The organism is Granulicella sp. L46, assembly GCF_009765785.1.
Classification (GTDB): Bacteria; Acidobacteriota; Terriglobia; order Terriglobales; family Acidobacteriaceae; genus Granulicella.
The window spans coordinates 562,748-615,186 of sequence record NZ_LMUT01000009.1 but is presented as its reverse complement, the minus strand read 5'-3'; the positions used below and the strand labels follow the sequence as shown (position 1 = coordinate 615,186).

Sequence of the window (52,439 nt, the reverse complement as noted above, 5' to 3'; positions counted from 1 at the left end):
CGGGGAGATCATGGTGCGGTGGGGGTGGGCTGGAGTGGGGTGGCCGTGGGTGCGGCCAGACCGAAGAACATGGTGATGGCGTTGAGACCTTCGTTGGAGACCCAGAGGTTGCCTGAGCGATCGGGGAGAAGGGTGAAGGGGTCGGCGAGCGAAGCATCGAGGCCAAAGCCGCCGAAGCCATAGACGCCGGTGGAGGGAGAGAGTGCAGTTCCGGCAGGGAGGGTGCTGGAGGAGCCGGCGAGCTCGGTGATGGAGTTGCCGATGTTGTTGGAGAACCAGACATTCTGGGCGGCGTCGACGGCGACGGAGATGGGGTAGTTGATGCCACCGGTTTTGAGGCCGCTGATGGGAGCAGTGGAGTTACCGGAGTTGTCGGTGACGATCTCGGCGACAGCGCCGCCACCGTTGATGCCGGGCCCCAGGAAGTCGGCGACCCAGAGGTTTCCGGAGGCGTCGGTGGCCATGCCGTAGGACTCACCGCAGCAAGTGACGTTGGCGAGCGCGGCGCCGGGGGTTGTAGCGTTGGGGCCGGCGTAGTGGACGACGTTGGTTTCGCCGGAGAGCCAGAAGCCATGGGTGGAGTCGATGGCAATGGCCAGGGGGAAGGCTACGAGGTTCAGGGAGGAGCCGAGGCCGGCGGCGACGAGCCCACCGCTGCTATTCAAGACGGTGGCGGAGGAGGAGCCGCTGTTGGCGATGTACATGTTGCCGTTGGTGTCTGCCGCGATGGCGTAGGGGAACTGGATGGAGTTGTCGAAGTAGGCGCTGTAGGTGCCGATGGGGGAGGGATTATTGACTCCGACAAAATGGCCGATAGCGCCGTGATCACTCGAAGTGTCACCGGCATGGGTCACCCAGATGTTGTTGGAGGGGTCGACGGCTAGACCGTAGACCTCGGAGATGCCGCCGTTGGTGAAGCCGGTGGAAATGAGTGGGGTTCCCTGAGGGTTGAAGGCAGAGAGTGGGCCATTCAGATTCGCGACCCAGATGTTGTTCTGGCTGTCGATGCCGAGCGCGGTGGGCATGTTGAGGCCGCCGCCAGTGACCGTGAGCGACATCGTCCAGTCGTTCGGGCTGGTGGCCAGGGTGGTGGGGAAGGGTGGGGTGGTGGGGATGGTCGCGAAGATCGCGGCTACATTCTGGCCGGGGTGGTGCGCGATGTTGAGCGCTGCGGTGAAGGTGTCGGTGGGGGCGGTGCCAGAGGGCGGCGTGGCTGCGGTGAAGAGGGCTGAGCAGGCTGTGCCGGTGCCGGTGGTGCAGCTGTTGAGCGCGTCGGCGAGGGCGGCTAGCTTGGCGGCTTCTACCGTGAGGCCGGTGGGAAGGGTTGCCGGGGCGCCGGTGGAGGGGTTGGCTAAGAGGGCCGCGTCGAGGAAGGCGTTAGTGATGCCGAGGGTGTTGGTTGAGCTTGCGCCGATGGTGGTGGCGTTGCTGGCGAAGGGAGCGAGCGACCAGGCCACGGCGGCTGTGGTGACCTCGTTAAGGGTGTCGAAGGAGGTGGCGGTTAGGTTGATGCACGGGCCTACTGCCGTGACCATGCTGAGGGCAGGGTTGCTGGTGCTCGAGGTCGTTGAGGTGGTACCTCCGGTGGCGACGAGATAGAGCTGGGCGGTGGCGGGAATGGTTGTGCCTGTGCTGCTCTGACCGCAGGTGTAGCTGCCGGTGAGCTGGAACATGCCCAGGGTGTTGGTTAGGACGGCCTGCGTGAGCATCGGGATGGCTGCGGACATGTTGCCGGTGGCACCTGCGGCGTAGAGCTGGATCGTGGCTCCGTTGACTGGAGCGGTGCCGCTCAGGACCTGGCCCTGGAAGGCTACTGCCGTGACCGTGAGTGTTAGCGTCGCGGTGGCCTTGTTGTTGTCTGAGTCGGTGACTTGCGCCGTGAATGGGACGGCGGTCTCGCCTGCGGTGGGCGTGCCGGTGATGACGCCCGCTGGAGACAGTGTGAGGCCAACGGCGCTCAGGCCAGTGCCCGAGATTACGCTCCAGGTGTAGCCGGTGTTGCTGCCGCCGGTGGCGGTCAGGGTCGCGTTATAGGCCGTGCCTTCGACGCCAGGAGGGAGGGTGGCGGTGGTTACCGTGAGGCTTGGCGTAATGGTGACGGTCAGGTTCGCGGTCGCGGTGTTGGTGGCCGAGTCGGTGACCTGAACGGTAAAGGTGGCGGTTCCGGTGACTGGCGTGGCTCCAGAGATGACGCCGCCGCTGGAGAGGCTCAGGCCCACGGCCGAGAGGCTGGTGGCTCCCGAGGTGACGGCCCAGGTGTAGCCGGTGCCGCTACCGCCGGTGGCCGTTAGCGTAGACGTGTAGGGATTTCCAGCAACGCCGCTGGAGAGGCTCAGCGAGGTAATCGTCAGCGTGGGATAGGCGATGGTCAGGGTGAGGACTTGTTTGGCTGTATTCCCTGCACTGTCGGTGACCATGACCGCAACGACGCCGGCAGTCTGGCCGGTGGTGGGCGTGCCGGTGATGGCACCGCTGGGTGACAGCGTGAGACCGACCGCGCTCAGGCCTGTGCCGGCGGTGACGGCGAAGGTATAACCGCTGCCGCTTCCTCCAGTGACCGCGAGGTTCGCGGTGTAGGGTGTGCCTGCGGTTCCGTTGGGCAGGGAGGTGGTGGTGATGCTGAGCGGCGAGTAGAGGGTGGTGATGGTGTAGGCCGCCGAGGTGGTGAGGGCGGGGCTGCCGGAGTCGGTGAGGGTGACCGTGAAGCTGGCGGTGCCGGCTGAGCTGGAGCTGCCGCTGATGGCGCCGGTAGTGCTTGAGATCGCGAGGCCGGTGGGGAGAGCGCCCTGGGAGATCGACCAGGTGTAGGGCGTGATGCCGCCGGTTGCGGCCAGGCTGGCGGTGTAGGCCGCGCCGAAGGTGGCTCCGGGCAAGGCGCCGGCTGGCGTGGTGATGGCGGGGTTGATCGGGACGCTGAGCTTGACGGTCTGAGTGATGGTGGACTGGGCCGTCGAGGCCGCCGTGAGGGTTACAGTGAAGGCGGTTGTGACCGTGGCCGGCGCAGTGAAGGTGACGCCCGTCGTGGTGGAGTTCGAGAGTGTGCCGCAAGCACTTACTGAGCAGCCGGTAAGGCTCCAGGAGACGCCCGCTGCGGCTGGACCTCCGGTGACTGTGGCCGTGAAGCTGGCCGAATTGCCGGGATCGATGGTATCGCTGGCCGGCCCCGTGATGGTGATCGTGGATACTGCGGGGGTGCTATTTCCGCCGCAGCCAGTGAGCGCAGGGATCGCGAGGGCGAGCGCGGTGGAAAAGGACAGAGCCTTGCTTAAGACACGGCGGAGTGTGCTGGGTTGCTTCCCGGGGAGCGTACGCAAGGTTGGCCTCGACTGAGTGATGAATCTGGAGGCCAGTTTACGCTATGTGCGGATTTGTGGAGCGTGAATCGAAGATGAAACGCCGGTGCCCGTTTTTAGTTTTTAGTTCTTAGTTCTCAGTTCTCAGTTCTCAGTTCTCAGTTCTCAGTTCTCAGTTCTCAGTGAGGAGTACTTTGCCTTTCCTGAGAACTGACAACTAAGAACGCAACTCCGGCGCAGCCAGAGTTAGGGCAGTTGGCCTAGCGTTCCGTTGTTGGCCGATGTGGAGAGCGGCGTAACGACGGGGGCCGCGGCTCCGATGATCTCGACGACCTTGCTGCCGCCGTAGTTGGTGACCCAGATGTTGCCGGAGGGATCGATGGCGAGGTTGAGTGGATCGTTGAGGATGCCGCCGTAGGTGTAGTTGGTGGAGGGGGAGACGGCAACGCCTGCCCTGGTGAGTTCGATGATGGTGTTGGCGCCGGGAGCTGCGGCGCTTCCGCCGAGGCTTCCGTTGAAACGGTTGGTGACCCAGATGTTTCCGTTGCCATCCACTGCGGCGCCGAAGGCCTGGTAGAAGTTGGCGCCGGTGAAGATTTTGGTGCCGGTGCTGGTGCCGGTGCCGGAGAAGTAAGTGGTGGCTGCGCCTGTGGTCGAGACCTTATACAGGCCGGGTTCTGGCGTTGGGCTGCCAATCGGAGAGTAGATGGTCTGGAGGGGGATCCAGGCGTTGTCGGCCGAGTCGATGGCGGGAAACTCGGGCTGCGGCTGGAAGGTGGCGCCGGTAACGGTAGGGGTAGTGATGGGGAAGTTTCTAACGACCGCGAAGCCGTTTCCAAGGCCCAGGAAGCCGCCGGTGCTGGGGTTGACGCGCGTTATCTGCTGGTCGGATTCGCTGGTCAGGTAAAGGTCTCCGGTGCTGTCGATAGCGCCGTGCGCGATGAAGTTGCCGGCGACGTTGAAGGGACCCGCGGGGCCGGCGCCGTTGAGAAGACCGTTGCCCGTGTCTCCATTGGGGGTAAACCAGTAGCCGTCCTGCGCAGTTGCTCCGGCGAAGAAGTAGGCATCGATGCTGGTGGCGTTGTTGGCGGACTGGTTGGTGATGACGGTGTAGGCAGACTGGAGGCCATTGCCGAAGGTGTTGGTCTTGGCACCTGCGTTGTTGAATTTCTCAATGCCGGTACTGGCGGCCGCGCTGCCGGTCCAGGCGTTGTTGGAGGGATCGACCGAGACATAGCCGTAGATGTAGCCATCACTGTTGGAGTTGACGACGGTGCCGAGGGCAGACCAGAGGGTGATGCTGGTGTCGGTCTGCGCGGTGGTCCAGATCTGACCGTTGCCGTCGACGGCGACGCTTTCGGCGCTGCCAACGTGGGTGTTGAGGGAGTTGTCGTAGGTAATGGCGACTCCGAAGTCATTGGGTGCGGCCGAGAGATCCGGCTGGAAGGGCGTGGCGGATGCTCCTTGGAGGGCGTAGAGCGTGTCGGTGAAGGTGCCATGCTGCGAGCCGGTACCGGCCGGGAATGCGGCGATGTTGAAGGCCGCCGAGGAGATGTCGGTGGGCTTGGTGCCGGTGGTGTCGCCGGTGTTGGTGGCGGTAGCGAAGAGGGTGGTGCACTCGTCGGACTTGGTGGTGGCGGTGTTGGCGGAGTCGACGCAGGCGGCGAGGATGTTGCCAAGGGTGTTGAGGGTGGTTTGCGGAACGATCCCGTTGGCGCCGCCGACATAGTTGGTGGTGGCGAGGGCGATGCCGGCGCCGGCGACGTTATTGAGGTTGACGTTGAAAAGCTGGCCGGCGTTGGCGGCGGCACGCTCGATGCCGGCGAGGTTGGTGGCGGGAGCTCCGATGGCGTGGAAGCCGCTGCCGAAGGCGTTGAGGGCGTAGGCTGCGGCGGTGGTGGAGACTTCGTCGATGTCGACGAAGGTGAGAGCACCGTTGACGGCCGTGGAGAAGTTGCCGGATGTGGGGCAGTCGCCGAGCACGGCGATGTTTACGATAGCGGGATTGGGCAGGCCGCCGGTAAGTGCGACCCCGGTAGCGGAGCCGGTTACGTGGGTTGTGCTGACGATGCTGAAGGATGTGGCTGTGTTCGCCGACACCGTTTGCGTCGTTCCATTCAGGAAGGTATACGCAGCCGCCGTGAAGGCTCCGGTGGCAAAGCTGACCGTGCTGCCCACGGCGGGCGGAGTCGTGGTCGAGAACGTGATGCGAAATACGCCGCCAGTGGTGGCGCCGGCCGCGCTGGTGATGTTGACCAGGGACGCAGTGGGGCTGGGAGTGCCGCCGACGGCCGCGACGTAGACAGGATGGCCCGCAGTGCAGGTGTAGTCGCCGGTGATGAGGAAGGCGCCGCTGGGGGCGGTGGTGAGAACGTACTTGCCGAGGGTGGGATCGGTTCCCTGCTGGCCGCTGGCCATCTCATTGGTGGGAGCAGAGGCATAGCCGGTCTGGCCAGCCTGGAAGACGTAGACCTCGGCGCCAATGATGGGCGCGTGGCCTCCCATGACCGTGCCCTGTAAGGCGCCGGGATGGGCTTGAGGCCCTGATCCTGTCGTGGAAACGTCTGGGAGAGCGTTAAACCCTGAGCATCCTGTCAGGGTGATGAAGGCAAAAAAGCAGGAAGCGGACAGCAAGGAGAATGGCTGTAGGCGTTTGATGGGGGCCCCCCGGGGAACTCTGGTATATGTCGGGTAGTTCGGAATCAACCCCAGTCTACAGTAAGTATCGTAATAAGACTAACTTGCTGATTCAATAGGTCTAATGGGCCTCTAATTCGATTTTTCCGGTGATTTTTGGGGGGCGCTTCAGTAACAGGACAAGCGGAAGGAGGAATACAAGTAGGTACGCGAACATGCGGTACTGGTCCATGTAGGCGAGCAGGGCGGCCTGGCGCTGGACCTGTCCGTACAACATGGCGAGGCCGGCGTAGGCGTTGTTGGAGGCGGAACCGCTGGAGGCGATAGTGCCGTGGGCGGCGGCGAAGGCCTGGGCGGCTCGCTGGGCCATGGGGTTGGACGCGGACATGTGCGCGCCTATGTAGGCCTGGTGGGTCTGGGCGGTGCGCTCGAGGAAGGTACTCGAGACAGCGATGCCGATGCTGCCGCCTTCGTTGCGGACGAGCGCGTAGATGCCGGCGGCGTTGCTGCTTTGGTCGGTGGGGAGGAATCGGAACATGATGGTGCTGAGCGGAACGGTGGTCATGCCAATGCCGAGGACCTGGACGACGCGCGGCCAGATGAGGCTGGACTCGCCCATATCGAGATTGCCGAGGGAGAGCCACCAGGTGCCGAACGCGATGGTCGCGAGGCCTACGGCGATCATGCGGCGGGCGTCGAAGCCGCGGCTGAGAGCCCAGCCGATGAGCGGGACTTCGATGATGGTGAACAGGCCGGCGGGTGAGATGGCAAGGCCGGCTGCTGTCGCCGAGTAGCCCATGAGCAATTGCATGAATTGCGGGAGGAGGAAGGTGGACGCGTAGAGCGCGGTGTAGACGCCGAGCACGATGATGCAGCAGAAGGCGAAGTTGCGCTCCTTGAGTAGGCGAAGGTTGACGACGGGGTTCTTGACGTGGAGCTCCCAGATGACGGCGCCGGCTAGTGCGAGAACCGCTATGGCGGCTGTCCAGGCGATAAAGGTCGAGCCGAGCCAGTCGAGCTCCTGGCCCTTGTCGAGTACGATTTCGAGCGCGGCGAGGCCGATGGCGATGAGCGAGAGGCCAGTGCCGTCGATGTGGAGCTTCATGCCGGTGCGGAGGCGTTCGGCTTTTTCAGCAAGGCGCTTGCGCGTGAGGTGCTCGGGGTCGGTGAGGACCATGCGGGTCAGGAACGCGCAGGCGAAGCCGACCGGGATGTTGATGTAGAAGATCCAGCGCCAGGAGTAGTTGTCGGTGATCCAGCCACCGAGCGTGGGGCCGAGTACGGGCGCGCACATGATGGCGACGGTGTAGACAGCCATGGCCATGCCACGCTTGTTGCCGGGAAAGAGGTCGGCGAGGATGGCCTGGACGGAGGGCTGGAGGCCGCCGCCGGCGAGGCCTTGAAGTACTCGGAAGACGACGAGCAGGCCGAGGGTGGGGGCGATCCCGCAGAGCGCGGAGAAGACTGTGAACATCGCGACGGAGATGAGGTAGAAGTTCTTGCGGCCGATGACGGAAGAGATCCAGCCGCTGATGGGAAGGATGATGGCGTTGGCGACGAGGTAGGAGGTGAGCACCCAGGTGCTCTCGTCTTGCGAGGCAGACAGGCTGCCGGCGATGTGCGGGAGAGCCACGTTGGCGATGGAGGTGTCGAGTACCTCCATGAAGGTGCCCATGGTGACGACGAGGGTGATGATCCAGGGGTTGAAGGCGCGGCGTGCGGGGGCGGCGAGAGTCGTGGGAGGCGTGAGGGGCTCGCCGGGTTCGAACTCGGGAGCGCTGGGGGCGAGCGAGGATTCGGCGCGGGCAACGCCCTGTTCAAGGGCCTGCTCGAGATCCTGTTCGGGGGCCTCTGGGGCGGGCTCGATCGCTGCGTCGAGCTCTTCCGGTTCTAGGACTGACCCGCCAGTCATGAAAATGACTCCTTGGTCATTAGAGACGGACGGAGCGATCCGGGATTCAGACGGAGGGCGAAAAACGTGCTACTTTGACTTCGTGAGCTCAACCGCGCAGGCCCGCAATCCGACACGCAAGCAGGTGCTCACCGACATGCGGCGTGAGGAGATTCTTACCGCCGCGATCAAGGTGTTTGGAAAGAAAGGGTTTGCAGCCACGTGCGTCGGGGACGTGGCAGACGCGGCGAAGATGGCCAAGGGGACCGTGTATCTCTACTTCGAGTCGAAGGAAGAGATTTACGCGACCGCGATTCGGCTGGCGATTGAACGCCTGCAAGCATTAGCGGGGGAACGAACGCGGGCGGCGACAGGGGTTCGCGAGCGGCTGGCGGTGGCGATCTCCGTGCGAATGGAGTTCTGGCACGAACAGCTCAGTTTGTATCGGCTGCTGCTGACGGTGGGGCGCGAGCCGCAGCATAAGCGCCAGACGCATGAGCTGTTGCGGGCGGGACATGCGTACTTTGTTGGGATTTTGAATGAGGGCGTGGAGGCTGGGGAGATTGCGGGGACGGTGGATCTGGAGACGGTGGCGTGGGCGATCCTGGATATGGTGCGCGGCGCCAATGAGCGGCGCATGGATAGCCTGACGGATCGCACGCCGCAGGAAGATGCCGCGGCGATTACGGCGTTCGCGCTGTCGCAGTTGGGGCTGGCGTAGAGCGGTGGAAACCCATGTCTCAGAATCGAGACATGGGGCACCCGGCTTCGTTGTTGCGCCGCGCTAGTTCTGCATCAGTTTGCTGGCCAGGTAGGTATAGGTGAGGGCCCAGGTGTGGGCTTGCTCGGTTAGGTTGGCGCCGGCTGCGTGGCCGCCTTCGATGATCTCGTCGTAGAGGAAGGGCTCGTGGTACTCCTCCATCTTGGCGGCGAATTTGCGGGCGTGCTGCGGGCCGACGCGGTCGTCCTTGGTGGTGGTGAAGATGAAGGGCTCGGGATACTTTACGCCGGGCTTGAGCTGGTTATAGGGCGAGATGCTCGCGAGGAAGGCACGCTCGTCGGGATTGGCTACGGTGCCGTACTCGCCGATCCAGCTGGCGCCGGCGTCGATCTGCTCGTAGCGCAGCATGTCGAGCAGCGGCACCTGGATGACGATGGCGTTCCAGAGGTCGGGGTGCTGGGTCATCTCGACGCCCATGAGCAGGCCGCCGTTGGAGCCGCCCATGATGCCGAGATGTTGCGGCGAGGTGACGCGGCGCGCGATGAGGTCTTGCGCGACGGCAGCGAAGTCGTCGTAGATGCGCTGGCGATGGGTCTTGAGGCCAGCCTCATGCCAGGCGGGACCGAACTCGCCACCTCCGCGAATGTTGGCGAGGACGTAGACGCCGCCGTGCTCGATCCATAGCTTGCCGATGTTGGCGGAGTAGCTGGGCGTCTCGGAGATCTGGAAGCCGCCGTAGGCGTTGAGCAGCGTGGCGTTCGAGCCGTCGAGCCTCATGTCCTTGCGATGGACGATGAAGTAGGGGACGCGGGTGCCGTCCTTGGAGGTCGCTTCGAACTGCTCGGCGACATCGTTGCTAGCGTCGAAGCGGGCTGGCTCGGTCTTCTCGAGGGTGAGTTCGCCGGTGGAGGCGTCGCCGAGGAAGAGCGAGGACGGGGTGAGGAAGCTGGTGATGCCTAGGAAGAAGTTGTCGCTGGCGTCACTGGTGGAGACTACGCCGACGCTGACGTTGGCTGGGACGGGGAGCTCCTTGTGCGTCCAGCCCGTGAGCGTGGGGGTGTAGATGTACGCGCGGCCCTGCACATGTTTGAGCGTGGTGACGAGCAGGCGGGACTTGGTGGTGGTGGCGCCTTCGAGGAATTCATCGGCGCTGGGCGCGAAGACGATGGAGGGTTTGAGGTGCGCGGGATCCTTGAGCAGGTCGGCGACCTTGACCTCGAGCAGCGAGCCTTGTTTGAAGGTCTGGAGCTGGCCGGAGGGGGTCCAGTCTACGTCGATGCTGAGCAGGACGCGGCCGTCGATGAGGCCGGCGACGTTGGCCTTCGTGGGGATCGCGAGCTGCTTGGTTCCCTCGGGCGTGAGCACCCAGGTCTCGCTCTCGAAGATGGTGACACTGCGTGAGAAGAGGGTGAGGGTGTGCTGCTTGTTGTCGTGGATTGTGTAGCCAGAGGCGCCGAGGTCGGTTGGCTTGCCGCGGAAGACTTCCTGCGCGCTGTCGAGAGGCGTGCCGCGCTTCCAGAGCTTGACGACGAAGGGATAACCGGATGCGGTCATGGTGCCCGCGCCCCAGTCACGCGCGACGATCAGGGTGTCCTTGTCGAGCCAGGCCACGCTCTGCTTGCTGTGCGGGAGGGCGAAGCCGCCGGTGACGAACTGGCCGGTCTTGAGGTCGAACTCGCGCTGGGTGTCGGCGTCTTCGCCGCCGGCGGAGAGCGTAACGAGGCAGAGGTGGTCGCCGGGGTAGAGGCAGTTGAGTCCGTGCGAGACCCACTTGACGTTGTCCTGCTTGCCGAGCGCGTCATAGTCGATGACGGTCTTCCAGGTGGGGTTGGCAGTGAGGTAGTCCGACAGCGAGGTCTTGCGATAGATGCCGTTCACGTGGTCGGCGTCGCGCCAGAAGTTGTAGATCTCGGAGCCGCGCTGGTCGGGCTCGGGGAGGCGGTCGGGGGCGACGGCGATCTTGAGCGCATCGGCGTAGTAGCCGGCGTAGCGGGGATTGGCTTCGAGGATCTTGAGGGAGCGCGCGTCTTCGGCCTTCACCCAGTCCATGGCGCGGGAGCTGTTGGTGTCTTCGAGCCAGAGATATTTGTCGGCGGGAGGGGGCGTTGTGACGGTGGGGGTTCCAGACTCGGTGGAGGCTACGGCGTCCTGAGCGAGGATGCGGGGCGTCGCGGACAGAAGCGCGAGACAAAGAGTAGCGGCCATCAGGGCCGGGGACTGTGAGACTTGCTTAACCATCTTCACCCTCCAGGGGGGACGTCGTCCGCAGACAGACGTATGCAGTTACTGTATCGCGCGAAGGTGGTGGCCGGGCAACGATTCGGTGAAAACGGGGACCTGGCGTCAGGGGCGAACGCCGGGTTCGAGGGCGGAGAGTGGGGTGACGGTGGGGGTCGCGACGCCGATGAGCTCGGTGACGGAATTGGCGCCCTGGTTGGGCACCCAGACATCGCCGGAGGCGTCGATGGCGATCCAGGAGGGCGTGTTGAGATTGCCACTCTGGTAGCCCGTGCTGGTCGTGATGGCCACGCCGGAGTGGGCGAACACGGAGAGCGCGTACGAGTTGCCGTTGTTGGTGAGCCAGACGTTGTTGCCTCCGTCGACGGCGATCCAGGTGGGGGACGAGAGGCCCCCCTGCAAAGCGTTGTTGATGACGCCGTAGGAGTTCTGATTGCCGGTGGGCGAGTACATGAAGAGGTTGGTTTGCGCGCCTGCCGCAGCCCATCCGTTGCCGAAGCTGTCGATAGCTACGTTGGTCGGCGCGGAGGGTTGGCTACCCGTGGAGAACATCTGGGTGCCAAAGGGGTTGGAGACACGGCAGATGTCGTTGCTGGAGTTGATGGAGGCCCAGAGAGTGTCACTGGGGTCGATTGCAATCTGCGTGACGCGGGTGAGACAGCCGCTGCTGATCGAGGCGTTCAAGGATCCGGAGCTGTTGAACTTCTGGATGATGCTGGCGCTGAAGCCGCCGTCGGTGACGTAGACATAGCCGCTGCTGTCGACGGCCACGGCGGTGGGGGCGTTCATCTGCGCGGACGTCCGGGGCGAGCCACTGACGGCAGCCAGGCCGCTGGTGTACTCGTAGAGTGCGTTTGAGCCGTTGGCAGCAACGAAGACGTTGCCGTTGGGGGCGACGGCGATGGAGTCAAAGCCGCTGCCGCCGCTGGCGCTGGTGGCGAGTACGGCGCCAGCGGGAGAGAGCTTGGTCACGTAGCCCAGGCTGGAGTTGGTGGGAACGAAGGCGTTGCCGCTGGAGTCGATCGCAATGCTTCCGGGCGCGGTGATGTTGTTGTAGGTGATCGCGACGGTGAAGTCATTGGGCGCGGAGGAAAGCTGCGGAGCGAAGGGCACAACGCCGGAGGCCAGCGCCCACAATGCGATGACATTGGGGGTACCGGGATTGTGGGCCATGTTAATGGCCGCCGTGGCGGTGTCGATGGGTTTTACCCCGCTGGTGGTGCCGGTGCTGGTCGCATCGGCGAAGAGCGTGGTGCAGGTTGTGGAGGCAGAGCTGGCTGTGTTGGCCGAATCGACGCAGGCGGCAAGGATGTTGCCGAGGGTGTCGAGCTCCGCCTGGGGGACGGTGCCGTTGCCGGCGACGGTGGCCTGGTTAGCGATGAGGCCTTCGCCTGCGGCGCTGTTGCCTGGGAGTTCCAACGCGCCGCCCTGGACGTTATAAAGATTCGCCGCATTGATGGCGGCGTTCTGCAGGCCGATTTCGTTGGAGGTGGACGTGCCCATATGCACGCTGTCGGTGGCGAAGCCTGCGATGGCATAGGCCATGGCCGCGGTCGAGACCTCGTTCATGTAGACATAGCTGATTAGTTTGGTGAAGTTGCCGACGCCGGGGCAGATGCCCAGCATGGCCAAGTTGACGATGGCGGGGTTGTTGGCGCCGACTCCTGCTATGGAGCCGGTCTGTGTGTTCGCGCCCAAACCGGGAGCAACGGTCGTCGAGATTTGGAAGCTGGTGGTGCTCGGGGTGGCCAGCACTGTCTGGGTGGTGCCGTTCAGGGTGGCCCATTTCCCTGCCAGGCTGGAGCTCGAGAACTGAACGCTCTGGCCGGGGTAAAGCTGGTTGGCGGCGGTGAAGGTGTAGAGGTAAGTGAAGTTGCTGGGGGTCATGAAAGCGGAGACGCCTGTGATGTTGATGACCGTGCTGGCGTTGGGGGCGCCTCCCGAGGCGTACAGATAAACCGGGAAGCCGGCGTCGCAGCTGTAATCGCCGGTGACGTTGAAGGCGCCGTTGGAGTCGGACGTGACGTAGTAGAGGCCGTTGGTAACGCTGCCGGAGGTGAGGTCCTGCGTGGCGGGATAGCCGCTGATGGAGGTGGACGAGAGCAGCGACTTGGCCTTGACGGCATAGCCGGTCCAGGTGGCTTCGAGGAGAAACACATGCGAGCCGACGATGGGCGCATGACCACCGAAGACGCTGCCCTGGAGCGAGCCCACGGAGCCCTCGGTAGGCGTGGCGGGAAAGGCAGCCTGGTCCATGCCAGAGCAGCCGCAAAGTGTGAGCGAAACCAGGGTCAAAGCAAGAGAGGTGCACCGGATGAAGATCCGGACTTTACTGTTCATGAAGGACTCCCGCGCGCAAGTCGTGCTCATCCGCGAGGCGCATCGCGGAAGACAGGGGCGCGGGGCACGGAGAGCAACTTGTCGCTGGGGGAGATATCGGCAGGAAACGGCGGAACGTTAGGCCGAGGGGAATGACCGGTTGGCGGGAAACAGCGGATTAAATGGCCAGGCCGGACTGGATCGTCCGGCCTGGTGAGAGACGTGCGGAGGGTTACTGACCAGCTTCGTTCGCGCGAATGAACTCGGCGGTGCGCTGGTGGAGTGCGGCGCGCGCCTCGGGATTCACATAGACCATGTGGCCAGTCTGGAAGAACTTATAGTCGATGTTCTTCTGCAGGGATGCAGGCATGGGCAGGTGCTTCATCTCGTAGGTAGCGCCGAAGTAGAGAGTGCCAAGATCGAAGTAGCCGCCCATGAGCAGGATGTGCATGTGGGGATTGACCTTCATGGTGTAGGCAATCTCGCTCTCACGTTGGAACTGGTGCCGGCCCAGCCGCCGCCCTGGCCTTTGACGGTCATGTCCCAGTTCCAGCCACCCATGCGGGCGCTGGGCTCGTAGGTCAACTCCTTGCCGAAGTTCAGGGTATTGTGCGCGTAGGTGTTCATGGCGGCTACGATGGCGGACTCGATGGACTCGCTGAAGGGATCGTAGTCGGATTCGGAGTTCATGGGATTCATGCTGGGACCACGCCAGCGGGAGTCGAGACGGCCGGTGGTTTCGTCACTGGTGCCGAGCAGGTCCTGGGCAAACTGACCGCCGGTGAGACGCAAGTTGGCCTTGATCCACGTGGCCGCAGGAATGCCGGTGTAGCTTTCGAGCTTGGCGGCGACGGCGGCTTTCCGTGTGGCGTCGAGATCGGTGCCCTGCAGGAGCGCGGTGGCGTAGTCGCCGAGCGAGTACTGCTCGACCTCATGCAGCCAGGGAAGAAGTTCAGCGGGCTGGTTGGGCACCTTGTGGTGGTACCAGGCTGTGGCGGCGAAGCTGGGCAGGGCTAGGAAAGCGCCGTTGTCCGTGCCCGGATTGCCGTCGGAGCCGTCGGCGGAGTTGTCGAAGCTGAGAATCTGCGAGAGGAAGACGACGCCGTTCAGGTCGACGCCGTGACGCTGCAGCGCGGCCGCGAGCACTGCATCGCGCGTAGTGCCGTAGCTCTCGCCGAAGAGGAAGCGGGGCGAGTTCCAGCGATCGTACTTGGTGAGGAAGCGGCGGATGAAGCGCTGGAAGGCGGCGGCGTCGGGATCGATGCCATAGAAGGCCTTGTTGGCGTCCTTACCCATGACGCGGCTGTAGCCGGTGCCGGGGGCGTCGACGAAGACGAGGTCGGCGGCATCGAGGAGTGAGTCTTCATTGGGGACGATCTTGTAGGGTCCGCCAGCGGGATGGCCGAGATCCGGAAGCACGACGCGCACCGGGCCGAAGCTACACATGCGGAGATACATGGTCGCGGAGCCGGGGCCACCGTTGTAGATGAAGACGATGGGGCGGGTGGCGACGTTCTCGCCCTTGGCAAAGTAGGCGGTGTAGAACATGGTGGCCGTGGCGGGTTCTTCGCCGGGCTTGGGCGGCACCATGCCGGAGTCAGGGAGCAGGGTGCCGTCGAGCGCGATGGTGGCATCCTGCTGATCCGTGCCGCCGACGCGGATGAGGCCGGCGACCGCCTTGTAGGCGATGGGCTTGCCGGCGACGGTGACGGTGCCGTCGGTGACGGAGTCGGGCGTGAGAGGGTGCGGCTTGGCGGACTCAGCGGAGACGGTGGAGGTGGTGGTCGTGGTCTTCTCGGCTTGCGGGTCCTGCGCGAAGGCAGAACCGGCCACCAGCGTCATGGCTGCGGCTGCGACAAAAAAGCGCGTACGTCTTGGGTAGATCGTCATGCAAACTCCAGGGGTAAAGGTTTATGGGAGACCGCGGTCAGGAGGAAAGTATACCCGCTGGACGAGGGTCGAATAGACGGGCGGGCGCGTACGCATTGCCGGAGCTGCGTCTCAAGGCCTGGTTATACGTTCGGGATGTACGTGACTTGCGGGTGTGTACCATCCATTTGGGATGTACAGCTTTGACAGGCTATTTCTCCATATCGGGATAGGGACCGACGCCTCCGTTGGCGATCCATTCGTCGATATGGGCGGTGAGGACAGGGAGGGGGACGGAGCCGAGCTCGAGCATCGCATCGTGGAAGGCGCGGAGGTTGAACTTCGGGCCGAGTGCAGTCTCGGCCTTGTGGCGTGCGGTCTGGATGGCCATTTGGCCGAGGTAATAGCTGAGCGCCTGTCCGGGCCAGGAGATGTAGCGGTCGACCTCGGTCTCGATCTCGTGGTCGGAGAGCGCGGTGTTGTCGCGGAGGTATTGCTGGGCCTGTTCGCGGGTCCAGCCCTGAGAGTGGATGCCAGTGTCGACGACGAGGCGGGCGGCGCGCCAGGCCTGGTAGCTGAGCATGCCGAAGGTCTCGTAGGGCGTGTGGTAGATGCCCATCTCGGTGCCGAGGCGCTCGCAGTAGAGCGCCCAGCCTTCGCCGTAGGCAGAGATGTACGCGTCGCGGAACTTCGGTAGATGGCGATCTTTGACGACTTCGGTCTGGATGGGCATCTGGAAGGCGTGGCCGGGTGCGGACTCATGTAGCGTGAGCGCTGGCAGCGAGTAGAGCGGGCGTGAGGGGAGATCGTACGTGTTGACGAGATAGACGCCGGATCCGCCGCGGCCCGAGGTGTAGAAGGGCGCGATGTCTAGCGGGACAGGCTTGATGCCGAAGCGGCGGCGCGGCAGATAGCCGAAGTATTGCGCGGAGACTCCGTCGAAGTCTTTGCTGATCGAGGCTGCGCGCATGAGTAGGTCTTCTGGGGATTTCGCGTAGAACTGCGGGTCGGTGCGGAGGAAGCGGAGGAAGGCCGGCAGATCACCCTTGAATCCGGCTTGTTGCATGGTTGCCAGCATCTCGGCGTGGATCTTCGCCATTTCGGCTAGGCCTAGCTGGTGGATCTGGTCGGGCGTTAGGGTGAGGGTGGTGAACTCGAGGATCTTGGACTGGTAGTAGGCCTTGCCGTCGGGGAGGTCCTCGGCGGCGAGCGAGGTTTGCGCGTGCGGGATGTAGACGTCGCGGAAGAAGATGAGGAGCTCGCGATAGACGGGGATGACATCGGCCTGGATCGCGGCGGCGGCCTGGGCGCGGAGTTTGGTTTGATCGTCCGCCGAGATGGTGGCGGGCATCTTCTCGAAGGGCCTGTAGTAGACAGTGGCCTGTGGCGTTTTGGCGTTGGCTATGGGCACTAAAGATTGGTCGCGGCCGGTGAGCGTGACCTGAGGCGGCGTGAAGTTGCGTGCGAGGCCGGCACGCATGTTGGCGATGTTTTCGCGAAAGTAGCGCGGGATGTCGTGGAGTTGCGAGATGTAGTTTTCGTAGTCTTCGAGGGTGTGCGGGGTTTCGCGGCCGATGTCTTCTTCGTCGGACCAGAAGGTGGAGTCGGAGTTAACAGGTCGCTCGTACTCGCGGAAGGTTTGCTGGTTGATGAGGGAGACGATCTGCGCGCGGAAGACCTGGTAGTTGACGCGCTCGTCGGGCGAGAGTTGGGCGGCGTGGAGAGCGTCAACCTGGTGGAGGACGGTCTGCCAGTGCTGGAGGTCGGCCTGCTGCTTGGCGGCGTTAACGAAGGGGAGCTCGGCGGGAATGCGGTGGGGGTTGTCTGGGTCTTCGGCGCCGCGCTGGGATTTGCGCCAGACGTCTTCGGCGTTGTAGATCGCGCGCAGGCGGAGGTCTTCGCTGGAGGATTTCGCGGCTGGTTTTGTCGGCTGCTGCGCGCCGCACACACTGGGGGCCACGAGCAGCATGGCTGCCAGCGCGAATCTTGCATTGATCATCCAGCCATTTTTACCTAGATGGGCGGTATACGCCAAAGGGATAGGGCGGGTCGGTTATTCTCATCCCTGCATGCGCATCTGAATATGCGAAGGAGTTTTTATGCGTGTTGGCCTGATGACCCGTGAGTATCCGCCGTATGTTTATGGGGGCGCGGGAGTGCACGTTGAGTACTTGTCGCGCGAGATGGCGAAGAGCATTGAGGTGGATGTCTATGCGTGGGGTGAAACGCCGGATGCTGACAGCTTGAAAGACTCGCAGTTGCCGCACAATCCGAATCTGCATGTGCACTTCGAGCAGCCGTGGGCGCTGATCTCGCATGGCACGCAGGCGAAGTTCAAGGGTGCGCTGGAGGCGCTGTCGCTCAATCTTTTACAGAATCTTCATTTGGAGGAGATCGACGTCATTCATACCCACACTTGGTATGTGGCGATGGCGGGATTTTGGGCGAAGAAGCTGTATGGGATTCCGTTTGTATTGACCACGCATTCGCTGGAGCCGCTAAGGGCGTGGAAGGCCGAGCAGTTGGGGACCGGGTATGTGCTGAGCTCGTGGATGGAGCGCACGGCGATTATGGATGCGGATGCGATTGTTGCGGTGTCGAACGGCACGAAGGCGGACATTGTGAAGGCGTATCCGGATGTGGATGCGAGCCGCATTCATGTGATCTATAACGGCATCGATTTGGGGCAGTATCAGTACACGCCGGAGATGACAGCGCTGGAGAAGTATGGCGTCGATCCGAAGAAACCGTATGTATTGTTTGTGGGGAGGATCACGCGGCAAAAGGGCGTGACGCATTTAGTGGAGGCGATTCAGTATCTGCCGCCGGGTACGCAGGTGGTGTTGTGTGCGGGGGCGCCGGATACTCCTGAGATTGCTGCGGAGATGCGGGCGAAGGTGGAGGCGGTGCGGCGCTATACGCCGGGTAGCCAGGAGGCCGCGGTCGAGAATTTTACGACCGACGGCGGACACTCGATTGCTACGGGTGATCCGACGGGGACCGGGCACAATCTTGTTTGGATTGAGCAGATGGTGACGCGGGAGGAGGCTATCCAGCTGTATTCGCACTGCGCGGTGTTCTGCTGCCCGTCGGTGTATGAGCCGTTCGGGATTATTAACCTGGAGGCGATGGCGTGCAGAGCGCCGGTGGTGGCTAGCGCGACGGGTGGGATTCTGGAAGTAGTCGTCGACGAGGAGACGGGGTACCTGGTGCCGTTTGAGGCTGATCCGGTGACGACGTTTCCTGTTGACGCGCCGAAGTTTGCGAAGGATTTGGCGGCACGTCTTACCGAACTGCTCAAGGATCCGGCGAAGGCGAAGCGCATGGGCGAGGCTGGGCGCAGGCGTGTGGAGGAGCACTTCTCGTGGACGGCGATTGCGGCGCAGACGATCAAGCTGTATGAGGGGTTGATCGCCGGACGCGCAAAAGCCTAGGTGTGGGGATGGGGGACGGTGGATAGATCCAGCGAGAGGACGTAGATGGCGATGGCGGCGAAGATGAGGACGACGCCGACCCAGAACTTCCAGTCCTTGTGGGCGCGCTTCCAGTAAGGGACTTGCTGTTCGTGGGGCTCGACCGGTCCGGTCTCGGCGTGGTGGTGGTCGGGGTGCTTTCCTTCGGGCATGGTTTGGTTATCCTTGGCTTACAGCGTGCTTTTGCAGGTTGCGCGCGCGAGTGGAAGCGGTTCAGAGTCTGCGGCCCGATGATCGGCATCTAACGAGTGTATGGATGCTGCGGGTTCTATAATAGTTGTGATGTGATTTTCCGGTGCAGCCTTGCACCCGCGATTGATTTCGCATAGGAGCCGAAATGGCGAATCTTCTTGATCAGCTTAAGTCTATGACCACCGTCGTCTCCGACACCGGCGACATCAACGCCATCAAGCAGTACAAGCCGACGGATGCGACGACCAACCCCTCGCTGATCGCTGCCGCCGCGGGCATGCCGGAGTATCAGTCCATCGTCGACGATGTGCTGCAGGGCGCTCGCGAGAAGGCTGGCGAGAACGCCTCCGACAAGGATGTCGCCGCAGCTGCGTTCAAGACGCTGGCTGTCGCGTTTGGCCGCAAGATCCTGGAGATCGTTCCGGGACGCGTCTCCACCGAAGTGGACGCGCGCCTGAGCTACGACACCGAGAAATCCATCGAAACCGCGCGCGACATCATTGCGCAATATAAGGAAGCCGGCATCGGACCCGAACGTGTGCTCATCAAGCTCGCCTCCACCTGGGAGGGCATCCGCGCCGCCGAGGTCCTCGAAAAAGAGGGCATCCACTGCAACATGACGCTGCTGTTCGGTCTGCACCAGGCCGTCGCCAGCGCCGAGGCGAAGGTCACGCTGATTTCGCCGTTCGTCGGCCGTATCCTCGACTGGTACAAGAAGGACACTGGCAAGGACTACGCACCCGCGGAAGACCCGGGCGTGAAGTCGGTCACCGAGATCTATCACTACTACAAGAAGTTCGGCTACAAGACCGTTGTGATGGGCGCAAGCTTCCGCAGCACAGGGGAGATCATCGAACTGGCCGGCTGCGATCTGCTGACCATCGCGCCGAAGCTACTCCAGGAGCTGCAGACGACGGAGGGTACGCTGGAGCGCAAGCTTGATCCGGCGACGGCCGCGAAGGATCCCATCGAGAAGATCGTCGTCGACAAGGCGACCTTCGACAAGATGCATGCCGAGAATCGCATGGCGCACGACAAGCTGAAGGAAGGTATCGAGGGCTTCTCGAAGGCGCTGGAAGATTTGGAGAAGCTGCTGGAGAAGCGGCTCAGCGAGCTGCCGAAGCCGCAGGCTGTCAGCAAGTAAGTTGTAGGTAGGAATTGAAAAGGCCGCCTCTCGCGAGGCGGCCTTTTTGCGTGGGTGAGAGGTTAGCTGCGCTTGAGGCCTAACAGGCTGAGGAAGAAGCTGGCGAAGCATATCTCGGTGCCGAGCATGAGGCAGAGCATGGCGGGGAGAGTGCGGCGCATCATCTGCACCGGCGGCAGTGGACCGTAACCTGCGTGCGACCACGAGACAACCGAGGACAGGGCGATGCCGATGCCGGCCAGCACCAAGAGCACGCCGACGATGAGGCCGGTTTCGAGCGTGATGTAGCGGAACCAGCTTTGGAAGCTTTCGTCTTCGGGGAGCAGGCCTTCGGAGATCGCGAAGACCTTTGCGGCGACTCCGAAGAAGACGAGTTGGAAGCCGAGGAGAACCGCTGCGGCCATGTAAGCGAGCGTGTCGACGCCGAGGTTGACGTGGCCGAGCGGGCGTTCCGCCGGCAGCAGCCACGCCATTACCGCGAGGCCGACGATCATCAGCGCGAGGCCGGGGTATAGGAATAGCCAGCGCGGCGAATACATCAGCAAGAAGCGGAGGTGGCGCCAACCGTCGCGCCAGGTTTTGAGGTGCGGTGGACGGCTGCGGCCGTCCTTCTTGAGGGTGGTGGGGACCTCGGTCATCTTCTGGCCGAGCAGCGAAGATTTGACGACCATCTCGCTGGCGAACTCCATGCCGGTGGTGCGGAGAGCTAGGCGCTCGTACGCGTCTTTGCTGAACGCGCGGATGCCGCAGTGGAAGTCGCCGATGGGCGCGTTGAAGAGCGTGCGGCCGAGGAAGCTGAGCACCGGGTTGCCGAGATAGCGATGCAGGACCGGCATGGCTTTGGGGCCGATGCCTCCGCGAAAGCGATTGCCCATCACTAGATCAGCCCCGTTGCGGAGTTCGGCCAGGAAGCGCGGGATGTGGGCGAACTCGTAGCTGTCGTCCGCGTCGGCCATGAGGACGTACTTGCCGCGCGCGGCGCGAATGCCGGCGTTGAGTGCAGCGCCGTAACCGCGCAGGGGAACGGGCACAACGCGGGCGCCGTGGTCGATCGCGATTTGTTGAGAGCCGTCGGTTGAGCCGTTGTCGGCGACGATGACTTCGCCCGCGATGTGGTTTTCGGCGAGCGCTGCGAGAGCTTTGTCGACGCAGACTGCGAGCGTCTCGGCCTCGTTAAGGCAGGGCATGACGACGCTCAGCTCGATGGGCGCGGCTTCGTTCGAGGGTAAAGCTTGCGGCACGATTTGGTCTCCGGTGAGGCTCATGGTTTGGCAGCTCCGCTCATGTCCCACGGCAGCGTAGCCGGCGCGGCGGGTGCGGGTGCGGGAGTGTTCAGCGGGAGTGCGTAGAGGTCGGATTCGCCGAGGCGAATCCAGCCAGCGGAGGCTGGGGTGCGGCCGGTCATCTCGCCGGGATCGAAGGCGGCGACGACGACCTTAGCGCCCTGCGCTTTGAGGACGTCCTCAACCTGCTGGCGGTTGGGGAGGCCTTCGTACTCTTCGAGTAGATGCTTGGCGTCGGGGTTGTAGACCTCGGTGAGGACGCGGACGTTGGCGAGGCGCATCCAGTACGGGTCGTTGAGGCAGGCGATGGTGCCCATGCAGGCGATCTGGTCGCCGGAGCCGATACCGAGTGCGTTGAGGCCCTTGGCCGCTTCTACGATGTTGGGCTGATACCAGGCGGCGGGCAGGCCGGCTGCTGACTCGTTGCGGCGATTTTCGAGGGCGACGCGGAGGGTTTCGCCAAGTGCCAGGAAGGCGAGCACGGCGATCATCGCAGTAGCCGTGCGGCGAGGCCAGGGGTTGTCGTCTGTGGGCTCACTGAGTTCAGGAACGTGTACGAGCGCCGCGAAGACGGGAAGCACGATGAGGAGGTACGCGAGTGTCACGTAGCGCTCTTCAATATTGACCAGCCCGTAGATGCCCCACATGGCGAGGCCGAGAAAAATCGATGGCAGCCAGAAGGTGCTGTGTCGCCAGTGGTGCAGGCTGGTGCGCGCGTGGGTGAATCCGAAGCGCGCGCCGCAGATGAGGAGGAGGATCAGGAGAATCCATGCCTCGGGATGATTGAGCAGGTAGCGGAAGCTCAGGACGACGTTGCGCACGTCGCGATGGATGAGGCGGCTGGCGCTGAAGACGGGTACGATGCGCTCGTGGAAGTACGTGGGATCGAACCAGGCGGGATAGGTGCCGTAGGGCTCGGCGCGATAGCTGTAGATGCCGGGCTGCGCGAGCAGCTGCTGCTCGGGGTGGATGAGGTTTACTTTGGCCGAGCCGAAGTCGGCGCTCATCGATGGCTCGATGTGCATCTTGACGGTGCCGCTGACATACCACGCGTAGTTCAGGGCGCCGGAGTCGCCAAAGTCGAAGCGATGTTTCTGCTTCGAGAGTGCGCCGATGTACGGACCGGCGATGGCAGCGAAGACTATAAACGCCAGCGCGCCGGCGGCGATCACACGTATCGGTTTGCGCTTCTGCACCCATGCCTGAAAGAGCATCATCAGCGCGATGGTTATGAGCGCTATCAGGAACGCGAACGACTTGGTGAGGTAGGCGAGGCCGAAGAAGAAGCCCATGGCCGGCGCATAGATCAGGCTCTCGCTGGCGAAGGATTGCAGCAGCATGGCAAAGGCCGCGAGCATGAGCGCCTGGAGCAGAGCGTCGGGTCGGATGGTCGCCATGGAGAGCTCGCGGCCGGTTGCGATGACCAGCAGCGCGACGCCGAGCAGCTGCAGCGCTTCCATGCCCAACAGCGGAGTGCGGCCGGCATTCTGATCGGCGTTGGGCGTCATGTGACGGCGCAGTCTTACCAGCGCGGAGATAAACGCGAGCAGTGCTACGACCGATGCTAAAAAGATGAGGAAGTTGAGGACGTAGTAGGCGCGCAGCTCGTTGCTGCGCGTGGTGTGGAAGACGCTTTGCGCGATAGCCAGCAGCGCGGGGTAGAGCGGATGCCAGTATCCGTTGATGACGCCGGCCCAGTGGTGCGCGCGGATCAGGTCGGCCACATCCATATAGGCCATGCCGTCGCCGTCCAGCGCGTAGGGGCTGAACTTCATGGCCAGCCAGGCGATGGGCGGGAGCAGCACAAGATAGGCCAGCAGGGCGCGGCGCAGGGTTTGCGATCTCACAGGGTGCCTTTGTGTGTCGGTTGGGTCATGGGCCTCGGCGGCATGGAGTTGGACTCTTTCAGCATATCCGACGCCCACGTACGGGAACAGAGTTGTGCGGGTCGTGGAGCGCTACAGGATCGCGCCGCGGCCTAGAGGATGTAGCGGCTGAGGTCTTGATTCTTGACGATGCTTGCTACCTGCTTTTCGACATAGGCGCGGTCAACGATCAGGACGCGCTCGTGCTGAGGCTCGCCGCTGGGGGTTGGGACGAGGCGGTCGATCAGCGCGGGAACTTTGTCCGAGATCGCGCCGGAACCGGCCTTCACGATGTCGGGGGCTTCGAAGCTGATTTCGTCGAGGACCTTTTCCATGATGGTGTGGAGGCGACGGGCGCCGATGTTTTCGGTCGTCTCATTGACCTGGAAGGCGAAGCGCGCCATCTCCTCCAACGCCTCAGTGGCGAACTCGAGCTTGAGGCCTTCGGTCTCGAGCAGCGCGATGGCCTGCTTGACTAGCGAGGCGCGCGGCTCGGTGAGGATGCGCAGGAAGTCATCGACCGTGAGTGGCAACAGCTCGACGCGGATAGGGAAGCGCCCCTGCAGTTCGGGAATGAGGTCGCTGGGCTTGGAGACGTGAAACGCGCCCGCAGCGATGAAGAGGATGTGGTCGGTGGTGACCATGCCGTACTTGGTGCTGACGGTGGTGCCTTCGACGATGGGGAGGATGTCACGCTGCACGCCCTCGCGGCTGATATCGGGGCCGTGGCCGCCCTCGCGACCGGCGATCTTGTCGATCTCATCGAGGAAGACGATGCCGGAATCTTCGACGCGCTCGACGGCGATGCGCACGACCTGGTCCATGTCGAGCAAGCGAGATTCTTCTTCCTGCGAGAGGTACTCGAAGGCGTCGGCGACCTTCATGGGGCGCTTGCGGGTGCGCTGCCCGAACATGCCGGCGATCATCTCCTTGATGCCGCTCTGCTCCATGTCCTCGGGCGAGTTGCTGAGGACTTCAACTTGGGGCACCGCCCGCTCGCGGGTCTCGAGCTCGACCATGCGATCGTCCAGCTTGCCTTCGCGGAATTGTTGCAGCAGGCGCTCGCGTTCGCGCATGCCGTCGGCGTCGCTCTTGGCAACGATGGTGAGGGTGGGGGCCGCTTCGTCCCTGGGAGCGTCGGGTGGATCGTCGGTGGGCTCGGGCGGCTGACTGCTGGCGACCGGAGCCGGTTCGGAGCTTGCGGTGCCCTGGGCGATCAACAACTCGATGAGGCGCTCTTCGGCGAGCAGCTCGGCGCGATCTTCCACGTCGTCGAGCTTCTCTTCGCGCACCATGTCGATGGCGATTTCCATGAGGTCGCGCACGATGGATTCGACGTCGCGGCCGACGTAGCCGACCTCGGTAAACTTCGAGGCTTCCACCTTGAGGAAGGGGGAGTTGGTGAGCTTGGCGAGCCTTCTTGCAATTTCAGTCTTACCGACGCCGGTGGAGCCGATCATGAGGATGTTCTTCGGCATGATCTCTTCTGCGAGATCCGGCGGAAGCTTCTGGCGGCGGGTGCGATTGCGAAGGGCGATAGCGACGGCGCGCTTCGCGGCGGCCTGGCCTACGACGTACTTGTCGAGCTCGGCGACGATCTCGCGGGGCGTCATTTCGTCGAGCCCGAGGGCCTGATCTTCTGCTGTGCCGGGAAGGAAGATTGCCATCTACTCTGCCGCCTTGAGCTCTTCGATGGTCACGCTCTGGTTGGAGTAGATGCAGATCTCGGCGGCGATTTTCATGCTGCGTTCAACGATTTCGCGGGCGGTCATGGGGGTGTTTTCCATGAGTGCCGTGGCAGCGGCGAGGGCAAAACTCCCGCCGGAGCCGATGGTGGCGATGAGGCCACCCTCTTCGGTGTTGCCGACCGCGTCTGGCTCGATCACGTCGCCATCGCCGGAGAGCAGGAACATCTGTTTCGCGTCCGCGACGATGAGCAAGGCCTGGAGCTGGCGGAGGAGCTTGTCGGTGCGCCAGTCCTTGGCGAGCTCGACGGCGGAGCGGCCGAGGTTGCCGCCGTATTGCTCCAGCTTGGACTCGAAGCGGGTGAAGAGCGAAAAGGCGTCGGCGGTAGAGCCCGCAAAGCCGGCGAGGATCTTGTCGTTATAGAGCCGCCGGATTTTCTTGGCGGAGTGCTTCATGACGGTTGAGCCGAGGGTGACCTGCCCGTCGGCGGCCATCACCATGCTGTTGCCGCGGCGTACGCAGATGACGGTAGTCGAGCGCACGCGGCGGGCTACACCGTTTTCATCGGGGCCTAGGTCCAGCGGATGGCAGGCCGGGCTTTCCCCGAGGTTTGTCCCGGCTCTCAGGACCGGTTCCGTTTTCGAACTTTTCTTTCGCATGGGCACACCGCAGTATATCGCCGCAGCCCTGCGAACCATGCAGGGAACCCTCTGTGCAGCTTCACACTGCGGACGCGCGCAGGCTACGCTATCCTTCTGTTACGCGTAGATTCAACTCCGAAACGCAACCCTGACGTTTGAAGCGACCTTGAAACCACTTCTCCAGCAACCGATCTTCCAGCATGCAGCGCACCTGATCCGTGAGCAGGATCCGCGGATTGTTGGCGGCATTGCTGGCGCGATTGTGCTCGCCGGGGGCGGAGTGTGGTGGTACATCCGATCGCATCGGCTGTCGGCCGAGGAGATTGAGCGCCGCCGCCGCGAAGAGCTTGCCCTTAGCGGCCGCATTACCGACGGTGTGATCCTCGACGCACGCACCCTGGGCAATGAGGACAGCGTTTCTCCGACGCCGGAGGTGCTGGTATACAGCTACAGCCTGGCCGGGTTGGTCTATAACTGCGCGCAGGATGTGTCGACGCTGCCGAACGAGGTGGTGGGATTCCGCATCGACCAGCCGGTGCAGGTGCGGTATGACCCGCGCAATCCGGGGAACAGCATTATTGTTTCTGAGAGTTGGACTGGATTGTGGCTGCGCCCTGACTCAAAGGACCGCGACTAACTACTTTACAGGCGGACTGGTTTACAGGCGGACGACGGTGCTGCTGGTTGGAGCCGCCACGCGTGCCTCTTATACTGCTGGGCCCGCGGGCACGCACGGCGGCTCACTGTTGATAGGATGCGGAGGTTTCGGCCGTGGCTGTCCGTGTGCGTTGCCCTCAATTTGGTCGCGCCTCAACCTGGTTGCCTGGTAATCCAACAATTGATGTACCCCACGCGGGTTCGACAAACGTCCTACGTACCAGAACCAAATGTCCGGGATGAATGAGGTTATGGGCTGCACGTAGGATTTTCGTGCATTTCGTTCGACTTACGTTGACGAGGGTCTCATTATGACGCGAAACAAAGCGCTGTCTTGTCTGGTTGTCCTCTCTACGCTGGCTTCTACGGCATGTGCCGCGCAGGCGCCTGTCCCCGCTCCGACCTTCAAGATCACTGCCAGCAATGTGACCATGCCCTCGAGCGGCACGGTGGCCATTCCGTTCACGCTCACCTCGGTGAATGGGTTCGTGGGGTCCGTTGCGGTGCAGTGTGAGGGGCCGACGGAGCCTGCTGGAGTCAGAGCGCCCGTCTGCGAAGACTTTGGCCCGGTCCGGGCCTTTCCGCTGACCGCAAATGGTACGACGACCGGGAGTTTCGAGGTTGTGGCGATTCCACCCAAGGTGGTGCCGGTCGTGAGCGGCGTGAATCCGTTGCGACACGGCCAGGGAGCGAGCTGGGCGCTGGCGGGCATTCTGATGCTGGGCTTCGGGCTGCAACGAACGAGAACGCGTCGATTCGCGCGCGTGTTGCTGGCAATCGGTGCGGTCGGACTGACGGGCATGGGCATTTCCGGGTGTGGCGGCCCTCCTACGCTGACACCGGGAGTCTACACGTTCACGCTCGATGCGAACTCCATTTCGGACACTCTCAACGTTAGCCTCTCCGCGAGCACGACTGCTACCGTGACCGTGCCCGCAGGGATTGTGACGAGTTCAAACAACTAGCCGAAGCGCAGGGGATACTTCGCGCTTAGCCTCTTTCCCCGCGAGTCCATCGAACCGCGAGTTGCGTCCAATCACGCATGAGTGAAAGCGCGAATGTTCCTTTGTCGACTGTGAGCCTTGGTTCTACCGGTGCACGTGTCTCCCGGATCTGCCTGGGCATGATGACCTATGGCGCCAAAAGTTGGCGCGAGTGGGTTCTGGAAGAAGAGGCCGCGCGGCCGTTTGTTAAAGCAGCGGTTGAAGCCGGCATTAACTTCTTTGATACCGCCGACGTCTACTCGCTGGGCGAGAGCGAGCGCATCACTGGCAAGTTGCTGCGCGAGTTTCAGCCGCGCCGGGAAGAGCTGGTGATTGCTACCAAGGTCTTCAACCCGATGAGCGATTCGCCCAATGATCGCGGGCTCTCGCGCAAGCACATCATGGCCTCAATCGACGCGAGCTTGAAGCGCCTGGGCGTGGATTACGTAGACCTCTACCAGATCCACCGCTTCGACAAGAACACGCCGATTGAAGAGACCTGCGAGGCGCTGAGCGACGTGGTGAAGGCGGGCAAGGCACTGTATCTGGGCGCGTCGAGCATGTATGCGTGGCAGTTCCAGAAGATGCTGAATTTCCAGGCGACCAACGGGCTGGCGCGCTTCGTCACCATGCAGAATCACTACAACCTGGTGTATCGCGAGGAAGAGCGCGAGATGATCCCGCTGTGTCTTGATCAGAAGATCGGGTGCATTCCGTGGAGCCCGCTGGCGCGTGGATTTTTGACCGGCAGCCGCAAGCGCGGGGATGAGCAGGATCACAGCAAGGGAGAAACCCTGCGCGCGCGCACAGACGACTTCGGCCATGGCTTGTACTATCGCCAGACGGACTTCGACACTGTGGAGCGGGTACTGGAGCTGGCCGCGCAACGCAACGTGAAGCCGGCGCAGATCGCGCTGGCTTGGGTGTTGTCCAAGCCATTCGTCTCTGCTCCGATTATTGGAGCCAGCAAGCTCTATCAGTTGGAAGACGCTCTGGGTGCGCTTGAGGTCAAGCTCACGCCTGAGGAGATCGAGCGGCTGGAGCAGCAGTACGAACCGCATCCCATCCTCGGCCACGGTTACTAGCAGCAGTTACTTAAGCATCCCCTGGAGCGAAGTTTGCCCTTTCGCGCCGTCCGCCGTGCATCCAACCCCGGAGTCCGCTAAGCTCTGCGGATAGGCCAGTTTCTACCGGGTGCAACATGCCCTTCACGGGCCAAGTATTCATGGCAGCTCTTATGAGAACGACCGAACCGCACCATCCATGGATCGCGACCGCTGCGGTGTGCGTCGGAGTGTGCCTGATGCTGGGAGCGCTTCCTGTTGCCGCCCAGATGCCCACCCAGGCTACCGTGCGCACGCTGAGCGGGATTGTGACCGACACCAACCATGAACCGGTTCGCGGCGCCGTCGTGGAACTGCACAACGAGAGTTCGCAGGCGTTGATGACCTACATCACCGAGGCCAATGGTACCTACAACTTCAAGCGCCTCGACGGCAACACGGATTACGAAGTCTGGGTTGTGTTTCGCGGACGCCACTCACCTAGCCATGCGATCAGCAAGTTCGACAGCCACATGGCCAAGGTCATCAACTTCACGATCCGTACATATTGAGCGCCGGAATGCCTGGCGACGCTTGGCCTTGCGGGTTAATGGCCGGCCGTGCGATGGTGGCGTAGACTTTCTCTGGGAACCCTATGCTGAAGTTTTTGCTGCTTCTCGTCAGCCTCGCTGTGCTTTGGTGGTTCGTGCGCAATGATGCGTCCGAGTACGCTGAGTTCAAGCGGCAACCCGACACTGCCGGCCGCCAGCGCCTCTACCGGGTCTGGATACTGAAGAGTTTTCTCGCCCTGTTTGGGACTTCGATGGTATGCCTGCTGATTCTTCGCCAACTGCACGCGCTGCTCTACCTGCCCGACGAGTTTATTCCGCTGGCCGCTCGGCTGGGGGCAGACATGCCCACCACAGCGGCACTCGACAAGGAGTTCCTCGCCGGCTGCGCTGTCGGCGCAATGTTGGTCGGCATCCTGCTGGGCGTGCTGATCGCGAAGAGGATGAAGACTTCGCATGCCACGCTGGCCGACATTGAACCGCTGATGCCGCGCAACGGCGCAGAGACGGGCTGGGCCGCGCTGCTTTCCATCAACGCAGGCGTGAGCGAAGAGTGCTTCTTCCGGCTGCTGCTGCCGCTGCTGCTGATCGGCGTGTTGCACAATCCGCTGCTCGCGTTCATCAGTGCGACGATCCTGTTTGGCCTCGTGCACATCTACCAGGGCGTGGTTGGGGTTGTGTTGACGACGCTGGTAGGCGCGGCGCTGGCCGGGCTCTATCTCTGGACGGGCAGTCTCCTGATCACCATTGCCGCCCACGCCGCCCTGGATCTGTTCGGGCTGGTAGTGCGCCCAACGTTCATGCGCCTGCTGCATCGACCGACGGCGTAGGGGTTGTCAGTTCTCAGTTGTTAGTTCTCAGTTCTCAGTTGTCAGGAAAGGCGCACTGAACTGAGAACTGAGAACTAACAACTAACAACTGCTTCCCCCGTCACCGCGCCAAAATCCATCCGCTGCTACACTCTGCTCAACAGAGGCAGTCCCGATTTGGGCGGCCGCTGCAGAGGCATGCACTGCTGTCTGCCTCATCCCCCGAGGCATTCGATCCGATTAGACCAATATGGGTCGACGCCTCACAACTGAATGTCAGGGTTACCGCTTGCCGCCGAGACGTTTCGCGAGCACCCGATTTCGTAGCTCCCGCACGCTGCTTAACAGCGGTGCGCTCTTTCTGCTGGCTTGGGCCGAACTCCTCGCGCCCAACCTGTATGCACAACAGCTTGCTGTGCCGCACAGCACCGTCAACCTGACCGCAGCGTGGCAGCCCCTGGGACCGAGCTCGATCGTCTCCGCGACCTACAACAACATCACCGGCCGCGTTGCCGCGATTGCGACCGATTCCAACGATTTGGCCGGCAATACGGTGTATTTGGGCACCACCGGCGGCGGGGTGTGGAAGTCAATCAACGCCGCGGGCCCGCTTGGGGAGGTCAGCTTTATGCCCCTTACGGACACACTGCCGGTCTTCAGCAACAATGCCGGCAGCAGTTTTCTGATGTCGCTGACCATCGGCGCGTTGGCAGTGCAGCCAACGGTTAACCCGGTGGTGATTGCGGGAACGGGCGACCCCAACAACGCGGCGGACTCCTATTACGGCGGTGGCCTATTGATCTACTCCACCGCCACCGCGACGTGGACGCTGGCGCAGAACTCGCAGGACGGCACCACTGGGGCTCATTCGTTTTGGGGCCTGGTGACCGCCGGGATCGCCTTCAGTACCGTTACTCCGAATCTCGTGGTCGCAGCGATTTCTACTTCCCCGCAGGCGGCTGTCGTGGGCGCGGTCACCTATGATTCCTTCCCCGGCCTCTACTACTCCACCGACGCGGGCCAGATGTGGCACATGGCCACAATCCAGGATGGCACCGCGATTGTGCAAACGCCACAGGCACTGGGCACCATGGGGCCAGGGAACGCGGTGACGTCGGTGGTATGGAACCCGGTGCGGGCCATGTTCTACGCGGCGGTCCGGTCGCACGGCTATTATTCTTCGCCCGATGGCATCACCTGGACACGCCTCACGACGCAGCCGGGAACGAATCTCACCACGGCGAACTGTCCGGTAGGCGCCAAGGGCGTGGGCAGCGCCAACTGCCCCATCTATCGCGGTGTCCTGGCCGTGCAACCCGTAACCGGCGATCTTTACGCGCTCACGGTGGATGCCAACAACCTCGACCAGGGGCTGTGGCAGGATCTATGCAGCGCGAGTTCCGGGAGCTGCGCGAAGCCTGCACCCACTTTCGCCAACCGCATCGATAATGGCGCGCTGGAGACCGGTAGCGGCAGCACGGTCATCGCGCAAGGCAACTATAACCTCGCGCTGAACGCCGCGCCTGCTGCAGCCAGCACTAACCTTTATGTCGGCACCGTCGATCTCTACCGTTGCGTGATCGCGGCTGGTTCCTCCAGTTGCACCCTGAGGAACACTACCAACGCACTCGACGGCTGCAACGCGCCGGCGCAGATCGCGGCCGCACAGCACGCGATCACAACCGTCGCGCAGGCCAGTGGCAAACCTATCCTCTTCCTTGGCAACGATAGCGGCCTGTGGCGCTCACTCGATGGCGTCGCGGAGACGACGGACAGCGCCTGTGCAGCGAGCGACGCCACGCATTTCGACAATCTCAATGCCGCCATCGGCGCGGGTGGATCGCTGGGCGAGGTGGTGGGCTTCGCGCAGAACGCGGGCAACCCCAATATCCTCATCGCCGGTCTGGGTGCGAATGGATCGGCGGCGACTTCTACAGCGGCTGCGCTCAGCCCATGGCCACAACTATCCGCTGGCGAAGGCGGCTATCCCGCCGTTGACGCTGTCACACCCGCGAACTGGTATGCGACCATCGGCGTCGGCGTAAACCTCGACGCGTGTCCACTAGGCAGCAACTGCGCCGCCGCCAATTTCCTCCCGCCTGCAACCATCGGTGCAACGCAGGTGAACTCCGATAACAGCGAGATGGACACACCCATCCTGTTGGATCCAGCCCTGACGACAAGCCTGCTTGTGGCGACGTGTCGCGTCTGGCGAGGCCCCGCCGCCAATGGAGCGGCATGGTCCAACGCCAACGCAATCAGCCCGGCACTCGGGGGCACCACCTTGCCATGCACACCCTATAGCCCGCTGATCCGATCGATCGCCGCTGGAGGCCCCAGCGTGACCTCCGCGAACCTGCAGAACTCTGGGTCGACGGTAATTTATGCGGGCATCTCCGGATCGCTGGACGGCGGTGGCGCCATTCCCGGACACATGTTCGTGACCAAGGGCGCGAACACGGCGACCAGCATCAAGGCCTGGACCGATATCTCGCTCTCCGCAGTCACAAACGATATTATCGACGCACACGCCTTCAATCCAAAGCACTTCGATGTCTCGTCCATCGCGGTCGATCCTCACGATGCAACGGGCGCGACGGTGTATGCGACGGTAATGGGCTTCGGCGTGCCGAATCTCTACCGCTCCACGACTTTTGGCAGCGCCTGGCTTAACATCAGCGCGAACCTGCCCAGCGCGCCCGCCAACGCCGTCGTCGTCGATCCGAACGACGCGAACACCGTGTACGTCGCAATGGATGCCGGAGTCTACGTGACCCAGGCCATCACGACCTGCCCCACATTGAACTGCTGGAGTGTGCTTGGAACGGCCTTGCCGAACGCGCCCATCCTTAGCCTGGCGGTCGCCGCTACCCTTCCAACCGGCGACGGACGATCCGGCATGCTGCGCGCCGGCACCTACGGACGTGGTCTGTGGCAGACGCCGCTGCTGACCGCAACTATGGGGAGCCAGGCAGCCATCACGCTCTCGGCCACAAGCCTTACGTTCACCGCGCAACAGGTGGGGACGCAGTCCGCGGTACAGACCATCACCGTCGGCAGCTCCGGAAGCGCACCTGTCATCTTCGGCTCTCTTGTAGCGACCGGCGACTTCACCGAGACGGATAACTGTGCAGGCCAGACAATTGCGGTCGGAGGCAGTTGCAGCGTGCAGATCGTCTTTGCGCCAACGGCCACCGGCACGCGCTCCGGGCAGCTCACGATCTACGCCAACATCGCGAGCGGTCAGGCGACCGTCTCCCTCAACGGAACGGGGACCACCGCCGCCGCGATCTTGCTCACGCCGCTCACGCTCAGCTTTCCCTCCACCATCGTGAACCAGACAGCAGCGTCCCAGAACATCACTGTCTCCAACACTGGTGGCACCCTCGCTACCCTGTCCCCACCTATGCTCAGCGGCAACACCGGGGACTTTGCCTTGTTCGCCAACACCTGCGGAGCAACCCTCGCGGCTGGCACGGGCTGCACGCTTTCGATCACCTTCACGCCAACCGCAAGCGGTGCGCGCTCGGCCACGCTTTCCGTAACCGACAACGCCGGGACGACCTCCGCTGGGACCCAAACCGCGTCGCTCTCCGGAATCGGCGAGGCACCCGCCACCGACACCCTCTCCGCGGCTGCGCTGAACTTTACTGTGCAGCAGATTGGCACCACCAGCGCCGCCCAGACCATCACGCTTACCAATAGCGGAGGCGTTCCACTGACACTGATCGCCGCCAGCGTCTCGCCCGGCGACTTCTCGGTCGTCAACGCCTGCGGAAATTCCCTGGCAGCACATGCGACCTGCGCGTTCAACGTCACCTTCTCGCCGACGGCTGTCGGACCCCGCACCGCGACGCTCACCATCACCGATCAATTTCGCTACCAGACAGTCACACTCAGCGGCACAGGCATTGCCGGTCCCGGTGTCTCGCTGACCCCGGTATCGCTCGTCTATCCAGCGACCGGAGTCGGCCTTACGGCGCTCGCACAGACGCTAACGCTCACCAATAACGGTGGTGTGCCGCTCAACGTCTCCAGTGTCGCGGTCAGCCCCGGCTTCGCCATCGCACTCAACTCCTGCACGACCACCGTGGCCGCCAATGCCGGCTGCAGTTTGACGATCGTGTTTGCGCCGACTGCCCCGGGAGCGATCGTGGGCACGCTCACCTTTACAGACAACGCGATCAGCGGCGTTCAGACTACATCACTCTCTGGCACCGGCATCGACTTTGCCTTGACCGCTGCAGGAGTTACCAGCGCCACGGTCGCAGGCAGTGGAGCGAGCGTCACCTACGCGTTGCAACTGAGCTCGCTCAGCAGTCTCTCCGGCAACGTTGCGCTCAGCTGCACCGGCGCGCCAGTCAACTCTATTTGCACGGTCACCCCCGGCATCGGCTCGCTCGGAACGACAACGCCCGTGATTGTCACCCTGGAAACCGCGGTGCCTACTACTCTGGCCCTTGCACGCCCCTCCCGGCCCTTGCGCGCATCCAGCTTAGCCAAGGCTGTTCTGCTGGCCATGCTCCTGCCGGTCGCCTTCTTCCAGCGGCGGCGCTATCCGAAGTTCACGCGCTTCCTCCTGCTGCTCTGCACTCTGGGAGTTCTTAGCAGCTGTGGCGCCAGCCGCGCGATTCCCACGACAGGAACTACAGGCAGCGGCGGAACGCCCACGCCTCCGGGCACCTCGACACTCACGATCAGTGCGTCGGCCGCGGGGCTTACGCACTCTGTCAGCCTGACGTTGACCGTGCAGTAGCGACACACTCGCGGAAGGGACTATGGCCTAAGCCACGGCACCGGCTGCAACTGCGCTGGCCCACGCCCACTGGAAGTTGTATCCACCGAGCCAGCCGGTCACGTCCACCACCTCGCCGATAAAGTACATTCCTGGCACGCGCTTGCTCTCCATGGTGCGCGCGTCGAGCTCCGCAGTATCGACGCCGCCCACCGTCACCTCTGCCTTGGCAAACCCCTCGCTGCCGTCGGGCCGCGGCGTCCAGGCGTGCAGATCGCTCTCCAGCCGCGCGATCCCGGCGTTGGTCCAATCGCCCGCACTCGCATTCGCGCGCACGCGCACCCAGCGCTCGGCCATCCGCGTCGGCAACACGGTTCGCAGTACCGTGTAGGCGCTGTTCCAGTCGCGTCCCGAAACCTGCGCCAGCAGCGGACGAAACACTTCCAGTCCCGGCGCCATATCGAAGCTGACTTCCTCGCCCGGCCTCCAGTAAGACGAGGCCTGCAGCACTGCCGGTCCGCTTACCCCGCGATGCGTCACCAGCAGCCGCTCGCGAAATGCGGGAATCTTGCGCCGCGTCTTTTCCTGCACAACCGCTCGAGCCACCACATCAAAGGCGACGCCGGCGAGATCGCACCAGCGGGCTTTATCTTCCACTGAAAACACCAATGGCACGAGTCCAGCGCGCGGCTCCACGATCGCATGCCCGAACTCCCGCGCCAGCTCGTAGCCAAATGCTGTCGCACCCATCGCCGGAATCGACAGTCCACCGGTCGCCACCACCACGGACTCGCAGGTGAACTTGCCCACGCTGGTCTCGACCACAAACCCCGACACGTCTCCATCGCGTCGCACCGACGAGACGGTCACGCCGCAGCGTGTCTCCACGCGCGCCTCCGCGCACTCCTTCTCGAGCATCGCCACAATCTGTTTCGCCGAGTCATCGCAGAAGAGCTGTCCCAGGGTCTTCTCGTGATACTTGATTCGGTGCTTCTCCACCAGCGCAATAAAGTCCCGCGGCGTAAATCGCGCCAGGGCGGACTTGGCAAAGTGCGGATTCTCGCTGAGAAAGTTCTCGGCCTTCGTCCCCAAATTGGTGAAGTTGCAGCGCCCGCCGCCGGAGATCAGAATCTTTCGACCCACACGATCGCCATGCTCCAGCAGCAGCACACGCCGTCCGCGTTTGCCGGCCTCGAATGCGCACATCATTCCGGCCGCACCCGCGCCGAGTACCACCACGTCATACTGCATTGCCGCCACCTAAGCCTTCCTGCATCTGCTCATTCTATGGAACCCAACGCGGGAAGGCGCGCGTGCATCCAACGCACTGGAAGAAAAATAGGAGCAGACCATGAAATCACTTCCCTGGATTCTCGCAGCCGTCGGCCTCGGTGTGGCCGCGTACGTCGTCATGAACACGCCCGGCCCCGAGTACGCGACGGGCAACGATAGCATCGAAGACGCCGCTCGCAGAACCTCGGCGTGGGGCTCGAAGAATCGCATCACCGGCAAAGGAACCAACCTCGGCGGCAAGCTGAAAGAAGGCATCGGCAATCTCACCGGCAATCCCGACCTTGCCAATGAGGGCGTAGTGGACCAGGTTGCCGGATCAGTGAAGGACGCCGCCGGAGCAGTAGCTCAGGCTGCCGGCGAAACGATTCACGAGTTCAATCGCTAACTCGCACTGTGTATTTGCCGTTTCGAAAGCTACCTGCGCTTATACGGCAGATACACCGGCTCCCATACGTTGGCGCTTACTGCCTCCACGAACGCCTGGCCCTTGATTTCTGCTAATCCCTCGGCTTCAGCCTGTCGCCCGACTGCGACCGCGACGCTCATGGACACGTTTCGCAGGGACTCCAACGGCGGCAGCAACGCGCCGTCGGGGTCCGCTTGCGTCGGTGAGAGCGCGGCGAGGGCACTAGCCGCCGCCATGATCATCCCATCGCTTACACGCTTGGCCTTCGAGCTCATGATTCCCAACGACATGCCAGGAAAGACGTAGGAGTTATTGGTCTGCGCGATTTTGTGAGTCTTGCCACCGAACTCTACCGGCGCGAACGGGCTGCCCGTTCCCACAATCGCGCGACCGTCCGTCCAGCGAATTACATCCGCGGGCTTTGCCTCGCAGCGGCTGGTCGGATTGGAAAGCGGTAGGATTACCGGCCGCACGTCGCGTCCATTGTGTTCCTGATCCAACCCCCTGGCCATGGCGCGCACCACGTCTTCCGTGAACGCGCCCGCCTGCCCGGACACGCCAATCAAGACCGTCGGCCGCACGCGTTCGACGACATCTTTCAGACCAACGCCGTGTTCGCCGCGCGGCCAATCCTGCACCTCACTGCCGGCACGCGCAAACGCTGCCTGATCGCGCGTCATCCCCTCCATGCCTTCCACTAGCAGCCCCTCTTTATCGACGGCGTAGAACCGTGCGCGCGCCGCCTCTTCGCTCAACCCCGCAGCCACCAGCGCCTGGCACAGCAGTTTCGTCACTCCGAGCCCTGCGGATCCGAAGCCATACACCACGAACCGCTGCTCGGTGAAAGGAACGCCCGTCAGATTCACCGCCGCGAGCAACGTTGCGACGGCCACTGCGGCAGTTCCCTGAATATCGTCGTTGAAGCTTGGGAGAACGTCGCGATAGCGATCCAGCAGCCGCGCCGCATTATTTCCCGCGAAGTCTTCCCACTGCAGCAGCACGTGCGGCCAGCGCTTGCGCACCACGCGCACGAAGGTGTCCACAAACTTGTCATACTCGGCGCCACGCACACGTTCATGCCGCCAACCGATGTAGAGCGGATCGGCAACCCGTGCGGCATTGTCCGTGCCGACATCGAGCAGAACCGGCAAGCACTGCAGAGGATGAATTCCCGCGAGCGCCGTGTAAAGCGCGAGCTTGCCAATCGGTATACCCATGCCACCGGCGCCCTGATCGCCGAGCCCAAGGATGCGCTCGCCATCCGACACCACGATGCAGCGCACGCCGTCATACCGCGGATGATTCAGGATCTTCTCGATCCGCGAGCGGTTGGGGTAGCTGAGAAAGACGCCCCGCGGCCGCCGCCAAATTTCCGAGAAGCGTTGGCAGCCCTCGCCCACCGCCGGCGTGTAAACCACCGGAAGCATCTCCTCGATATTGCGCGTCACCAGTGCGTAAAACAGCGTCTCGTTGACATCCTGCAGATCGCGCATCAACGTGTAGCGCGAGAAGTCATCGGTCAGCGCACGAAATGCACGCAGCCGCCGCTCCACCTGCTCATCGAGAGTACCGACGTGCGGCGGCAGCAGGCCGTGCAGCGAAAACTCGTCGCGCTCCGATTCTGGAAATGCTGTGCCCTTGTTGAACATGGGTGTGTTCAACAAGCCCAACCCCATGAGCGATGTCTCGATAAACTTCGGCGTCTTGCGCGCTGCGGCCATGCCCCGATTCTACCGAAGCCGGCTGCTGGGAAAATTAACGCGCATGCAATGATTCCTGCGCTCTCAGCGCCAGCCCATGGGCCACCGAGGTGAACTCATTGCCGCTGCGAATCCGTTTCTCGCCAAACCGCTTGACGAAGATTTGCCGCACCGCGGGCACGAAGGAACTTCCGCCGGTTAGAAACACGCGATCAATGTCTCCCGCGCTTACGCCAGAGCTCTCGAGCAGCGAATCGATCGAGCTCTCAATTGCGCGCAACTCCTCCGCGATCCACCCCTCGAACTCCGTGCGCGTCACTGGAATCTGCAGGTCCATACTGCCATCCCGAAAGTGAAACTCTGCACTCTCCGCATGCGATAACTCAAATTTCACCTTCTGCACTGCGCGATGCAATTGATAGCCGAGATCTTCCTCGATCAGCGTGCTGAGCGCCTTGATCTTCTCCGGCTCCAGCGCCCGCAGCCGCGCACTGCGCAGAATCTCCGTCACTTCGTGTGTGCGGAGAAAGGAAAGGTAATGCCAGCGCTCGAGGTTCGCGTAGATCCAAGCAGGCACCGCGGGCAGAATCTTGTTCATCGAGCGCGCGTAGGAATCCGATCCCAGCGCCGGTGACACCAGTTTGCGCACAATGCGCGCGTCAAAGGAATCTCCCGCCAGTCGCACGCCACTGTTACCCAACACCTGCTGCGTCTCGCTAGTTCGCCGCACACCCGGCCCCACGCGTAGAAGCGAGAAGTCACTGGTGCCGCCGCCGAAGTCGCCAATCAAAATCAGTTCATCGTGATCCAGCGTCGCCTGGTAGGAATAGGCCGCGGCCACCGGCTCGAGTTCCAACTCGACGCTCTCAAATCCGGCCTGCGTAAATGCAGCGCGAAGACGCTGCTCCGCGAAGGCATCATCTTCCTCTGTCTCTGCCCCCACAAACTTAACAGGCCGTCCCACCATCGCGTGCCGAATCGGCTGTCCAAATTGACGCTCCGCCTGCTCGCGCAAATCGGAGAGAATCCGTCCGACGAGGTCCTCAAACTTGTACTGGCGTCCGAAGATCCCCGTGCCCGTAAGCGTGCGGCTAGGCAAGTACGACTTCAGCGACTGGATCAGCCGGCCTTTCTCCTCGGCATCCAGGTAATGCTCGATCGCGGATGGCCCCGTCCACGAGTGCGTGCGCCGCACACCGCTTGCCTCCTTGATCTTCTCTAAATAGAGCACCGACCGCGAAGAGAGCGTTTCTCCGTCGCGCGCAGGAAACCGCACCAACTCCACTTGTGCATCGTCTCGCACCAACGCCACCGAACTATTCGTCGTGCCGAAATCAATCCCGACAGCCGGCACTGCATCCCACCGATTCTTCATTCCTTCTATTTTCGCAGCAGCCGGTTATTCTCTCCGCACAATCAAGCGACAATGGAATGCATGGCCCCGGACCGCCCACGCACGCTGCAACAGGACTTGACCCAAGTCGTCGGTCGCACGGTCACCACAACACCCGACCCGCGGACCGCACGATTCTCACCTTTCCCGCAATACCTCGACAACCGGTGCCAGAAACTCCCGAACCACGGCGCCGCCAGCTCCGATCCGAAACCCGCGCCGCAGTGAGTATCATCAACGTCATTGCACGAAACGGAGAGTCACGCATCATGAGCACCACACCTGATCCTGCCCAAGACCTTGCGATCCTCGCGCAGCAGGAATCACTCCTGCGCTTCACCGACTTCACACCAGACACGGCATGGCAGCTGGGCAATCGTCTGCGCGATGCGCTGCTGGCGCGCGAAGCCGGCGGCACCGTAGAGATCGAGCTCGCCAATCAACTTCTATTTGCCTGCACCACTGTAGGCGCGAAGCCCAATCAGGCCGACTGGATTCGACGCAAGCGCAACACCGTTCGTCATTTTGCGCGCAGCTCGTACGCCGTTGGCCGCCAGTTGGAACTCAGCCAGCAGACTCTCGAAACCCGCGACGGACTCTCGGACGTCGATTACGCAGCACACGGCGGAGGTTTCCCGATCTTCCTGCGTGGCTCCGAATGCGTCGGCACCATCATCGTCTCCGGCCTGCCGCAGCGCGACGATCACAACCTCGCGGTCACAGCCATCGCCGAGCAGCTCAACGTCGCGATTCCGCAGCTGCCGTAGACGGCCATCATCGCTGCGGCCGAAGATCCTTCTTCAGAAAATAGCGGCTGTGCCCAAGCGGATAATCGTCGATTGCGCCGAACACGATGTAGCCCAGACGCTCGTAGAACCCACGTGCCTGAAAGCTGAAGGTGTCCAGCCACACGCCATCACAGCCGCGCCGCACCGCCTCTTCCTCGGCCAGCGCCATCATTTTGGTGCCTAGACCTGCACCGCGCAATGTGTCAGGCAGATAGAGCAGGTTTACGTGCAGATAGGAAAACGAGGTCCACCCCACCAGTCCTCCGACCGTCTCCTGCGTCTCCGGATCTGACAGCACAATCGTCAGCGGACGATAGTCATTCGCACGCCCCGAGTTTCTTTCGTTGAACTCGGAGAGCAGCCTCGATATGGTCTCGAGCGTGGAATCGTCAGGTGAATCCGTAAGCGTCATCTTCGGTATCTTCGTCATAAACCGCAGCGCCTCGTCTGTCAGCGTAAACGAATGACCGCGTACCTCGTGCGGTCGCGTCTACACTTGAAGCAGATGTCTACCGCAACCACACTCCGCATTACACGCCGCGCCGCTGACCGGATCCGCGCCGGCCACCTCTGGGTCTATCGCACCGATCTCGAATCGTCGCCCGCCTCCGAGACCATAGAGCCCGGCGGCCTCGTCACGATCACCGAGACGCGCGAGATTCCGCTGGGCACCGCCCTCTATTCGTCTGCGTCGACCATTGCCGCGCGCGTCATCTCCCGCACACCCGCGCTCAGCCGTGCGCAATATCTGGGTGATCTCCGCGCGCGTATCGACGCCGCGTTGCAACTCCGCCGAAAGCTTGCTCCCACGTCGGCGAAGAACAACGCGCACCGCCTCCTCTTCTCCGAAGCCGACAATCTTCCCGGCATCATCGCCGACCGCTACAACGATCTCGTACTCCTGCAACTGCTCATACAAGGCACAGCACAAGATGACGTTCGCGCCGTCGTTGTCGCAGCGTTCAGTGCAGCCTTCGCAAAACAAAAATCGGCTCTGACGATCTGGGAGCGCCCTGACCCGCGCATTCGCGAGCTCGAAGAACTGCCCGCGCCCGCACCCGGCCCGCTCTTTACCACCCACACCGACTCCGTAGCTCCCGACGGTCTGTCCTTCCGCACGGGAGCCGAACGTGACACCGACCAAGCTGCCCCGACCACGACACACTTCGCCCTCAACGGCCTGCACTTTCACTACGACGCGGCCAGCGGCCAGAAGACCGGCGCGTTCCTCGACCAACGGCTCAACTACGCGGCCGCTGCGCGTGTGGTGAAGGCGTCGGGCCGCACGGGACGAGCGCTCGACATCTGCACCTACCAGGGCGGCTTCGCGCTGCACCTCGCGCAGGTGTGCTCCCACGTCACCGGTGTCGATTCGAGCCTCTCGGCGCTCGAGGCCGCCGATCGCAACCTCGCCCTCAATCCCTCGCTCACTGCCGAGACAGAGTGGATGGAGGCCGATGCCTTCGACTACCTTCGCCACCTCGACGACACCGCGCGCAAAACGTCGTCTCCCAACGATCACTTCGACGCCATCGTGCTTGACCCACCGGCCTTCGCGAAGTCCAAGCGCGCCGCCGAAGGCGCACTGCGCGGCTACAAGGAACTCAACCTCCGCGCGTTCCGCCTGCTCACGCCTGGCGGCACGCTCATCACGAACTCCTGTTCGCATCACGTCTCGCTGCAGGACTTCACCGAGATCATCGCCTCTGCGGCCGTTGATGCCAACCGCCGCGTCCAGTTGCTCGAAACCCACGCAGCTGCACCCGATCACCCCGAAGTCATCACGCTCCCAGAGACGCGCTACCTGAAGTGCCTCATCTGTCGCGTCGACTAAGGTCAGATTAAATCCCCGCATCCCTGTCTGCGATATCCTCTGCATCAACGGAGCCTCCATGCGCCTGATCGCCGTCAGTCTTCTCTGCGCCCTCGCGGCAGCCTCGCCCGCGCAATCTTCTTCCGTCGCCACGCAAAGCTCTTCGCCGTCAGCGCAGGACATCAATGCCATCCCTGCCTTCGACAACCACGCGCACCCCATGCTCTCTCCGCCAGATGACGCGACCGATCGCAACTTCGATGCGCTGCCCGTGGACAGCATGGCTCCGCAAACCGATCCCGCGGCCTACCGTCCCGACAACCCGCAGCTCGCCGATGCCTGGCGCGCACTCTTCCACGTCGACCTGTCTACGCCGCTCGACGCCACCGGCCGTGCCAAACTCGCTACAGCGCGCGCCGCCGTGAAAGCTCGCGAGGGCGCTCACTACTCCGCGTGGGTTCTCGACCAGGCGAACATCGCGACCATGGTCGCCAACCGCGTAGTGATGGGCAATGGCGTTCAGCCTCCGCGCTTCCTTTGGGTGCCGTATGACGACGCGCTGCTCTTCCCACTTGACAACACCACAGCTGCCGACACCCCCGATCGCGTGCAGTTCTTTCCGCTAGAAGATAAACTCCGCGCTCGCTACCTCGCCGACGTACACCTCGCCGCTCTTCCGGCGACGCTCGACGGCTACCTCAATCGTCTCGTCTATCCCACGCTCCGCAGTCAGCACGCCGGCGGCGCCATCGCCATCAAGTTCGAGCTCGCCTACCTACGCTCGCTCAACATCAGCGATCCTTCACCCGCTGACACTCCCGCCGACGCCGCACGCGCCGCCGATATCTACGCGCGCTACGTCCACGGCGGCGTGCCGACTCCAGCCGACTACAAACTTCTTCAAGACTTCCTCTTTCGCACCATTGCTCTTGAAGCTGGCCGCCTCGGCATGGCCGTCCACCTTCACGATCTCGCCGGCGCCGGCCGCTACTTCTCCATCACCGGCGTCAATCCGCTGAACCTCGAGCCGTTGTTCAACGACCCACGCTTCGCCCACACCAACTTTGTCCTTCTCCACGGTGGCTGGCCGTTCGTCCATGAAGCAGGCGCGTTGCTGCAGAAACCGAACGTCTATCTCGACATCTCACAGCAGGCCATCATGATTCCCGCACGCACGCTCGCCACGTGGCTGCGCGAGTGGCTCGAGCTCTATCCCGACAAGGTCCTCTTCGGCACCGACGGCTATCCCTACAGTGACACCATTGGATGGGAAGAAGCCACCTGGCTGGGCTCGCGCAACGCCCGCAAGGCTCTCGCCATCGCGCTCAACGGAATGCAGCAGGACGGCGAAATCTCCCCCGCGCGCGCCGCCGAACTCGCCCACATGGTCCTGCACCGCAACGCCGAAACTCTCTACAAGCTGCCCGGTCGTTAGCGAAGCCATCAATCCTCAAAGCGCCCGCGACGCCGTGTGCCAAATTAAACGCAAACGGTACCCAGCGCACGATTTCATCGTTCGCCGAGTACCATTCACGGCGCGGCGATCATCGCCAACGACGCCGCGCACCACCGGGCTGAGGGTTACTCTCCGGCTGCAGTTGCGCCCGCTCCGGTCCGTATCGCCAACTCCAGCTGTGTGCCGGCGGGAAGCTTCACGTTGGCCTTGGTCTTGCTCAAAAACACGCCCGAGTTCGCGCTGCTGTCCTGGCTGTGCAGGTTCACGCCCGAAACGACATCCTGAATGTCCTCGCTCGCGTTCATGTTATCGAGAGTTTCGGGAACCGTAACCTCGTTCGGCTCACTGTCGTCAACAGTGCCCGCCGATACGTCCACGATCCTGGCTGCAAGCGGCACGGTCGCTCCATGCTTCAACTGCGCAGACGTAAAGCGCAGCGCCAGCCGCACATTTCCGTCCTGCAGGCTGTCGTTCTCTACCGTCGCCGTCAGCAAGGTGCCGCTCGGCAGCTTGGTTCCATCCGGCAGATGCACGGTGTTCATGAGCCGCGTCTGGATCGTCGCACCCTTACTTAGTTTGCGTGCGTCCAGCGTTTGGGTTAGTTGCACTACTCCCGCAGTGCCGCTGATCGCAGCCGTGCTCGCCGGTGCGGTGCGCGCAGCATGTGCGATCGAAGGCAGAAGGAGTGCAGCAGTGAAAGAGAGAGTCATCAATGGATTCAGTTTCATTCAGGTGGTTCCTTTCATTCTTCTGTGTGTAGGTTCGGCGGGCTCGTGCAAGCCACGGAAGCCGTAGCTGCGCTCACAGTGTGCGCAACCTGTTTTAGTAGATGCTCTCAACACCCGCATGGACACAGGAGATTTCGCGCGCTCAGAAAACGCGAACGGGGTAAAAGTTTCAACTTTTTCAATCAATTGTTCCGATCAAGTCATTAGCCGCAGCTATCTACTCCGGCAAGGCTTTGGCCTGCTCTATATAAAGAGCCGACCGAAACTTCTTCCCCGTGCTCCCACCGGACATGTACCGCCGCTTGCCAAAGATCGGGCGATCAAACCAGGCGCGATCGAACTTGCCCAGCATCGACCAGGCGATGCCCGCGTAGCCATTCGGATCGCGGCCGTCGATGAAGTATTTATCGTTCAGATAGATCGCCACCTTCATCGCGATGCGCACGTTCGGCGTCCACTCCACAATCTTCTTCGCCCAGTACATGCGTAGGTAGTTGTGCATCCAGCCATAGCGCACCATCTGGATCTGCGCCGCATTCCATAGCTCGTCGTACGTCTGCGCATTCTCCAACTGCGGCAATTTGTAGAGCAGCTCGCGCTGATCGCGGTCGTGTTCGGCGATCGTTTCGCGCGCCCACTTGTCAGCGCAGGCAGGCGAGTCATACTCCGGCTGATAGCGCACGAAGTTCACACTCAACTCGCGCCACACGATGAGCTCATTGAAATAGCTCTCGCGCTCCGCCATCATGTGCGGATGCTGTTTCGCCGCGGCAGCCACCGCCAGCGCAATGGTCTGCGGCCCGATATGCCCAAAGTGCAGGTACGGACTCATCTTGCTTGTCCCATCGATCTCCGGATGATTCCGATCGCGATCGTAGTTCGCCAGCATCGTTGCGACGAACGCGTGCAGCCGCTTCACCGCGGCATGGTGTCCGCCCGTCCACGCCTCCACCGGCTTCACGCTGCAATCGAAATCCTTCCATCCGCGCGTAATGTCTTCGCGCACATCGTCGGCGTGCAATCCAGGCGGCCGCTTCCACTTCATCTCGGCGTGAGGATTGCTGTACGGCACAAGAAACTCCGGCAGCGCGCGATACAGTCGAGGCCGTGCCACCGCCGCACTGAACTGCGCCTTCTCCAGCAGCTTCGACGGCACAATCACATCCGCATCGACAGTCCAGAAGGGAACTCGCAGCTCTTCGGCCAGATGCACCCGCCACTTCTCCGGCTCGCGCATCGGGTTCTCGTCGCCAATCACCATCACTGCGTCGACATCCGCAAAGAACTTGAGGTGATCTTCGTGCGGAGCCCTCCGCATCACGAACCCCACGCCACGCTCGGCGCAATCCTCCTCCACATCCGGCAAGCCCTGGTTGAGGAACGCATAGTGCCGCAGGTTCGCATGAGGAAAGTTGCTGATGCCCGCAAAGTACGCAACCACCGGCAGATCGAGCGCATTCCCCACCGCAATCGCCAGATTCAGCGCATGGTTGTCGAGCCCGCGCTGCGCCCGCTGCATCCAGTACACAACGCACTTGCCCTCACCCGGCGCGCCGCCCCGCCGCACCGTCACGCGAGGATCCTGCGCCAGTTCACGCAGCGCCCTGGGCACGCGCTCATCGTCCACCAGCTGCTGGGCCAACCGGCTGTACGCGGCGTCCTTCTCTTGCACCGTCATCGACGCGAAAGTCTTCTCCATCTCCTCTCCACGCTATCTGAATCCCGGACATCAGCTACCATCGTCCTTGCGAGAAAATCCATGTCCATCGACGCCATCAAATCCTGCGCTCCAAACCCTGCACAAGATACCACCGAGACCGTCACGCTCCGCCGCGCCACACTTGCCGACGCGCCCGCGCTCGCCCTCACCGGCGCCGCTACTTTCCTCGAAGCCTTTACCTGGATGTTGCCCGGCGCCGACATCGTCGCCCACGCGCTCAAGAACCACACAGCCGATGCGTATGCTCACTACCTCGCCGATCCCAATACCCGCATCACGGTCGCCGTTACCGGTCCTGCTGTTGGTTTTCCTGACAACCCCGGATCGATCGTCGGCTACGTGATGCTCTGCACCCCGGAGCTGCCCACCATCGACGTCGCCCCCACCGACATCGAGCTCAAGCGCATCTACCTGTTTTCGCGCTTTCGTTCCGTGCCTGTCCTCGAAGCGACAGGCGCAACCATCCCCAACCTTCGTCCCGCCCAGGCTCTCATGGACGCCGCCGTCGCCGACGCACGCGCGCTGGGTGGAAAGCGACTCCTGCTCGGCACACACGCGACGAACCTCCGGGCCATCGCCTTCTATCACCGCAACGGCTTCGTCGAAGTTGGCACGCGGGTCTTCCAGGTAGGTAGCCAGCAATGCTGCGACCTGATCCTCGCCAAGCCCCTTTAATCCCGCCCGCCCGCCGCAATTCACAGACAATAACGTCCGATACCGCAACACCGCCTCCGACCGATGTGCCTGGCCTGGGGCTAACAGGCTTTGTTTGTTGCACATCGCATAATTTTCCCATCCTGACTCATGTTTCCTGAACCCCCGCCGATATAGAGATCATCTCGCGGCAGGTTTGCCGGAAGCGAGGCCATTGGCCTCCTCCCCGTTTCCCTCGGAACCCCGTGCAACGTGCTCTTTTGAAAGGGATTCCAATGGCAAATCTTCGTAACTTCGTCAGCAACTACAGCCCAATGTTCGCAATGATCGCAGCCATTATCTGCATTTACGCGATGGCAATCTCCATTGGCTGCGGCCTCAGCCTACCCGTCTAGAGACACAACGTCTCAGACTGGCCGGAGATCGAGTCCGGACCCGTTTTTCGCGGAATCTACAGCCTGCACAAACCAGTGCGGGCTGTGGTGCGTTTGGAATCTTTTCGCGCCCGGATACGTCTAAATCAGTGGTAGACTAAAATTCGCTGGAGACGTGCGCCTCCGAGTTGCCGAAGCACTTTTGCAAGTGTCTTCCGCCCGCGCCCGCGGCCTTGACCGCATACCCCGTCCCAACGACCCCGTCACAACCCAGGGAGTTCTCCGCGACCGATGTATGATCCCCCGCGGAAATATCTCCCGCACAAAATTTTACGAGACTCCGCGCTGCGTGAGTCTCCCTTAGGAGCGCCCACGTGGCTGAAGAACTCGATAAGTACGAAGAAGACGTAGACCATATCATCGACACCGGCAAGGAGAAGGGTTACCTCACCTTCGGTGAAGTCAACGACCTGTTGCCCGGCGACATTACCTCGCCCGACGAGCTCGATGACCTGATGACCACCATCAACACACAGGGCATCGACGTGCTTTCGGAAGGCCGTCGCGGCTCGAAGGTCGATGCCGATGATCGCGACTCCGACAACGAGTCCGGCGAAGACTCCGACGATGTCGAGCTTGACCTCTCGCCCGGCACGCTCGAGAAGACTAACGACCCCGTCCGCATGTACCTCCGCGAGATGGGCACCGTGCCGCTGCTCACCCGCGAGGGCGAAGTCGAAATCGCGAAGCGCATCGAACGCGGCCAGCTCCGCGTGATGAAGGCCATCTCGCGTTCGAGCATCGTCATCCGCGAAATCGTCGGCCTCGGCGAAGACCTCAAGCGCGGCGTTCGCAACATTAAAGAAGTCGTTACCTTCGACGAAGAAGAGCTCACCGAAGAGATCCTCGCTGCCCGCGTCAAAGCGACCGTCGCGCGCACCGACGAGCTCGTCAAGCACCAGAAGAAGGCTGCCGACTACCTCGCCAAGTCCCTCGACCCGCAGGGCAAGGACGCCAAGGCGAAGGCCAAGTACGCGCGCAAGAATCTCTGGCTCATGGGCCGCGAGAACGTCTTTGTCTCGCGCATCGTTCGCGAGTTCAAGTACACCAACAACGAGAAGAAGCGCCTGCTCGACAAGGTCAACAAGACAGTCGACTCCATGCGCACCCTCGAGCGCCAGATTCGCTCGCTTGAAACCAAGTTCGAGGCCTCACGCTCTGAAGAGCTGAAGAAGGAATATCGCCGCCAGCAAAAGAATTGCAAGATCGATCTCGAGCGCGTCGAAGCCGACGCCGGTATCTCGCACGATGCGCTCAAGCGTACGCAGCGCGAGATCATCCAGGGCGACATGGACGCCGAGAAGGCCAAGCGCGAGCTCATCGAAGCCAACCTTCGCCTCGTCGTTTCGATCGCCAAGAAGTACACCAACCGCGGCCTGCAGTTCCTCGACCTCATTCAGGAGGGCAACATCGGCCTCATGAAGGCCGTCGATAAATTCGAGTACCGCCGCGGCTATAAGTTCTCGACTTACGCCACCTGGTGGATTCGTCAGGCCATCACGCGCGCGATCGCGGATCAGGCTCGCACGATTCGTATCCCGGTGCACATGATCGAGACCATCAACAAGCTCATCCGCACCTCGCGTCAACTGGTGCAGGAGCTTGGCCGCGAAGCCTCCTCCGAAGAGATCGCCAAGCGCATGGACATCCCGGTCGCGAAGGTCCGCAAGGTCCTCAAGATCGCGCAGGAGCCCATCTCGCTCGAGACCCCGATCGGCGAAGAGGAAGATTCGCATCTCGGCGACTTCATCGAAGATCGCATGGCCGTCAGCCCATCCGACGCCGTGATCTCCGTCAACCTCAAGGAGTACACATCGCAGGTTCTGCGCACGCTGACCCCACGCGAAGAGCGTGTGATCAAGATGCGCTTCGGCCTCGAAGATGGCTCCGAGCATACGCTCGAGGAAGTCGGACAGAGCTTCCAGGTCACCCGTGAGCGCATCCGTCAGATCGAAGCCAAAGCTCTCCGCAAGCTGCGTCACCCCAGCCGCTCGCGCAAGCTCAAGGCCTTCGTCGACGGCGTCAAAGAGATGTAGTTGCGTCACAGCAAAAAAAGGGCGCGCCAGGATTTACCTCCAACGGCGCGCCCTTTTTCTGTCTTCAAATGTTGCCGTCTTCAAACTCTGCGAACGAAATCAAACCTAGGCTTCAGCAGCCGGCACAAATCCGTCGCAACCGGAAATCGGCGTCACCTTAAGGTGGAGCGCCGCATGTTTAGGATGACCGCATTCGTCCAGCAATCCTTCGTCTGCCTTCTTGCTCGAGTGGATGGAAATCAGCGCTGCCGAATGGCTGTGTTCTCCGAAGTGACCGCACAAACCGCATTGACCGTCGTGAATCTGAACTGCCTGCATAGTGCACCTCCTGTGCCCACACCATCTGGGACTCACAGAATAGCGCCGCTGTTGCCTGTGCCGTCAATTCTTTCGCACGAAACCCGCATGCCTAACGGTTTATATCCGACTCATTTGGTCGGCATACAAGCTTATCTATCTCCTATTTCTCTATCTATCCATCTCCTATTTCCCCAAGTGCGTGTCGAAGAACTTTGCCATCAGTGCATCCGCCTCTTTCGACTCGGGCAGCTTCGGGTTATTCCAAAACGCATGTGGCAGCGCCTCGAACACCACCAGCTGAGCATCCACGCCCGCGCGCAGGTAGGCGCGATGCATAATCGTCGTGCCACTCAACAGCAAGTCGCGGGTGCTGGTGATAAACTGCGTCGGGGGAAAACCAGTGATGTCTCCCTGCAGCGGCGATAAAATCGGATCCTTCCGATCGATCGACCCTGCGTAATCTCCGAGATCGCCCCCAGACTGGTTTGGCACGTCCAGATGTCCCGACAGCCCATCAAGCGAATACATCGCAATCGAATCGCCAGTCACGCTCATGTCTCCGAGGCCCGAAAAGACCCCCGTAGCGCCCGGCATTGGCAGTCCCAGTTGCTTGATCTTCGCGGTCACCTCGCCGGTGAGGATCGCGCCCGCCGACGTCCCATAGATCCCGATATTTTTCGGCGAGTAAGTCTTCAGCATCTCCTTGTACACCGCAATCGTGTCGTCGACCGCCGCCGGAAACGGATGCTCGGGCGCCATGCGGTACAGCACCGAAATCACCTTCGTCCCGGTCAAGTTCGCAATCGGTATCGACTCGGTCAGCGATCCCGAGTCCACATGAAACCCGCCGCCATGCACGTTGATCAGGACGCGATTCTGTTTCTCCGGCGCGATCGTCAGCGGCGTCACCACGCGCACCGGCACGCCCGCAATCGTCGCCGCAGCCACGTTCACCGGATACAGCTGCTTCGACACCTCACCTGCACCCGCCTGCCATCGGTCGATGCCCGCTCGCTCCTGTTCAATCGTGGCCTTTGGCCCGGCTGCATCCGACACCACCCGCGCCAGCATCGCCTGCGCCTCCGGACTCACCGTCTTCGGCACCGGCACCACGCGCGTCACATACGCCGTGCCATCGGGTTGAATCTTGCTGCCGTCGGTAAACTTCTGGTCCCCGCTCGACACCTGCGCCAGCACACACACTGGCATCAACGCCACCACCGCTCCTGCCGCAATCCACGCTCGCATAGACGCCTCCTCCGCAAGCTCTCAAGCCCACGGCACCAGCATACAGCCGCCCACGTTCCTCCCCCGATACCTTTCTTCGTTCAATATTTCTCTTCCTGCAACAATGCGTGCGTAGCGTCAACGTATGCGCCTAAGCTTCGTCGTTCCCGCATACAACGAGGAGGCCTACCTTCCCGCCTGCCTCGAATCCATCCTCAACCAGATCGATCCAGTCACCAGCGGCCTGGCCTCCGACGCCTGCGAGATCATCGTGGTGAACAACGCCAGCAACGACCGCACCCGTGAAGTCGCGCTTCGCTATCCTGGCGTCACCGTGGTTGACGAGCCGCGCAAGGGCCTCACCTTCGCCCGCCAGGCAGGCTTTGCCGCCAGCACCGGCGACCTCATCGCCAACGTCGACGCCGACTCGCGCCTCACCCCCGGCTGGGTAGCCAAGGTCCTCACCACCTTTGCCGAAGCCGCCACGGCCACCGCTGCCAAACCCGAAGCCCATCGTCCACTCGCCGCCTTCTCCGGCCCGCTCGTCTATTACGACCTCACGCCCCAACAACGCCGCCTCGTCCACATCTTCTACATGACGGCCTGGACCACCTACGCCATCAACCGTTACATCCTGCGCGTCGGCTCCATGGTGCAAGGTGGCAACTTCGTCGTAAGCCGCGCGTCCCTCGAAGCCATCGGCGGCTTCAACACCGCCATCAGCTTCTACGGCGAAGACACCGACATCGCCCGCCGGCTCAACGATGTCGGCGAAGTCCGCTTCACCTTCGACCTGAAGATGTCCTCTTCCGCCCGCCGCCTCAAGAGCGAAGGCATGCTCACCATGGCCGCACGCTACTCCATCAACTATCTCTGGACCACCTTCTTCAAGCGCCCCTTCACCAACAAGTACATCGACATCCGCGAGCCCCTCACCGTCGAACCCGAAGCCTAGCCTCACCATTCACCGCGCGAGAAGAACGCGGCCCGGCAGCGATCACGCTATACTAGCGCCGACCCCTGCGATAAAGGCCGGCCATGTTCTCGAAGCTGCGCAACTCATTGGTCCCCGCGGCCGCCCGCTCCCCAACCCACAAAAGGTCGTCATGTCTTCTTGTGGCGATCGGCCTCTGGACATTGGCCGCACAGCCGGCCTTCGCCAACCCGACGCAAACCGCGACTGCGCTAGTGCTCTCCGCTGCAGGAACGCAGACGTCCGCCGTCGCATCAAAGACGGTTGTCACCCTGACGGCGACGGTCACCGCCGACGGTTCTTCCGTAACAACGGGTCAGGTCAGCTTCTGCAACGCGACGGCTCCTCTCTGCACTGACATCAACCGACTCGGCATCGCGCAGATCACAGCTGCCGGAACCGCCACGCTTTCCTTCGTGCCAGGAAGCGGCGTCCACAACTACAAGGCCGTCTTCGGAGGGAATGCCGACGCTTCCGCCAGCACCTCGTCCACACAGACTCTCTCCGTTGACTCCTCATCCACAGCGACTGCTTCCACTCCGCTCTCTCCAACAGAAATATCCTCTTATCTGCAGACGAACCACGCGACCAACGCCCTCGGAACACCCCATCTCGCCCCAGGTGCTTCCGACCTCATCTTGACTCCGGGAGCAACGTACCCGACCGGGCAACTACCCAGCCAAACCGTTACTGCCGACTTCAACCGGGATGGCATTCTCGATCTCACGATCACCGTCTTCGACAGTCTCGGCACCTATGTTCCAGGTAGCGTCGTCATCCTGCTTGGCAAAGGCGACGGTACCTTCACCGCTGCGCCAACCCTCGTTACGGATACATTTCCGAGCACCCTGGTTACCGCAGACTTCAACGGAGACGGTAAGCCCGATCTCGCTTTTGGATCCGAAGTGGATGGATCGATCTCGATCTTTCTGGGCAACGGTGACGGCACCTTCACTCAGGGAGTCTCCATCCTGGGTACTTTCGCCAATGTCGGCGCACTCGCTGTTGGGGATGTGAATGGCGACGGCATCGAAGATCTGGTCCTATCGCAGCCCGCGGCACAAACGCTGCGCATCTTTCTGGGGCACGGCGACGGAACCTTTACCCAGGTACCCGAAACTCCCGCGACAGGCGATAATCCGCTGGGCGTCGCGCTCGGTGACTTTAATGGCGATGGACACCTGGACATTGCCGTCTGCAATGCGGTGGCGCAACCCGGAATTTTAGCTCCAAGCAGCGTGACGGTCCTCCTGGGTAAAGGGGACGGAACCTTTGCGGCCGCCCCTTCCGTACCCGTTGGCATTGGACCGGAATCGATTCTAGCTGCAGACTTCAACGGTGATGGCAAGCTGGATCTCGCCGTCCTTAACGTCGGCACGCCTACCACCATTTCCATGCTCTTTGGCAAGGGCGACGGGACCTTCGATTCGTCGTCGCCCCAGATTCCCCTCCCGTATCTCGAAGGGTTTG

General features: G+C 62.4%; 38 protein-coding genes (1 of these 38 cut by a window edge). 17 read left to right on the top strand and 21 right to left on the bottom strand.

Annotated features, from left to right (window positions below; all coding sequences use genetic code 11):
* Positions 1–8 precede the first annotated feature (8 nt).
* The 3 genes from GSQ80_RS09240 to GSQ80_RS09230 all read right to left on the bottom strand — a co-directional run bounded on the left by GSQ80_RS09240 (position 9) and on the right by GSQ80_RS09230 (position 7,842).
* Positions 9–3,314, bottom strand: coding sequence for an NHL repeat-containing protein (locus tag GSQ80_RS09240; RefSeq protein WP_158787332.1), 3,306 nt, complete (start codon positions 3,312–3,314; stop codon positions 9–11).
* Between the two features lie 225 nt (positions 3,315–3,539).
* The gene (locus tag GSQ80_RS09235; protein WP_158787331.1) at positions 3,540–5,798 is read right to left on the bottom strand and encodes a hypothetical protein; all 2,259 of its coding nucleotides are present in this window, start codon (positions 5,796–5,798) and stop codon (positions 3,540–3,542) included.
* A 253-nt stretch (positions 5,799–6,051) separates the two neighbouring features.
* Positions 6,052–7,842 carry a DHA2 family efflux MFS transporter permease subunit gene (locus tag GSQ80_RS09230; RefSeq protein WP_158787330.1) on the bottom strand — a complete coding sequence of 597 codons (1,791 nt, stop codon included), beginning with the start codon at positions 7,840–7,842 and terminating at the stop codon, positions 6,052–6,054.
* Positions 7,843–7,924: 82 nt separating this feature from the next.
* Between GSQ80_RS09230 and GSQ80_RS09225 the strand changes: the two genes are divergently transcribed.
* Positions 7,925–8,542: a TetR/AcrR family transcriptional regulator gene (locus tag GSQ80_RS09225; RefSeq protein ID WP_158787329.1), complete on the top strand. Its 618-nt coding sequence runs from the start codon at positions 7,925–7,927 to the stop codon at positions 8,540–8,542.
* A gap of 63 nt (positions 8,543–8,605) precedes the next feature.
* On the opposite strand, the gene GSQ80_RS09220 is transcribed toward GSQ80_RS09225, so the two are convergent.
* The 5 genes from GSQ80_RS09220 to GSQ80_RS09205 all read right to left on the bottom strand — a co-directional run bounded on the left by GSQ80_RS09220 (position 8,606) and on the right by GSQ80_RS09205 (position 16,967).
* Positions 8,606–10,780: a prolyl oligopeptidase family protein gene (locus tag GSQ80_RS09220; protein ID WP_158787328.1), complete on the bottom strand. Its 2,175-nt coding sequence runs from the start codon at positions 10,778–10,780 to the stop codon at positions 8,606–8,608.
* 105 nt (positions 10,781–10,885) lie between these two features.
* On the bottom strand, positions 10,886–13,120 hold the full coding sequence (locus GSQ80_RS09215; protein ID WP_158787327.1) for an NHL repeat-containing protein: 2,235 nt from the start codon (positions 13,118–13,120) through the stop codon (positions 10,886–10,888).
* Positions 13,121–13,331: 211 nt separating this feature from the next.
* Positions 13,332–13,568 (bottom strand): hypothetical protein, encoded by a 237-nt coding sequence (locus GSQ80_RS23010; RefSeq protein ID WP_216850225.1) that lies wholly within the window; start codon positions 13,566–13,568, stop codon positions 13,332–13,334.
* Positions 13,565–14,989 (bottom strand): S10 family peptidase, encoded by a 1,425-nt coding sequence (locus GSQ80_RS09210; RefSeq protein WP_216850223.1) that lies wholly within the window; start codon positions 14,987–14,989, stop codon positions 13,565–13,567. Before GSQ80_RS09210 ends, GSQ80_RS23010 begins: the two co-directional genes overlap by 4 nt.
* Before the next feature lie 190 nt (positions 14,990–15,179).
* Positions 15,180–16,967: a DUF885 family protein gene (locus tag GSQ80_RS09205; RefSeq protein ID WP_158787326.1), complete on the bottom strand. Its 1,788-nt coding sequence runs from the start codon at positions 16,965–16,967 to the stop codon at positions 15,180–15,182.
* A 100-nt stretch (positions 16,968–17,067) separates the two neighbouring features.
* Between GSQ80_RS09205 and glgA the strand changes: the two genes are divergently transcribed.
* Entirely contained in the window at positions 17,068–18,402 is a 1,335-nt protein-coding gene (glgA, locus tag GSQ80_RS09200; RefSeq protein ID WP_158787325.1) for a glycogen synthase, read from the top strand.
* Here glgA and GSQ80_RS09195 read toward each other — a convergent pair.
* Positions 18,399–18,593 carry a hypothetical protein gene (locus tag GSQ80_RS09195; protein WP_158787324.1) on the bottom strand — a complete coding sequence of 65 codons (195 nt, stop codon included), beginning with the start codon at positions 18,591–18,593 and terminating at the stop codon, positions 18,399–18,401. The two genes, glgA and GSQ80_RS09195, sit on opposite strands and share 4 nt — an antisense overlap.
* Before the next feature lie 185 nt (positions 18,594–18,778).
* Here GSQ80_RS09195 and GSQ80_RS09190 point away from each other — a divergent pair, with 185 nt between their 5' ends.
* The gene (locus tag GSQ80_RS09190; protein WP_158787323.1) at positions 18,779–19,777 is read left to right on the top strand and encodes a transaldolase; all 999 of its coding nucleotides are present in this window, start codon (positions 18,779–18,781) and stop codon (positions 19,775–19,777) included.
* 62 nt (positions 19,778–19,839) lie between these two features.
* On the opposite strand, the gene GSQ80_RS09185 is transcribed toward GSQ80_RS09190, so the two are convergent.
* The 4 genes from GSQ80_RS09185 to hslV all read right to left on the bottom strand — a co-directional run bounded on the left by GSQ80_RS09185 (position 19,840) and on the right by hslV (position 25,153).
* Positions 19,840–21,042, bottom strand: a complete 1,203-nt coding sequence (locus tag GSQ80_RS09185) for a glycosyltransferase family 2 protein (RefSeq protein WP_158787322.1) — start codon at positions 21,040–21,042, stop codon at positions 19,840–19,842.
* Positions 21,039–22,907: a hypothetical protein gene (locus GSQ80_RS09180; protein WP_158787321.1), complete on the bottom strand. Its 1,869-nt coding sequence runs from the start codon at positions 22,905–22,907 to the stop codon at positions 21,039–21,041. Before GSQ80_RS09180 ends, GSQ80_RS09185 begins: the two co-directional genes overlap by 4 nt.
* 131 nt (positions 22,908–23,038) lie before the next feature.
* The gene (hslU, locus tag GSQ80_RS09175) at positions 23,039–24,592 is read right to left on the bottom strand and encodes an ATP-dependent protease ATPase subunit HslU (RefSeq protein ID WP_158787320.1); all 1,554 of its coding nucleotides are present in this window, start codon (positions 24,590–24,592) and stop codon (positions 23,039–23,041) included.
* Positions 24,593–25,153, bottom strand: a complete 561-nt coding sequence (gene hslV, locus GSQ80_RS09170; protein ID WP_256369883.1) for an ATP-dependent protease subunit HslV — start codon at positions 25,151–25,153, stop codon at positions 24,593–24,595. It lies immediately after the preceding gene.
* A gap of 265 nt (positions 25,154–25,418) precedes the next feature.
* Between hslV and GSQ80_RS09165 the strand changes: the two genes are divergently transcribed.
* From GSQ80_RS09165 to GSQ80_RS09140, 6 genes are all read left to right on the top strand, one after another.
* The gene (locus GSQ80_RS09165; protein WP_158787318.1) at positions 25,419–25,889 is read left to right on the top strand and encodes a DUF3592 domain-containing protein; all 471 of its coding nucleotides are present in this window, start codon (positions 25,419–25,421) and stop codon (positions 25,887–25,889) included.
* A gap of 331 nt (positions 25,890–26,220) precedes the next feature.
* Positions 26,221–26,874 (top strand): hypothetical protein, encoded by a 654-nt coding sequence (locus tag GSQ80_RS09160; RefSeq protein WP_158787317.1) that lies wholly within the window; start codon positions 26,221–26,223, stop codon positions 26,872–26,874.
* 77 nt (positions 26,875–26,951) lie between these two features.
* Entirely contained in the window at positions 26,952–27,977 is a 1,026-nt protein-coding gene (locus tag GSQ80_RS09155) for an aldo/keto reductase (protein ID WP_158787316.1), read from the top strand.
* A 152-nt stretch (positions 27,978–28,129) separates the two neighbouring features.
* Entirely contained in the window at positions 28,130–28,507 is a 378-nt protein-coding gene (locus tag GSQ80_RS09150; RefSeq protein WP_158787315.1) for a carboxypeptidase-like regulatory domain-containing protein, read from the top strand.
* Between the two features lie 83 nt (positions 28,508–28,590).
* Positions 28,591–29,334, top strand: a complete 744-nt coding sequence (locus tag GSQ80_RS09145) for a CPBP family intramembrane glutamic endopeptidase (protein WP_158787314.1) — start codon at positions 28,591–28,593, stop codon at positions 29,332–29,334.
* Between the two features lie 268 nt (positions 29,335–29,602).
* Positions 29,603–34,069: a choice-of-anchor D domain-containing protein gene (locus tag GSQ80_RS09140; RefSeq protein WP_254059537.1), complete on the top strand. Its 4,467-nt coding sequence runs from the start codon at positions 29,603–29,605 to the stop codon at positions 34,067–34,069.
* Between the two features lie 27 nt (positions 34,070–34,096).
* Here the strand turns inward: GSQ80_RS09140 and GSQ80_RS09135 are convergent, their stop codons facing one another.
* A complete protein-coding gene (locus GSQ80_RS09135) occupies positions 34,097–35,299 on the bottom strand; it encodes an NAD(P)/FAD-dependent oxidoreductase (RefSeq protein WP_158787385.1) in 1,203 nt (400 codons plus the stop codon).
* Positions 35,300–35,399: 100 nt separating this feature from the next.
* Here GSQ80_RS09135 and GSQ80_RS09130 point away from each other — a divergent pair, with 100 nt between their 5' ends.
* Positions 35,400–35,726 (top strand): CsbD family protein, encoded by a 327-nt coding sequence (locus GSQ80_RS09130; RefSeq protein WP_216850221.1) that lies wholly within the window; start codon positions 35,400–35,402, stop codon positions 35,724–35,726.
* 29 nt (positions 35,727–35,755) lie between these two features.
* Here GSQ80_RS09130 and GSQ80_RS09125 read toward each other — a convergent pair whose 3' ends face one another.
* Positions 35,756–37,468, bottom strand: coding sequence for an NAD-dependent malic enzyme (locus tag GSQ80_RS09125; RefSeq protein ID WP_158787312.1), 1,713 nt, complete (start codon positions 37,466–37,468; stop codon positions 35,756–35,758).
* Positions 37,469–37,502: 34 nt separating this feature from the next.
* Positions 37,503–38,822 carry an Hsp70 family protein gene (locus GSQ80_RS09120; RefSeq protein WP_158787311.1) on the bottom strand — a complete coding sequence of 440 codons (1,320 nt, stop codon included), beginning with the start codon at positions 38,820–38,822 and terminating at the stop codon, positions 37,503–37,505.
* A gap of 287 nt (positions 38,823–39,109) precedes the next feature.
* On the opposite strand from GSQ80_RS09120, the gene GSQ80_RS09115 reads away from it, so the two are divergent.
* Positions 39,110–39,607: a heme-degrading domain-containing protein gene (locus GSQ80_RS09115; RefSeq protein WP_158787310.1), complete on the top strand. Its 498-nt coding sequence runs from the start codon at positions 39,110–39,112 to the stop codon at positions 39,605–39,607.
* Between the two features lie 7 nt (positions 39,608–39,614).
* Here GSQ80_RS09115 and GSQ80_RS09110 read toward each other — a convergent pair whose 3' ends face one another.
* Complete coding sequence (locus tag GSQ80_RS09110) at positions 39,615–40,058, bottom strand: N-acetyltransferase (RefSeq protein WP_158787309.1); 444 nt, start codon at positions 40,056–40,058, stop codon at positions 39,615–39,617.
* Between the two features lie 75 nt (positions 40,059–40,133).
* Here GSQ80_RS09110 and GSQ80_RS09105 point away from each other — a divergent pair, with 75 nt between their 5' ends.
* Together GSQ80_RS09105 and GSQ80_RS09100 are read left to right on the top strand one after the other, a co-directional pair.
* Entirely contained in the window at positions 40,134–41,462 is a 1,329-nt protein-coding gene (locus tag GSQ80_RS09105; protein ID WP_254059536.1) for a class I SAM-dependent rRNA methyltransferase, read from the top strand.
* A 58-nt stretch (positions 41,463–41,520) separates the two neighbouring features.
* Entirely contained in the window at positions 41,521–42,876 is a 1,356-nt protein-coding gene (locus GSQ80_RS09100) for an amidohydrolase family protein (protein ID WP_158787307.1), read from the top strand.
* Between the two features lie 146 nt (positions 42,877–43,022).
* Here GSQ80_RS09100 and GSQ80_RS09095 read toward each other — a convergent pair whose 3' ends face one another.
* Together GSQ80_RS09095 and GSQ80_RS09090 are read right to left on the bottom strand one after the other, a co-directional pair.
* Positions 43,023–43,625 carry a hypothetical protein gene (locus tag GSQ80_RS09095; RefSeq protein ID WP_158787306.1) on the bottom strand — a complete coding sequence of 201 codons (603 nt, stop codon included), beginning with the start codon at positions 43,623–43,625 and terminating at the stop codon, positions 43,023–43,025.
* A gap of 217 nt (positions 43,626–43,842) precedes the next feature.
* On the bottom strand, positions 43,843–45,324 hold the full coding sequence (locus GSQ80_RS09090) for a deoxyribodipyrimidine photo-lyase (RefSeq protein ID WP_254059535.1): 1,482 nt from the start codon (positions 45,322–45,324) through the stop codon (positions 43,843–43,845).
* Between the two features lie 60 nt (positions 45,325–45,384).
* Here GSQ80_RS09090 and GSQ80_RS09085 point away from each other — a divergent pair, with 60 nt between their 5' ends.
* Both GSQ80_RS09085 and rpoD read left to right on the top strand, forming a co-directional pair.
* On the top strand, positions 45,385–46,020 hold the full coding sequence (locus GSQ80_RS09085; protein ID WP_158787305.1) for a GNAT family N-acetyltransferase: 636 nt from the start codon (positions 45,385–45,387) through the stop codon (positions 46,018–46,020).
* A 727-nt stretch (positions 46,021–46,747) separates the two neighbouring features.
* Entirely contained in the window at positions 46,748–48,469 is a 1,722-nt protein-coding gene (rpoD, locus tag GSQ80_RS09080; protein WP_158787304.1) for an RNA polymerase sigma factor RpoD, read from the top strand.
* Positions 48,470–48,574: 105 nt separating this feature from the next.
* Here the strand turns inward: rpoD and GSQ80_RS09075 are convergent, their stop codons facing one another.
* Positions 48,575–48,787 (bottom strand): hypothetical protein, encoded by a 213-nt coding sequence (locus GSQ80_RS09075; RefSeq protein ID WP_158787303.1) that lies wholly within the window; start codon positions 48,785–48,787, stop codon positions 48,575–48,577.
* Between the two features lie 165 nt (positions 48,788–48,952).
* Positions 48,953–50,017, bottom strand: a complete 1,065-nt coding sequence (locus GSQ80_RS09070) for an alpha/beta hydrolase (RefSeq protein ID WP_254059534.1) — start codon at positions 50,015–50,017, stop codon at positions 48,953–48,955.
* A gap of 124 nt (positions 50,018–50,141) precedes the next feature.
* Here GSQ80_RS09070 and GSQ80_RS09065 point away from each other — a divergent pair, with 124 nt between their 5' ends.
* Together GSQ80_RS09065 and GSQ80_RS09060 are read left to right on the top strand one after the other, a co-directional pair.
* Entirely contained in the window at positions 50,142–50,951 is an 810-nt protein-coding gene (locus GSQ80_RS09065; RefSeq protein WP_158787302.1) for a glycosyltransferase family 2 protein, read from the top strand.
* 83 nt (positions 50,952–51,034) lie between these two features.
* On the top strand, positions 51,035–52,439 hold the 5' portion of the coding sequence (locus GSQ80_RS09060; protein ID WP_158787301.1) for an FG-GAP-like repeat-containing protein. The gene runs 1,631 nt beyond the window's last position; the window shows 1,405 of its 3,036 coding nt (coding positions 1–1,405); it begins with the start codon at positions 51,035–51,037; its stop codon lies beyond the right edge, outside the window.

What these genes read in the sequence shown, in the direction of transcription:
- GSQ80_RS09210 (WP_216850223.1), bottom strand. Translation starts at nt 14,989, where the DNA reads ATGACGATCTACCCAAGACGTACGCGCTTTTTTGTCGCAGCCGCAGCC.
- GSQ80_RS09110 (WP_158787309.1), bottom strand. Translation starts at nt 40,058, where the DNA reads ATGACGAAGATACCGAAGATGACGCTTACGGATTCACCTGACGATTCC.
- GSQ80_RS23010 (WP_216850225.1), bottom strand. Translation starts at nt 13,568, where the DNA reads ATGAAGGTCAATCCCCACATGCACATCCTGCTCATGGGCGGCTACTTC.
- GSQ80_RS09070 (WP_254059534.1), bottom strand. Translation starts at nt 50,017, where the DNA reads ATGCGAGCGTGGATTGCGGCAGGAGCGGTGGTGGCGTTGATGCCAGTG.
- GSQ80_RS09095 (WP_158787306.1), bottom strand. Translation starts at nt 43,625, where the DNA reads ATGAAACTGAATCCATTGATGACTCTCTCTTTCACTGCTGCACTCCTT.
- GSQ80_RS09220 (WP_158787328.1), bottom strand. Translation starts at nt 10,780, where the DNA reads ATGGTTAAGCAAGTCTCACAGTCCCCGGCCCTGATGGCCGCTACTCTT.
- GSQ80_RS09190 (WP_158787323.1), top strand. Translation starts at nt 18,779, where the DNA reads ATGGCGAATCTTCTTGATCAGCTTAAGTCTATGACCACCGTCGTCTCC.
- glgA (WP_158787325.1), top strand. Translation starts at nt 17,068, where the DNA reads ATGCGTGTTGGCCTGATGACCCGTGAGTATCCGCCGTATGTTTATGGG.
- GSQ80_RS09125 (WP_158787312.1), bottom strand. Translation starts at nt 37,468, where the DNA reads ATGGCCGCAGCGCGCAAGACGCCGAAGTTTATCGAGACATCGCTCATG.
- GSQ80_RS09230 (WP_158787330.1), bottom strand. Translation starts at nt 7,842, where the DNA reads ATGACTGGCGGGTCAGTCCTAGAACCGGAAGAGCTCGACGCAGCGATC.
- GSQ80_RS09115 (WP_158787310.1), top strand. Translation starts at nt 39,110, where the DNA reads ATGAGCACCACACCTGATCCTGCCCAAGACCTTGCGATCCTCGCGCAG.
- GSQ80_RS09195 (WP_158787324.1), bottom strand. Translation starts at nt 18,593, where the DNA reads ATGCCCGAAGGAAAGCACCCCGACCACCACCACGCCGAGACCGGACCG.
- GSQ80_RS09120 (WP_158787311.1), bottom strand. Translation starts at nt 38,822, where the DNA reads ATGAAGAATCGGTGGGATGCAGTGCCGGCTGTCGGGATTGATTTCGGC.
- GSQ80_RS09085 (WP_158787305.1), top strand. Translation starts at nt 45,385, where the DNA reads ATGTCCATCGACGCCATCAAATCCTGCGCTCCAAACCCTGCACAAGAT.
- GSQ80_RS09145 (WP_158787314.1), top strand. Translation starts at nt 28,591, where the DNA reads ATGCTGAAGTTTTTGCTGCTTCTCGTCAGCCTCGCTGTGCTTTGGTGG.
- GSQ80_RS09075 (WP_158787303.1), bottom strand. Translation starts at nt 48,787, where the DNA reads ATGCAGGCAGTTCAGATTCACGACGGTCAATGCGGTTTGTGCGGTCAC.
- GSQ80_RS09160 (WP_158787317.1), top strand. Translation starts at nt 26,221, where the DNA reads ATGACGCGAAACAAAGCGCTGTCTTGTCTGGTTGTCCTCTCTACGCTG.
- GSQ80_RS09135 (WP_158787385.1), bottom strand. Translation starts at nt 35,299, where the DNA reads ATGCAGTATGACGTGGTGGTACTCGGCGCGGGTGCGGCCGGAATGATG.
- GSQ80_RS09205 (WP_158787326.1), bottom strand. Translation starts at nt 16,967, where the DNA reads ATGATCAATGCAAGATTCGCGCTGGCAGCCATGCTGCTCGTGGCCCCC.
- GSQ80_RS09105 (WP_254059536.1), top strand. Translation starts at nt 40,134, where the DNA reads ATGTCTACCGCAACCACACTCCGCATTACACGCCGCGCCGCTGACCGG.
- GSQ80_RS09090 (WP_254059535.1), bottom strand. Translation starts at nt 45,324, where the DNA reads ATGGAGAAGACTTTCGCGTCGATGACGGTGCAAGAGAAGGACGCCGCG.
- GSQ80_RS09215 (WP_158787327.1), bottom strand. Translation starts at nt 13,120, where the DNA reads ATGAACAGTAAAGTCCGGATCTTCATCCGGTGCACCTCTCTTGCTTTG.
- GSQ80_RS09130 (WP_216850221.1), top strand. Translation starts at nt 35,400, where the DNA reads ATGAAATCACTTCCCTGGATTCTCGCAGCCGTCGGCCTCGGTGTGGCC.
- GSQ80_RS09155 (WP_158787316.1), top strand. Translation starts at nt 26,952, where the DNA reads ATGAGTGAAAGCGCGAATGTTCCTTTGTCGACTGTGAGCCTTGGTTCT.
- GSQ80_RS09150 (WP_158787315.1), top strand. Translation starts at nt 28,130, where the DNA reads ATGAGAACGACCGAACCGCACCATCCATGGATCGCGACCGCTGCGGTG.
- hslU (WP_158787320.1), bottom strand. Translation starts at nt 24,592, where the DNA reads ATGGCAATCTTCCTTCCCGGCACAGCAGAAGATCAGGCCCTCGGGCTC.
- GSQ80_RS09100 (WP_158787307.1), top strand. Translation starts at nt 41,521, where the DNA reads ATGCGCCTGATCGCCGTCAGTCTTCTCTGCGCCCTCGCGGCAGCCTCG.
- GSQ80_RS09185 (WP_158787322.1), bottom strand. Translation starts at nt 21,042, where the DNA reads ATGAGCCTCACCGGAGACCAAATCGTGCCGCAAGCTTTACCCTCGAAC.
- GSQ80_RS09065 (WP_158787302.1), top strand. Translation starts at nt 50,142, where the DNA reads ATGCGCCTAAGCTTCGTCGTTCCCGCATACAACGAGGAGGCCTACCTT.
- GSQ80_RS09235 (WP_158787331.1), bottom strand. Translation starts at nt 5,798, where the DNA reads ATGGGAGGCCACGCGCCCATCATTGGCGCCGAGGTCTACGTCTTCCAG.